This is a genomic window from Rhizobium album (assembly GCF_003122325.1).
Classification (GTDB): Bacteria; Pseudomonadota; Alphaproteobacteria; order Rhizobiales; family Rhizobiaceae; genus Metarhizobium; species Metarhizobium album.
Window position 1 is genome coordinate 109,856 of record NZ_QFBC01000012.1, and the last position, 55,282, is coordinate 165,137.

Consider the following 55,282-nt stretch of genomic DNA (forward strand, 5'->3'; position numbering starts at 1 on the left):
GACCTTGGTGCCGCTCGACGCGGTAAATGCCTCGATCAACGGCTGGATGAGCTGCGGCTCGCGGGTGGTGTAGATATTGATTTCCGCCGCAGAAACCATCGCCGGAGCGAGGAGAAACGAACCCGAGAGAAGGGCGGAAGAGAAGAGAGCGCGCGTATTCATATGTGCCTCCGTTGAATAGCTGCCGCCATCAGCAATTCCCTGAGCGTATTCGTCAAGTTTTCGAGGCCGGGTTACGGTAAATGCGCCAAGCGGCAATTCGCCGGGATTTACGGTGAACTTGATGTGGGAAATATCAGCACCTGGTCGGTGGTCACGGAAATGTGTACCGCTTCCGTTCCGGCGGGCAACCTGGCCATGGTGCGGACCTCAAGCGGTGCCGGCAGATCGTCGATACGCAGCTGCAGCTGTTCGATCTCGCCGTGAAACCTCCGCCGCACGACACGTGCCGGCAGGTCGCCATGCTTCAGCGACAGGGAAACGGCTTGCGGTCGAACGAACAGCGTCACATGACCACCGTCTCCGACCGCCAGCTTGCGGGGAAACCGGCCGATGGCGCTCTCGACGACACCGTCTCGATAAATGCCCGGCACCTTGTTCGAGGCGCCGAAGAACTCCGCCGCATAAGCGGAGACCGGCCGGTCGTGAAGATCGTATCCGGTGCCCGACTGGACGATCTGCCCCGAGCGCATCAGCACCACGCGGTCTCCGGCCGACAGCGCCTCCTCCGGATCGTGCGTCACCATGATCACCGTCGTGCCGAGCGCCTTCAGCAGGGACAAGGTATCGTTGCGCACCCGGTCGCGCAGGCCCTGGTCGAGATTGGAAAACGGTTCGTCCATCAAGACGATGCCCGGCTGCGGCGCCAATGCGCGCGCCAGCGCCACACGCTGCTGTTCGCCACCCGACAACATATGCGGATAACGGCCGGCAAGATGGCCGATGCCGACCCGCGCGATGATGGCCTGCGCCTTTTCCCGAGCCTCGGCCCGTGCAATCCGCTTCAGGCCGAACAGGATGTTTTCTTCCGCCGTCAGATGCGGGAAAAGCGCGTAGTCCTGGAAGACGAAACCGACATTGCGGGCTTCGGGCTCCACGAAGGCCGACGGGCCGGAAACCTCGCGGCCATCGAGGAAGACGCGGCCTTCATCCGGCGTCTCGATGCCGGCGATGACCCTGAGAAGGGTCGACTTGCCGCAACCGGAATGGCCGACGAGGCAGACGACCTCGCCGCGCGCGATTGTCAGGTTGACGCCCGAAAGCGCCGCCATCGACCCGAAACGGCGGGACACGCCTTCCGTTCGCAGTGCCGGCCGCGACACATCCGTCGCCTGCTCATGCAATGTCGTCACCTGGTGCCGTCCTCCGTGCGCGGGCCTTCACCTCTACCGACCTTTAGGAAACGCCGGCGCGCCACGCAACGGATTACGGAGCGCCGGCAAGCAATAAACGGTTACCCGACCCCGCAAAGGATCCCTAGCGCCGCCCTTTTGCCCGCGAGGCGAGAACGTTGCGGATGGAAAAGCTGGAATGGATGCGCAGCACCCCCGGCAAGGCCGACAGGATCTCCTTGTGGATGCGTTCGAACTCGCCGGCATTGGCCACCTCCACCCGCAGGAGATAGTCTGAGCCGCCGGTCATGAGGAAACATTCCTGGATTTCGGGATATTTTTTCACTGCGGCCTCGAAACGATCGAGATGATCCTCTGTCTGCCGCTCCAGCGTGATGTTGATGATCACGGCAATCGCGGTTTCGATGCTGGAGCTGTTGATCAGCGCCGTGTAGCCGCGGATGACGCCGCCTTCTTCCATCAGCCGGATGCGGCGCAAACAGGCAGACGGCGACAGGCCGACCTCGGCTGCAAGTTTTGCATTGCTCATGCGGGCATCGAGCCGCAGCAGACGGAGAATGTTGCGATCGATCGCATCGAGAGCGGACATGGCATATCGTTCCAAATTTTCGTTGATTATTTCAAATAATCCATATTGAAGCAATAATCGATCACAATTTGACGGACAATTCTCCGATCGTTTCAATAGATTGCCTACAACGGAGGGGCGGACATGGACAGCGGCATTTTTGAATCGCGCACGCGAGGCAATATCGGCGCACAGGGCGCTTCGGGTTACCTGACGATCGACCTCGGCGCTTTGCGTCGCAATTATGCAAAACTGTCCTCGACCCTGGCGCCGTCGCGCGCCGCCGCCGTCGTCAAGGCCGACGCTTACGGGCTCGGTGCCAGCCAAGTGTCCCGGGCGCTCTATGTCCAGGGTTGCCGGCTTTTCTTCGTGGCACATTTCATCGAAGCCGTCCGGCTGCGCCCCCACCTGCCGAAGGATGTGCAGGTCTTCGTGCTGAACGGCCTGCAGCCGGGCAACGAGATCGCCTGCGCCGAAGGCGGCCTGATCCCCGTTATCAATTCGCTGGAGCAGCTGCGCCGCTGGGCCGCCGCAGCAAAGACTGTGAAACGCACGCTGCCGGCCGTGCTGCAGTTCGACACCGGCATGTCGCGGCTCGGCATCCCGCCCGAAGAGCGGACGGAACTCGCGGCCAGCCTGCGAGAGCACGGCAATGTCGAGATCCTGTTCATCATGAGCCACCTCGCCTCCGCCGACGAGCTGGACGGCGAGCAGAACAACGAACAGCTTGCCGAAATGACCAGGATTGCCGACGAGTTTGCCGGTTTCGACGTCTGCTTCGCCAATTCCGGCGGCATCTTCCTCGGCGATGCCTTCCACGGCGTTCTGGCTCGTCCGGGCATCGCGCTGTACGGCGGCGCGCCGACCAGCGGTGTCGAGAACCCGATGGAACCGGTCGTCCGGCTCGACGTCGCCGTCATCCAGACCCGCACGGTTCCCGCCGGCGCGCGGATCGGTTATGGTGGCGCGCATGTCGCGACGAAAGAGACGAGACTGGCGACGATTGCCGCTGGTTATGCCGACGGCCTGCCGCGCAGCCTGAGCGATCGTGGCGCCGTCTATTACGGGGATGTGCGCCTGCCGATCGTCGGTCGCGTTTCGATGGACAGCATCATCGTCGATATCAGCGCGCTGCCGGAAGGAACCCTGAAACTCGGCAGCCTTGTCGAGGTGCTGGGGCCGCACCAGACGCTGGAGGATGTCGCCCGTGACGCCGGCACGATTTCTTATGAAATCCTGACGGGCCTCGGCAACCGTTACCATCGCCAGTACCGCTGATACCGCATTTAAAGCATGTCGCGCAAAAGTGTGCAGCGGTCTTGCGAAAACGACATGTGACAACAAGGAGCTAAAGCGTGAGAGCGAATCTGAAAGATCACGACACGCTTTAGAACTATCGGGGAAAATCATGAAAGTCATCGTTCTCGGCGCCGGCGTGATCGGCGTGACGACGGCCTACCAGCTCGCAAAATCCGGCCATGACGTCACGGTTGTCGATCGCCAGCAGGGTCCGGCCCTGGAAACGAGCTTTGCCAATGCCGGCGAAGTCTCCTTCGGCTATTGTTCGCCGTGGGCGGCGCCCGGCATTCCGATGAAGGCGATGAAATGGCTGTTCATGCAGCATGCGCCGCTGATCCTGCGCCCCAAGGTCGACATGGCCATGCTGTCGTGGATGGTGAAGATGCTCTCCAACTGCACCTCCGAGCGATATGCCGTCAACAAGAGCCGCATGCTGCGCCTGGCGGATTACAGCCGTATCTCGCTCGCCCAGGTCCGGGAAGAAACCGGCATCGCCTATGACGAGCGCATGCAGGGTACGCTGCAGCTCTTTCGCACGCAGCAGCAGCTGGATGCCTCGGCCAAGGACGTCAAGGCGCTGGCCGCCGACGGCATACCCTACGAGGTTCTGGACCGCGACGGCTGCGTGCGCGTCGAGCCGGCGCTGCAGCATGTGCGCGAAAAGATCGTCGGCGGCCTGCTGACGCCGAAGGACGAAACGGGTGACTGCTTCAAGTTCACCAACGCATTGGCCGCCAAGGCCGCCGAGCTCGGCGTCCGTTTCGCTTACGGCACCGAAATCAAGGGCCTCGACGTCGAGGGCGGCAAGGTGCGCGGTGTGGTCACCACCCGCGAACGACTCACCGCCGATGCGGTGGTCGTGGCGCTTGGCAGCTACTCGCCGCTGCTGCTCAAGCCTTTCGGCATCCGCCTGCCGGTCTATCCGGTGAAGGGCTATTCGCTGACCATCCCCATCACCGATCCCACGCGGGCGCCGGAATCCACCGTCATGGACGAAACCTACAAGATCGCCATTACCCGCCTCGGCGACAGGATCCGTGTCGGCGGCATGGCGGAGATTTCCGGCTATACCAACGACCTCGGCCTGCCGCGGCGGCGGACGCTCGAACATTCGGTCACCGACCTGTTCCCGGGCGGCGATGCGACCACGGCATCCTTCTGGTCCGGCCTGCGGCCGATGACGCCGGATGGCACGCCGGTCATCGGCGCGACGAAGATCGCCGGCCTGTTCCTCAATACCGGCCATGGCACGCTGGGCTGGACGATGAGTTCGGGTTCGGCCCGGGTGATCAACGATCTCGTCAGCGGCCGCAAGCCGGATATCGATGCGACCGACCTGGCGATCGCCCGCTACGCCTGACGCAATTCAGGCAGACCGCGATATTCTGTAAAACCAAATAGATTGAGCCGTTTCGCTATTCGAAGAAAGGCGAAACGGCTCCAAAAGGCGTTGATGTCAGGCCGGCTGTCTCCGGCCCGATCCATTTCCCGTTAGAATTCCTGCCAGTCCTGCTGTGCCACGGCGGCATTGCCGTGGGCGACCGGGCGGGCGGCGGGGGTGGCCCTGCGTTGCGCCGTGGGGGTCGGGCGGGCCATCGTCTGGGCCATTTGGCGCAGCGCCTGCGACGGATTGGCCGACGATGCATAACCGAGGCTGAACTGGGCGACGATCTGGCGAAGTCCGGCAGCTTCCGAAACCAGGGCGGCGGATGCCGCATTCGATTCTTCCACCATCGCCGCATTCTGCTGGGTCGTCTTGTCCATGGCGTTGACGGCCTGGTTGACCTCAGCGAGACCGGTCGACTGCTCCTTGGCGGAGATGGCGATCACCTCCATATGCGTGTTCATCTCGGCGATGAAGCCGCCGATCGTGCGCAGCGCTTCGCTTGCCTCACGCACCAGTTCGACGCCGCCGGAAACCTCGTTTGTCGAATTCTGGATGAGCGCCTTGATTTCCTTGGCCGCCTGGGCCGAACGCTGGGCGAGTTCGCGCACTTCCTGGGCGACGACGGCGAAACCCTTGCCGGCCTCACCGGCGCGAGCGGCCTCGACACCGGCGTTGAGTGCCAGCAGGTTGGTCTGGAAGGCGATCTCGTCGATGACGCCGATGATGTTGGAAATCTGCTCGGAACTGCCTTCGATCTTGCGCATCGCCTCTTCCGCCCGGGCGACCACTTCCGAGGATTGCGTGGCTGAACTGTTGGCGCGCGAGGCCACGCCGCGGGCTTCGTCCGTCCGCTTGGTGGAATTGGCGACGTTGGCGGTGATCTGCTCGACGGCCGCGGCCGTCTCTTCCAGCGCTGCCGCCTGCTGCTCCGTGCGGCGCGACAGGTCGTCGGCACCGGATGCGATCTCGTTGGTGCCGGTTTCCATCCGGGCAACGCCCTCGGCAATCGCCGTCAATGTCGAGCAAAGCTGACGGACGGACTGGTTGAAATCCTGCCGCAGGCTTTCGAATTCCGGCGAAAAAGTCTCGTCGAGCTGGAAGGAAAGGTCGCCGGCGGCAAGCCGCTTGAGACCACCAGCCAGCCCCGACGTGGCAATCCGCAGGCGTTCCGCCGCATCGGCTTCCGCCTGCTGCTGGGCGGCGGCCCGGTCGCTCTCGGCGCGGCGACGGCTTTCTTCCGCATCGGCTTCCAGCCGCTTGTTGGCAAGCGCGGCCTCGCGGAAAACCTCGATGGCTTCGGCCATCTTGCCGATCTCGTCCTTGCCGAGCTTGATGGTCGGCACGTCGAGATCGCCATTGGCCAGCCGCGAGGTGATCTGCGACAGCCTGCCGAGCGGCCGGGAAACGAGATGGAAGTTCAACAGTCCCATCAGGCCGGCAATGACGGCGACGACGATCGAAGCGGCAAGCCCGATGATCTCGACGGAATGCAGCGCGGCCTTCTGGTCGGCGAGTGCAACGGACGCCTGCTGCTGGATGGCTGCGTCAACGGCGGACAGCTTGCTTGAGAAATCCTGGATCATCTTCATGCCGACGCCCGTTGCTTCCAGCGCGCGGGCCAGCTCGACCGTCATCGGATCGCGCATCAGCTTGATCTGCCGTTCGATGACGGTTTCACGCCATTGGCGGACGACCGCCAGCGCTTCCTGCAGTGCCGGCAGCTGCTGTGCTGCATTGGCGGAATAGAGGCCTTCAAGGGTCGCCGTCCGTTTAGCGATCCCCGTGCTGAGTGCCTCATATTCGGCGACGAAATCACGGTTACCGGTCAACAGGAAGTTCTTGACGGCAAGATTGGCGGCAACCACCTCGTCGCCGAGATCGCCGGTTTCGTCCAGAACAGTCGCCAACAGCAGATTGTGTTCCACCAGGGCCGTGGTTTTCGTCGCCCGCATGTAGATGAAGCTGCATGCGCCGATGGCAATAATCGCCAGGATGCCGAAGGCGACAAACCCCTTTGCATTGACGGACATGTTTTTCAGCATCATTGACCTCGTTTATTCCGGTGATCGCACACCGCTTGTCGTGAATGGCGCGGTCCTTGCTAACGGACGGCGGCCCTCTGTCCTGACTTCATCCGCTCAGCTGCCGAACGCCGCGCGTCGCTGCAATTCGGTGAGGTTCAACTCGACCGTAACGGCGCCGATCGACGTCTTCCCGTCGGCTTCCGTGAGCGTGAAGCTGACCTGGCCGCGCCATATCTTGGCATCGTCGTCCCATTCGGGCTCATCGATAAAAATCGCGTCACTGGCCACCTGGAAGGTGTTCTGGAACTTGCCCTCGTCGCCCTGCCAGAAATCGCTGGTGATGGCGCTCTGGCCGACATTCAGCCCGTTCCGGTCCATGACGAAGATTTCCGCATAAAGGCCGAGCGACCGTCCCTGCATGCGCGACAAATAAACGGAAAGGGGGTTGGAGAGCGTGGCCGCGATCAGCGGCTTGTCGTCCTTTTCCCGCTCCGCTTTCCACTGATTGTCGAGCTCGTCGATCTTCGACTGCGCCAGCGTCGTCAGGCGCTCGTTCTGCGCATCGACGGAAATCCGCACGATGTCGGTATCGAGCCATTGCCGCATGTCGCTGATGATTTTCGCAGTCACCAGCGTCTTGATGTCAGGCGGCGGCGTTTCCGCCAGCACCGGGGACGTCAGAAAGGCAGCGGTTACGATCGGCAGAACAATTCGGCGAATAAGCATGCTTGTCTCCTTCATGCTTTATGACAGCCGCCATAATGCTTAATATCACGTAAATTCCGCATAAATCAGTTCGGAAATCCGCCAAAATCGTTCGAATACGGGTCATTTGGCCACCTTTTCAGGTGACTTGACAATTCGGGATTTTGCGTAAACGGTAGGCGAATGATGACGAACACGCCCGACCACATGTTCCGGCCCTTCCCCATCGCGGGATAAAATCCCCGGCTCGCGACCGAGACCGGGGAGCGTGCATCTGTTTTCGATTTTCATCCCGAGTTTCCCTGGCGCAATCGCTTCCGGAAACGTTTTCGAACCTCGCTCCGGCCTGATACGGCCCGCGCAGGCGTATGTCCCTGAAAGGCACCCCATCATGAGCAAGCCCAAAATCGTCGTCGGCAGGACCGACCACAACAAGCTGACCCGTCTTGCAAACGGCCTCCTGGACAAACGCCCGGAAGTGGCCGAGGAACTGCTCGCAGAGCTCGAGCGGGCCTCAGTCCTGGATGACCAAGATGTGCCGCCGCAAACCGTCCAGATGGATTCGACCGTCGAATATCGAACCGACGGCTCGTCCGCAGCACGTAGCGTCACCCTGGTCTACCCCGGCGATGCGGATATTGCAGAAGGCAGGATCTCGATCCTGACGCCGATCGGCACCGCGCTTCTCGGGCTTTCCGTCGGCCAGGCGATCGATTTCATCGCCAATGACGGCCGGAAGCTCGTGCTGTCCGTGTTGTCGATTTCGCATGCGCCGCACAGAGCGCTATCCCCGGCGGTCGGTTAGTGGGATAACGCCCGGCGGAACAGGCCAATCCGCAAAAACTTACCAAACGCTATGTTTTGCATTCTGCGCAGTTAGGCTTCCCGATCGGTAAGGACCGTATTGATACTCGAAAAATCTTCCTGTACGGTAAGCCGACAGAGGAGATACGCAATGATCCGGTCCGCACGGGATTTCGGCGCTGCCATCAGGGAAAAACGCAAGGCGCTCGGCTGGACGCAGACCGAGCTTGCAACCCGTTCCGGCACGGGCGAGCGGTTCATCGTCGAGCTGGAAGCCGGCAAGCCGAGCTGCCAGCTCGAAAAGGCGCTGGTCGCGGCCCGCACGGTCGGCCTGGAGATCGGCGACCTGAAGGCGGCGAGCCCACCCGCCGCCGTGCATGAGGATGGAGACGAACTCGATTTCCTGCCGGTCTTCGGTGACAGGCGATGACCGCGATCTTCTACGAAACGCTCCCTGTGGCGCACCTGACCTTCGCCGGCGAATGGCGGCTGCACTACGATCCGTCCTGGGAAGCCCGCCGGTTGGCCTTTCCGCTGTCGCTTACCATGCCGCTGCGATCCGGCTCCGTCAGCGCCGACAGGCTGCTGCCCTGGCTGGCGAACCTGCTTCCGGAAACCCATCTCGCCGAGATCGGCCAGCGCCTGAAAGTGTCGCCGCAGGACATCGTCGGTCTTCTCAGCCATATCGGCCGGGACACGGCCGGCGCTCTGTCGATCGGCGAGCCCCGGAGAGCCGGCATCAACCTGCAGCCCGTCCCCGACGCGGCAGCGCTGGAGCGGATCCTCGACGAACTTCCGGCCAAGCCGTTCCTGGCCGGCGAACACGGCGTCTCCATGTCGCTCGCCGGCGTCCAGGAAAAGCTGCCGGTCTTTGTCGATGAACACGGCCGGATTTCCATACCGATCGACGGCACGCCGTCGACGCACATCATCAAGCCGGATACCAGGCGCCTTGCAGGCAGCGTCGACAACGAGGCGTTCTGCCTGGCATTGGCCAGAGCTTGTGAACTGAAGGCCGCCGAGGCCACGATCGGGCAAGCCGGCAAGCGGCGCTATCTGCTCGTGCGGCGCTATGACCGTTTCACCGATGCACAACAACAGATCCGCCGGCTGCACCAGGAAGACCTTTGCCAGCTGACCGGTCATTTTCCATCGCAGAAATATGAACGGTCATCGACAGGCCGTGGCGTGACGCTGACGATGATGTTCGATGCGATCAGCGACCTGGTTTCGCCGGCCGAACGCCTGACGCTCCTGGACGCGATCATCTTCAACGTCGTCATCTGCAACTCCGATTCACATGCCAAGAACTACTCCATCCTGATCGGTGCAGGTGGATCGGCAACGATGGCGCCGCTCTACGATCTGATGTGTGCAGCCGTATATCGCCAGGTGGATCAAAACCTTCCCCAAGGCATTGCCGGAGGTTTTATCGCATCTGAACTGCACGGCGCCGACTGGAAAACGCTGGCCGAGGCCGTCGGCCTGAGCGGGGCCTCCACCATCCGGCGCGTCAGGGACCTCGCATCGCAGGTGAGCGACGCCTGCGACGGCATCGCCGCACAGGTGGCCGAAACGGGCGGCGATCCGACCGGCGTGCTGGATCGCATAACCCACGAGATCAAGAAACGATCGCGGCGAATTCGCCGGCAGCTTTGAGGAAGAGCCCGGTCCCGGGAAAGATGGAAATCAGGCGCGAGCCGCACCTGAAACACAAGAGGCCGCCCTGCAGCGGCCCCTCTCGGCACGCTACAATGGCAGCATCAATCCAGGAGATCGGCAGGAACCCGGCCGCCGTTTTCGGCAAGCTTCTTCAGCAGCGCCTTGTGGAGGAACATGTTCATCGCGGCGGAATCGCCGGGATCACCGGCATAATGCAGTTCGGCGGCCAGTTCCTTCCGCTCGGACAGGGAGGCATCCATGCCGACTGCCTTCATGAGGTCGACAATCGAGTGACGCCAATCGAGTTTCTGGCCCTTGCTTGCCACCGCCTTGTCCAGCATCGCGGCAACATCGATTTCGGGAAGCGTCGTCGATGCCGTCGCGGTGCCCGCCGTTGCGCTGGCGGATGCCGTGCCTGCGGATGTCGTGGGCGTGGCCGTGACCGGCGTGGTGCTTTCCGTCGTCGTCACCGACGCCGATGCGGGCGTGCTTGCGGCAACCTGATCGATCGGCCTTGCTTCCGCGCTGCCTGTTGCGGCTTCTTCCTCATTTCCCCAGATGGCGTGCTTGATCTTGTCGAAAATACCCATGGCCGTCTCCTGTTGGATGTATAGATCCGCAAACGCCCGACGCGGCAGGGTCGCCGGTCGAACAGCTTGCATGAAGCCAACCTAGTGCATTCTCGGACAAAAGGAAGTGCAGGACCGGACGCGACGTCCCCGAACATCTGGTGCACTATGGCAGCAGAACGGACGGGAGGACAAGATGCGTTTCAAGGACAAGGTCGCCATCATCACCGGCGGCGGAACCGGCATCGGCGCCGCCGTGGCGCGCCGCATTGCCGCCGAGGGAGGAAAGGTGGCGCTGGTCGGCCGCCGGCCAGAACCGCTGCAGGCCGTCGCCGAGGAGATCGGTGCGGCGGTGCTTGCTGCCGATGCCGCCGATACGGCGAGCATGAAGGTGGCGGTCACGGCTGCGGCCGAACAATTCGGCGGCATCGACATTCTCATTGCCAATGCCGGCGGCCATGGCGTCGGTCCGACGCTGTCGATGAGCGACGAGACATGGGATCTCGCCGTCCGGCTGAACCTTAGCACCGCCTTCGTTTCCGCCCGCGAAACCCTGCCGCATCTCATCCGCGCCAAGGGCAACATCGTCGTCTTGTCGTCGATCGCCGGGCTGTTTGCCGGTCCGGATGCGGCCGGCTACGTCACTATGAAACACGGCTGCATCGGCCTGGCGAAATCCCTGGCGCGCGACTACGGCCGGTTCGGCGTGCGCACCAACACGGTCTGCCCCGGATGGGTGACGACGGCGATGGCCGACGAGCAGATGGAAATGCTGGTGGAAAAATACGAGTTGAATTCGGTCGCCGAAGCCTATGCGCTGGTGACCAAGGACGTGCCGCTGCAGCGGCCGGCTTCGGCGGACGAAGTCGCCAATGCCGTCTGCTTCCTGGCCTCCGGCGAGGCGGCGATGATCAACGGCGCCATCCTGACCGTCGATGGCGGCGCCAGCACCGTCGACCTGCCGACGCTTGCCTTTGCCGACTGAGAGGAGGACTTTCATCATGACCCAGCAGAATCCGAAGGACTGGAAAACCTACGACCAGTTCGCCTATGGCATCGACACCAACCGGCTGCCGTTGACGCAGGCGCTCGACGGTTCGTCGCACACCATCCATTTCGACGACGGGCGCACGCTGTCGCTGGCGTTCTCCGGGCAGTCGGTCGAGTGGAGCGACGGCGGACAATCCGGCAAGGATACGGTCGAGGTCGTTACCGTCGCGCCCGACACCTATTTCATCGAGATCGCCTACGCCGGCAAACCGCTGGAAGCCGAAACCGTGATCATCAACACCGCAACACGGCGGGCACTGTCGATACTCTCGATCGTCCGGCCCAAGGAGGAAACGGTCGGAGAGCCGCAGGTCGGGCAGATCTTCCGGCCGGGCGTGCTGGCGGGCGGCGTGGCCAGCGGTTTCGTGCCGGCGGAAAGCCGCGACCTGATCGGTCTACGTGCCCACTTCACCTACAGCCCCAACCACGTCTACGAGCACACCTACCTGTCCTCGCAACGCTATGCCTGGCAATGCCTCGTCGGCGTGCAGCGCGGCCATGGCGACGTCGACCTGGCGACGACCTACAAATTCGCCGAGGGGCAATACGTCTTCACTTTCCGCGAATTCAAGATCCCGGTAGCCTCGACCTTCTTCTATAATTTCGACGACCTGCGCTCGACCGGCAAGTTCCTCGGCATCAACGGCCAGGGTGCCATCCAGAACAGCAATGCCGGCGCCTTCATCCGCAAGGCCTCGGCAACCTTTTACCTGCCCGGCCAGGACCCCGTCTGAGGAGACAATGATGCGCAGCGCATACGAGATCGTCAAAGCCCATTACGACGCCAACGCCCGCCGCGACATGGACGGCATGCTGGCCGACATTGCCGAGGATTGCCGCTGGACGGAGATGGACGGCTTTCCCTGCGCCGGCACCTATGTCGGCCCCGGGGCGATCGTCGAAAACGTCTTCGCCAAGCTCGGCGCGGCCTGGGACGACTATACGTTCACGCTCGAACGCCTGCTGGATGCCGGCGACGAGGTGGTGGCGATCGGCAATTATACCGGACGCTACAAGGCAACGGGCAAGGCGATGAACGTGCGTGTCGTCCATGTCTGGGGCGTGGCGGACGGCAAGATCCGCCGCTTCGAGCAGTTCACCGACACGCTGCGCGTCGCCGAGGCGATGCAGGACTGATGCCAAATCCGGCGGCAGGTCACTCTGCCGCCTGACGCCATTGCGACGGCGTGCGGTCGTAGCGCTGGCGAAACAGCCGCGAAAAATGCGCGCTCGACGAAAAGCCGAACTCGAAGGCGATGTCGGCAATCGAGCCTGGCCGTTGTATCCGCGTCCGCAACGCCTCCGCCGCGACGGCCAGGCGCCGGCTCCAGATATAGTCCGCCGGCGTCGTGCCTTCCGCCTCGAAGGCGCGGTAGACATAGCGCACCGAGCAGCCCATCTTGCGGGCGATGTCGGCGGCATCGAGGTCCGGCCGCCGCACGTTCTGCCCGACATAATCCTTGATGCGGTCGCTGAGAAGCGCAAGCGGCGGCAGCGGTTCGCCGATCCCGGCGGCCAGCCCCTTCTCCGTCATGATCGTGCGCATCAGTTCGGCCATCGCCCGCCCGAGGCTTTCCCGCCCGGCGGCGTCGAGGCGTTCCATCTCGCCGGCAGCGGTCTCCATCATCGAAACCAGAACACGGGGCAAGCCGCCCGGCACAAGCGGTGCCGCCAACGGCTGCCGCAGCCGGCCGGCGATGGCCCGCGGCAGCAGGTCGCGCGGCAGCTGCAGCATCAGAACCTCGACCGGCATGGGATTGTCGAGCCGATAGGAGTAGGCCGGATCATAGATCACCAGCGCCTTGGGGCCGACCGCGAGCTGGCGGTCGCCTTGTGAGAGCTGCGACCAGCCGCGCGTCTGGATGATCAGCTTGACCATGTCCGGCCGGTTGCCGCCGGCAAGCACGTTTTCGCCATCGACGACATGCGCCTCGGCCTCCAGCCGCGTCAGGCGGCATAACCCGAGCCGGACCGAAACGAGCCGGCTCGCCGCCTCCCGCCCTTCGGTAAAATGCAGGCGGACATTGCCGAACAGGCGGCGCGCGACGAAGGACACATCGGTGCCCGCTGCCGCATCGACGAAGGATGGATGCACTTCCGCCATGCTAGTTCGCCAGATAGGCGCCGTGGAGAATATCAGGACGCTGGCGCAGCGTCTCCGATGGACCGTCGAACACCAGGCGGCCGCGCTCCAGCACCATGGCTTGGCTGGCGAGGCCGAGCGCCAGATGCGCGAACTGCTCGATCAGCAGCACGCCGATGCCGTCACGGGCCGCCAGCGTCAGCGCCTCGGCCAGTCGCTTCACCACGGTCGGCGCCAGGCCGAGCGACAATTCGTCGACGATCATGAAACGCGGCCGGGCGACGAAGGCCTGCGCCATCGCCACCATCTGCTTCTGGCCGCCGGAGAGATCGCCGGCAAGCTGCTGGCGGCGGGCCTGCAGCTCCGGGAAGATTTCGAAGGCGCGGTTCAATCCGTCGCGCCGGGCGGCCGCCTTGCGGTCGAGAACGGAGACGAGGAGATTGTCCTCCACCGTCATCTGGCCCAGCACGCGGTGCCCCTCCGGCACCATGGCGATGCCCCTGCGGCGCACCGCATCGGCGGCAAGGCCGGTCAGCTTCTGGCCGCCCAGCGAGACGGAGCCGGATGCCGTCGGGATGGCGCCGGCAATCGCCATCACCGTGCTCGACTTGCCGGCACCGTTGGCGCCGAGCAGCGTGCTGATCGTACCGGGTTTCACCATGAATGAAATGCCGTGCAGCACTCGCTTGCCGCCGCGCTCGACGACGAGATTGTCGATGGCGATCGTCTCTGCTCCGGACATCACAACTCTCCCAGATAGGCGCGACGCACGTCCGGATCGGCAAGCACCGTTTCGGTCGGGCCGAGCGCCAGCCGCCGGCCGTAATCGAGCACCAGCGTTTCGCTGCACATGGCGCGGATGAGATCGACGTCATGATCGATGACGATCACCTGCGCCGAAAATTCCGAAGGAATGCGCAGCACGAGATCGCGCAGGCGCGCGCCCTCCTCGTCGGTCAGGCCGGCCGCCGGTTCGTCGAGCAGGATCAGCCGCGGCGTGCCGATCAGGCACTTGCCGAGTTCGACCAGCCGACGTTCGAACAGATTGAGCCGCGCACCGAGACGGTGGGCGACCGAACGCAGGCCGACGAAATCCAGCGCGCGGTCGGTGGTGCGGCTGCGCTCGCCGGGCGCGGTGACATGATCGGCGATGGCGAAAAGATTGTCGCGCGCCGTCAGGTCCTCGACCACCTGCTCCGTCTGGAAGGAGCGTCGCAATCCCGCCTTGACGCGCTGCAGCGGCGAAAGCGGCAGCAGCGGCCGGCCATCCAGCCGGACCGATCCCTCCACCGGCCGGACGAAACCGGAGAGCACGTTGAGAAGCGTGGTCTTGCCCGCACCGTTGGGGCCGATCAGGCCGGAGACCGGCGCGGTCAGGGCCGCGGTCAACTGGTCGATCGGCTTGATGCCGCCGAAGCGGACGGAGAGCGTTTCGACTTCGATCATCGGTCGTCGCCTTTCCTGAAACGGGCCGCAAGGGTGGCAATCTGGCCGGCGATACCGGTCGGCGCTGTCGCCAGAGCATGGAACAGGGCCACGCCGAAGATGCCGATGGTCACGTAGCCATCGATGCCGAGATCGGTGAGAAGCGCTGGCAAGGCGCGCAGCAACAGGCCGGCGATCACCGCGCCGTACCAGTGATAGGCCCCGCCGACGGTCGCCAGCGCAAACAGGTTGAGACTCTCGAAAGCCGAGAAAGCACGGCCTTCCAGCTGGCCGACATTGCCAGCGAGCAGCGCGCCGGCGATCCCGGCGAGAAAACCGGAGAGCGCAAAGGCCCAGGCCTTGTAGGCCAGCACGTTGACGCCGGATGAGATCGCCACCGTCTCGCCCTTGCGGATCAGGGCCCAGGCGCGGCCGGGCCTGCTGATCTTGTGCCATTGCACCAGCAAAAGCCCCAGCGTCGCAACGGCGCAGCAATAGAGGAAATAAGGCACGGCCTCGGTGGCAAGATCCGGGCGCGGCAGCATGGCGCGGCCGGAACCATCGGCGCGGCCGAGAAACCCCGGACCACCGTCCGGAAAGCCCCAGGCGGAAATGACGATCTGGAAGGCGCCGGCAAGCATCAGCGTCACCAGAGCAAGATAAAGCCCGCGCAGCCGCAATGCCGGGATGCCGAACAGCAGGCCGGTCAGGGTCGCGACGATACCGCCGGCCAGCATGCTCACCTCGAAGGGCGGATGGAAGGCATGACCAATACGCAGCGTCGCCCAGCCGCCGACGCCGACCAGCGCGAACTGGCAGAGCGAGACGAGGCCGAGCTGGCCATAAAGCACCGCGACACCGGCGACGGAAAGCGACAGGGCCATGGCCGAGGTGGTGGCCGACAGCCAGAAGGCGTTGGCAAGCAGCGAAACGAGGGCGGCAAACACCGCCATGGCAAACACGATGACCAGCAGGGGCCGGTACGAGAGTCCGGTGGTCACCGGGGAAGATGACGACGACATGGCAGCGGCGGAAAGGGTTTTGTCTGTGCTCATCGATCCCTCAGGGCGGCTCTGGAGGTGCTTCCGAGGATCGTCACGGCAATCAGCGCGATGACGAAGGGGGCGGCGGCGCGGTAGGGCGAGACCCAGGCGATCGGCGTCAGCACCGCTTCGGCGAGACCGATGCCGATCCCGGCAATCGCCGTCACATACAGCGAGCGCAACTGGCCGAGAATGGCGGCGGCAATCGCCGGGATGACGACGAAGGTCAGGAACGTGCCCTGCAGGCGCACGAGGTCGGCCAGCAGCAGACCGGCAAGCCCGGAAAACAGCCCGGTGATCACCCAAGCCGCGGTCTCCGTGTGCAGCACGCGCACGCCGAGGATGGCGGAGAGATCGCGGTCGTTGGCAAGGGCGCGCATGTCGAGGCCGAGCCGGGTGCGGTTGAGCAGCAGGGTGATGGCGGCGACCATGGCGAGCGACAGGAAAAGCGCGATGAGCCGGGTGAAGGTCAGGCGCACGCCGAAGACGGTGAGATACATCTGATCGGTCGGAAACTGCAGCCGGCGCGGCAGCTCGCCCCAGATCACGCCCATGGCGGCGATCAGCACCAGCGCCGGCGCCAGCGTGCCGACGGCGCGCACGACGATATCGCGATGCGAGAGCATCGGCGCGAAGATTCTGCCGTACAGGAAACTCACCGCCGTCGAGGTGAGCACGCCGGCAAGGATGGCGAGCGCCAGCGGCCAGTTCCATTGCAGCACCTGCCAGGCGACATGGGCGCCCAGCGCTCCAAAGGCACCGAAAGCGAAGTTCAGGACGCCGGTGGAGCGGAAGAGAATGACGAGACCGACACCCGACAGCGCGTAGACTGCGCCGATTCCGAGGCCGGAAATCAGGAATGGCAGGAGAGACATGATGCCCCCGAGGATGCGGATTTGCACTTCACGCAATTCCGCCCGCAAGCCGCAGGAGTTCATCGGAATTGCTACGGAAGAACCCTGCGGGCCATATCGGTCCGCAGGGTTCGGACGATTATTTCAGGTTGGCTTCGAAGGCGCGGATATCCTTGAGCTCCGGATCGGGCGACGGAACGCAATCGGAAATCACCTTCCACTTGCCGCCTTCGCTGACCGCCATGCGGGTGGTCGAGTTGGCATTGTGGCGCGGCTGGCCATCACCGAAGTACCAGGGGGCGCAGAAGATATCGCTCTCGAAACCCTTCACCTGGCGAACGGCGGCCGAGACGCTTTCGCGGGTGATCTCCTTGCCGTCGAGGCTCATCAGCGCCTTTTCGGCGATGCGGGCGGCGAGATAACCGGCCTGGGCGAAGGTGTCGCGCGGATCGGATGCCTGGCCGTACTGGTCCATCACCGCCAGCCAGTTGGCATTGTCCGGCGTCTGGGCTTCGAGATCGTTGAATTCCATGTTGACGTAGAACTTGCCGTCCCAGCCGGCGCCGATAGTTCCGGGTACGGAGAGATCATAGGCCGAAGCAGCCGACAGGAAGGTGATCGTCTCGTTCAGGCCCTGCTCCTCGGCGGCGACCAGCAGCGGCACGGCAACCCCCTTCGACATGCCGAGCACGATGACGTCCGGCTTGCTCGCGGCGGCCTGCAGCATGATCGAAGTGGCATCGGCGCTGCCCGGATCCATCAGGATGGTCTCGGCGGCAAAACCCTTTTCCTTTGCAAGCAGCATGACGCCGTCGCAGGACCAGGTGCCGACATTGGGGATGTTCGGGCCGATGCAGACCACCGACTTGGCGTTCAGGTGATCCAGCGCGTAACCCATGGCGCCGAGCATCGAGACACGCGGACCGGCATTGGTCGGCGCATAGTTTTCGGCAAAGAAGCACTCGCGCGGCACGCCGACGCCGGCGACGACGTAGATGCCGGCCTTCTTGTAGAATTCGGCATTGGCGCCGCATTCGACATAACTGGAATTGCCGACCATCAGCACCGCCTTCTTGTCGTCGACGAGCTTGGCGGCCAGCTGGGCGGCCGTTTCCGGGTTCCACTGGTCGTCTTCGACCAGGTAGCTCACCGGCCGGCCCTTGATGCCGCCATTGGCGTTGAGGCAGTCGAAATAGGCCTTGGCCGCCTTGGTCGAGTTCGAAAAGTCGTCCGGCCCGGTCTTGCCGGTGATGGCGCCGATGACGATCGGTTCGCCGCTGGCGGCCTGCCCGGTATTGTCGCCGCAGGATGCCGCCGCCTGCGCGCCGGTTATGCCGGCCAGGCCGAACGCCAAACCGAACAGCAGTCCCTTCAACAATCTTGTCATGGTGCTTCCTCCTCCTTGTTTTGTCTGCCGTCGCGGCATTTGCCGACGGCGCTCCTCCGCGCCATCGGGCCGAAAGCGGTCTTTTTCAGCGAACAGCCCGCTCGATGAAGGATGCGGCGCGGGCGCCGATCATCATGCAGGGCGCGTTGGTGTTGCCGGACACCAGCGTCGGCATCACCGAGGCATCGGCGACGCGCAGCCCCTCGACGCCGCGCACCGTCAGCTCCGGCGTCACGACGGCCAGCGGATCGTCCTCGCGTCCCATCCGCGCCGTTCCGGCCGGATGGAAAACGGTCTTGGCGGTCTGGCGGATATAATTTTCCAGGGCTGCAGCATCGTTTTCGACGCCCGGGCGCGGCAGGACGCGGCGCTTGACGATCGCCTGCATCGATGGTGCATCGAGAATGCGGATTGCCGCCTTGACGCCGCGGGCCAGCGTCTCGACATCGGCGGGATCCGACAAAACGTTGGCGTTGAAATCCACCTTGGCGGCCGGATCGGCTGATGTGATGCGGATAGAGCCGCGCGAGCGGGGGAGCAGATAACAGGGGCCGATGGAAAAGCCGTGCCCCGGCTCCGGCTCGCGGTCGACGAAACCGACCAGAACCGGCAGCACATGGAACTGCACGTCCGGCTGGCCGGTGCCGGCGGTATCGACGAAACCGCCGCATTCCACCACGTTCGAGCTCAACAGGCCCTGTTTCGTCGTCAGGTAGCGCAGCATATGGCCGACGGCCCTGAGACCCGAGTCATGGCCGAGGATCGAGATCGGCTCGCGCGTCTCGGCCTGCACCGGCACTTCCATGTGGTCCTGGTAGTTTTCGCCGACCCCCGGCAGATCGGCGACGACGTCGATGCCGAGCGACGCAAGATGGCCGCCATTGCCGATACCGGACAGTTGCAGCAGCCGCGGCGTGGCGATGGCGCCGGCGGCCAGCACGATTTCGCGGCTCGCCTTGTAGACGGTGCCGTCCAGCAGGGCGACGCCGATCGCCTTCCTGCCCTCGAACAGCACCCGCGCCACCTTGCGTTCGGTGAGCACGGTGACGTTCGGCCGCTTTTCCGCCTCACGCAGGAAGGCCATGGCCGAACTCCAGCGTCGGCCGCCATTGGTGGTGCTCTGGTAGAAACCGACGCCTTCCTGGTCGGCGCCGTTGAAATCCGCGTTCGGCTTCAGGCCGGATTCGACGGCGGCCCTGACGAAGGCTTCCGACAGCGGATGGCGGTGGCGCGGATTGGACACGGTCAGCGTGCCGGCCTGGCCGTGAAACTCGCCGTCGAAGACCTGGTTTTTCTCCAATGCCTTGAAGGCCGGCAATACCTCGTCGTAGGACCAGCCGCGGCAGCCCATCTGCGACCAGGTGTCGTAGTCGTTGCGGTGGCCGCGGATGTAGATCATGGCGTTGACCGAGGAGCCGCCGCCCAGCACATTGCCCTGCGGCACGATGCTGGGGCGGCCGTTGAGACCGGGCTCCGGATCGGAGGCGTAAGGGTGGATATCGATACCCTTGCCGAGAACCTTGAAGAAGGTCGCCGGGATATGGATCCACGGATCGCTGTCGCGGCGGCCGGATTCGATCAGCAGCACCCGGTTCTTCGGGTTTGCGGACAGGCGGTTGACGACGACGCAGCCGGCCGAACCGCCACCGACGATGATATAGTCGTAGGTTTCCGTCATCAGCTCAGAACCGTCTGGATGGTGGTGAATTCCTTGAGGCCGTCGACACCGAACTCGACGCCGATGCCCGATTGCTTGACACCGCCGAAAGGGGCGTTCGGCTGGATGGCACCGTGCTTGTTGATCCATACCGAGCCGCATTCGAGCTGCAGGGCGACGGCACGCGCCCTTTCCGGATCGCCGGACCACACCGAGCCGCCGAGCCCGGAGGGATTGTCGTTGGCCCGCCGGATGACCTCGTCGACATCGCTGTAGCGGATGATCGGCAGGACGGGACCGAACTGCTCCTCGTCCACCAGCCGCACGCCGTTGTCGACATCGGCAACCAGCGTCACCGGGTAGAAATAGCCCGGCCCATCCGGCGCCTCGCCGCCGATCAGGATGCGGCCGCCCTGCGCGCGGGCGTCCTCGACCAGTTCGCGCACCTTGGCGAACTGCATGGCATTCTGCACCGGCCCGAGGATGCTCGTTTCGTCCAGGCCGTCACCGACGCGGATATTGGCGGCATAATCGGTCAGGCGCCGGCAGACTTCGTCGTAGAGGCTGTCATGGACATAAAGCCGCTTCAGCGCCGCGCAGGTCTGGCCGTTGTTGATGAAGGCACCCCAGAACACGCCTTCGGCGATGCGGGCGGGATCGGCATCCGGCAGGACGATGCCGGCATCGTTGCCGCCGAGTTCCAGTGTCAGGCGTTTCAGCGTCGCGACGGCCGATGCCATCACCTTCTTGCCGGTTTCGGTGGAGCCGGTAAACGTCATCTTGGCGATGCCGGGATGGGCCGACAGCGCCGCGCCGATGGCGTTCTCACCGGTGACGACGTTGACGACGCCCGGCGGCAGCACCTCGTTGATGATCTCGACCAGGCGGATGGTGGAAAGCGGCGTCAGCGGCGACGGCTTGATGACCACGGTGTTGCCGGCGCGCATCGCCGGGATGATATGCCAGCAGGCGATCATCACCGGCCAGTTCCACGGCGTGATCGAACCGGTAACACCGACCGGCTTGCGGTGGATCTCCACCCGGCCCTCGTTGTTGTCCTGCACCACTTCGACGGGCAGGCTGAGTTCTGCGGTATGGCGCGTCCAGGCGAGCGCACCGCCGATCTCGAAGCGGGAACCCAGGCCGTTCAGCGGCTTGCCCTGCTCCAGCGTCAGCAGCCGGGCGACCTCCTCGGCATTTTCGGCCAGCTTTTCGGCGATGGCGCGGCAGGCGTCGGCGCGTTCGGCATCGCTGGTCTTCGACCAGCTTTCGAAAGCCGCCGTGGCGGCGGCGACGGCGCGGTCGAGATCGGCTTCGCTCGCCAGCGGCATCAGGCCGACGACCTCCCCGGTCGACGGATTGCGCACTTCGGCATGATGGGGCGTGGCAACGCGTTCGCCGCCGATGAGCAGCGTGGACTGCTTCACTGTCATTTCCTCCCTTGACGTGTCGGGAGGAGTATTGCCGCATCGGCCGCAGCCGTCTTGGAGAGAAGCGCGCCGCGTCTTGGACCGGAGCGCAGCCGCGACGATTTACGGCGCGGCGCCCTTCAGCAGATCGGTCGGCGAGCAGTCGAACAGCTCCTTGAAGCTGCGATTGAAGTAGGAAATGTCGTTGAAGCCGGCCGAATAGGCAACCTCGGCGATGGTGCCGCCCGTCCTGTGCTCCTTCAACCGCTCGATCTTCTCCTTGGCCAGCCGCAACCGCTTGTCGCGGATGACGGTGGTGCAGGTGACGCCCATGCCCTGGAAATCCTGTTGCAGCGTGCGGATCGAGATGCCGAGCCGGGTCGCCAGCCAGCGGGCGGAGAGGTCGTTTTCCGTCAGATGCCGGTCGATCAGCAGATCGACCATCTGCAGGCGCTTGGTGGCGCTGTCGTGCAGGGCATGCAGCGGCTCGCTCTCGCGGCTGGAATGGAAGGCCTGGCGCGTTGCGGTGAACATCAGCTGCCGCAGATGCGCCGAGGCCGAATCCGATTCCGCCGTCATCATGATCTTGGCGATCAGCGCCTGCAGCATCAGCGCCATCGGATCGGAGGCAAAAAGCTTTCGCGCCACGTCGAAATGGATGCGGCTGTCGGAATACATCAGCTGCCGCGGCAGGTGCAGCGACAGGTGGTTGGAAAACCGGCCGCCGAAATAAAAGGTCGTCGGCCTGGTGGAATCGACCAGGATGCATTCGCCGACATCGAGGACATTCTGCTGGCCGCTATGCTCCAGCCCGCAGCTGCCTTCGATCTGCACGATCAGGAACAGATGCTCCTGGGCATCCTTGCGGATGTCGTCCCAATCGCGGCGAACGCAATCGAGGTCGTTGGAGACATGGGCAAACTCCATGCCGCAGACGTCGATGCGTTTGGCAGCCCCCAGCACGCCGTCGCCGCGGGCCATGACCTTCGGGTTGAAACTGCCGCAGATCGAGCGGAGATCATCCGCCCACTGGTCGTAGGATAGGGTCGCCCAGGCCTCCGGCACGAGGTTTCGATGCTGAATGAGCTCCAACTTTGCCTCCCAACAATAGTCGGTCCTGTCGCAGGAGGTCGCGGCTGGCGCACGCCCTGATCGACCGGTCCAGCATGTGCCTCGCGCCGGAACGAGTCAATATATTTCACTCGTTAATTAAATTCGCCACGGGAAAAGCCCGGCTTCGCCTCGCCGCCGTTGACCCGAAGCCCCGGGTCGGGCTATCTGGCCGGGACGGTTCCCCAAGGATGACTCCGCGGGGATTAATAGGGAACACGGTGAGGACGACCCCAGGAGGGACTGAAACCGTGGCTGCCCCCGCAACTGTAAGCGGATTGCCGATCATCCTCGGGCCAAGGCCATGCCACTGCGACAACGCGGGAAGGCAGATGATCGGCAGATATTCGCGAGCCAGGAGACCTGCCGTCGATCACGATCCAATCAGCCGGGCGGGGATGCCCGGACAAGGAGCAGACATGATTGACCTGACCCTTCGCCTTCACCGGCGCGCATCGGCCCCGATTGGGTTCTCCCACGACCGTAACGGCCTATCCGGCCATCGCCCTGCGGCGATGCTGTCCTGAGCCATTGCGTCACCATTCCAGCCATCGAGAGGCCCTATGCGCCAATTTCTGACGAGTTTCGTTTTTGCCATCGGCATGGCCGGCCTGGCCGCGCCGGCCATGGCCGCCACCCAATATCCGCTGACGATCACCAATTGCGGCCAGACCGTCACCTTCGACAAGGCGCCCGCCAAGATCGTCTCCATCGGCCAGGGCATGACCGAAATCCTGTTTTCGCTCGGCCTCGCCGACAAGATCGCCGGCACGGCGGTCTGGGTCGGACCGGTCCTGCCGCAATATGCCGAGGCGAACGCCAAGATCAAACGGCTGGCGGACAATGATCCGAGCTTCGAATCCGTCGTCGGCGAGGAACCGGACCTGGTCGCCGCCGAATTCGAATGGCATGTCGGCACACAAGGCTCCGTCGGCAAGCGCGAGCAGTTTTCCGGCCTCGGCATCAACACCTATGTCGCGCCGGCCGATTGCGTCGCCAAGATCAACACCGATGGCGGCGACGGCGTGCGCAAGGAGCTGTTCACCATGGAGCTGATCTACCAGGAGATCGGCGAGCTTGCCGAAATCTTCGACATCAAGGAGCGCGGCGACGCGCTGATCGCCGACCTGAAGAAGCGGGAGGCGGATGCGGCTGCCTCGATATCGGGCGCCAAGGACTTGCCGGTGGTCTTCTGGTTCTCCAGCAAGGAAGTCAGCGGCGACGCCTACATTGCCGGCAAGAACAGCGCCCCGGCCTACATCCTCAAGACGCTCGGCGCCAAGAACGTCGTGACGACGGAAGAAGAATGGCCGCTGGTCGGCTGGGAAACTATTTCCCAGGCAAATCCGGCCGTCATCGTCATCGCCACGATGGACCGCCGCCGCTACGCCGCAGACGATCCGCAGGTGAAGCTCGACTTCCTGGCCAAGGACCCGGTCACCAGCGAGCTCGACGCGGTGAAGAACAAGCATTTCGTGATGATGGACGCGCAGTCGATGAACCCGACGATCCGCACCATCGACGGTATCGAAGTGCTCGCCAAGGGCATCAAAGACGCCGGCCTGGCAAAGTGACGCAAACGGTCTCCCGGCAGACGCATGGGTGGGCGCTGCCGGTGCTCACCCTTCTGGCCGTCGTGCTGCTTGTCTTCGTGGTCAGTCTCGCGGTTTCCATCGGCGAGATCTCGATTCCGATCGAAACGACGGTCAAGGCGGTGTCGAACCGGCTTTTCGGCACCACCTTCGAACTGAGCCGCATCCACCAGGGCATCGTCTGGGATTACCGGCTGAGCCGGGCGCTGGTCGCTGCCAGTTCCGGTGCGGCATTGGCGCTCTGCGGCGTCATCCTGCAGGCGCTTCTTCGCAATCCGCTGGCCGAACCCTATGTGCTGGGCATTTCGGCCGGCGCTTCGACCGGCGCGGTGGCGGTGATGATCCTCGGTTTCGGCTACGGCGTGCTCACCCTGTCCACCGGCGCCTTCATCGGCGCCGTCATCGCCTTCCTGCTGGTCGGGCTGCTTGCGGCCGGAGCCGGCGGCAGCGGCGAACGCATCATCCTCTGCGGCGTCGCCGGTTCGCAGCTCTTCAACGCCTTGACCTCCTATATCGTCACGACCTCGGCCAATGCAGAACAGGCGCGCGGCGTGATGTTCTGGCTGCTCGGCTCGATGAGTGGCGTGCGCTGGCCGGATGTCTGGCTGGCCGCGCCGATCGCCATCGTCGGGGTCGTCATTTCGATGTTCTACGCCAGGGCGCTCGACGCCTTCATCTTCGGCACCGATGCCGCCGCCACCCTCGGCATCGCCGTGCGGCGGGTGCAGATCGTGCTGCTCGGGGTCACAGCGCTGATGACCGCCACCATGGTCAGCATCGTCGGCTCGGTCGGTTTCGTCGGCCTCGTCATTCCGCATGCCGCCCGCTTCATCGTCGGGCCGAAACATGACCGGCTGCTGCCGACCGCGGCGCTGGCCGGCGCCATCTTCATGGTCGCCGCCGACATCGTCTCGCGGATCATCATTCCGCAGCAGATCCTGCCGATCGGCGTCGTCACCGCGCTGTTCGGCGCCCCGGCCTTTGCGGTCATCCTCTATCGGGCACGGAGAACGGCATGAGCATCCACGTCGATACGGTGAGTTTTGCCGCCGGCAACACGCTGATCGTCGACGGCGTCAGCGTGGCAGCGGAAAAGGGCAAGGTGCTCGGGCTGCTGGGGCCGAACGGTTCGGGAAAATCCAGCCTGCTGAAACTGATATGCCGGCTGCGCAAGGTGCAGAGCGGCGTCATCCGGCTCGGAGACGACGACATCGCCTCGATCCCCCGCGCCGCGCTTGCCCGTCGCATCGCCCTTGTCGAGCAGCAGGCCACCACCGAGACGCAGGTGACGGTAATGGATGTGGTGCGGCTTGGCCGCACGCCGCATCGCGGCCCGTTATCCTCCTGGTCAACCGGTGACGATTCGGCCGTTGCGGAAGCACTGTCGCGGGTCGGCATGCACGACAGGGCCGGGCAGCTGTGGCACACGCTCTCCGGCGGCGAGCGCCAGCGGGTGCATATCGCCCGCGCCCTGGCGCAGACGCCGAGCGAACTGCTGCTCGACGAGCCGACCAACCATCTCGACATCCAGCACCAGCTCGACATTCTGGGGCTGGTCTCCAGGCTCGACGTCACCTCGATCGTCGCGCTGCACGACCTCAACCTCGCGGCGATGTTCTGCGACCGGCTGGTCGTGCTGCAGAAAGGCCGGGTGATTGCCGCAGGCATACCGGAAGAGGTGCTGACCGCAGACCTGATCGCCGAGGTTTTCGGCGTACGGGCGTGCGTCGAAAAATCCGCGGTGCACGGTCGCTGCAACATCCAGTACATGGCATCAGGCGCATGACGAACACGACGGCCGGTGACAACTTCGACCTCAAGGAAGAGATCCGCGACTACTGGTCGAAACGATCCGAAACCTTCGACCTGGCCTTCGGCCACAGGATTGCGCCGGGACCGGAGGCGGAGGCCTGGCAGAAGCCGATCCGGGATATGCTGGGCCTCCGGCCGCAACGCGTGCTGGAGCTGGCCTGCGGCACCGGCGAGGTCACCCGCCTGATCCACGACCTCGGTCACGACGTGACGGCGCTCGACTTTTCCGAGGCGATGCTGGCGGTGGCGAAACGCAAACATGCCGGCAAGGACCGGCTGCGCTTCCTGCTCGCCGACGCCGAACAGACGATGGAGCCGGACGCCACTTACGACGCCATCGTCTGCCGCCATCTCGTCTGGACCCTCACCCGGCCGGAAGAGGCGTTGCGGGAATGGTTCCGCATCCTCAAGCCCGGCGGCCGGATCCTGATCTATGACGGCGACTGGGCGACGCCGAAACCGTTCGGCCGCCTGGTGGCGCGGCTGATCGCGCTGATCGATTTTTGTGTGGGAGCGGACAGGAACTACGATGGTGCACTGAGCGATCGTCATGGCCGCATCATGCAGGCGCTCCCCTTCGGTCACGGCCTGCAGGCGGCCGAATTGATTCCGCTTCTGGAAAAGGTGGGTTTTGGCGCGATCGAAGTGCACTCGCACGAGCCCATCGCCAGGGCACAACGAAAAGGCGCCAACCTGCGAAACCGGCTGCGCACCTTCGTCTATCGGCGTTTCATCCTCACCTGCAGCAAGCCCTGAGACGGCCGGCTGCCGCTCAGCCGATCTGCTTGATGAAACTTTCCAGCATGGTCTTGAGACGCTGGGCGTCCTCGTTGCCGTAGGAATCCTCGACCTTGGCCTCGTGTTCCTCGACGCGCTTGTTCTGCGAGGCGAGCAGCGAAGCGCCCTTGTCGGAAAGGAACATCCGCACCTTGCGGCGGTCGTTCGGATCCGGCACGCGGTAGACCAAAGCTTCCTGCACCATGCGGTCCACGAGCTTGGTGAGCGTCGGCAGGTTCAGCGCCAGTTCCTCCGCCAGCTTGCCCATGGGCAGCCCGCCGGATTCCGACAGGACCTTCATCAGCCGCCACTGGTCGAGCGACACGCCCTCGGCAGTAAGCTGGCGGCTCAGATGCCGGTTGGCCTGGGCCAGCAGGTGCGAAAGATGTTCGTTCAATGAGCGTTCGGCCATGGATCTTTTAATCAGCAATTGTTTAATTGGAAACTATCTATATAATGCTTCGGGCAAGCCGCAAAGGCTCGTTCCGAACAAAACAAAAAAATCATACTCCGCCTTGGGCTTCAAGGCAGGAGTGTCTGGGGTGGAGCGCCGCATAACGTTACAGGGGAGAAAACCGTGACGCTCGAATTCGCTCAGGGTCCTGCCGTTGGCGACCTGTGGATGCGCGGCCGATTGAAGAGGCCGGCCTTTGCCGCTGCCCGCCGGCCCCTGCTGGCGCTACGCGCCGGCGGCAGCGAGCCTGCCCCCCGCTCCCACGGCCCCATCCGCATCGGCTTGCTGGTTCCCTTCCAGGGCGCCGATGCCATCTGGGGGCCATCCTGCCAGTATAGCGCCGTGCTTGCCGCGGCGGAAATGAACGAAAAAGGCGGCATCCTTGGCCGGCAGATCGAATTGCTCGCTGCCGATGCCGGCGGCAGTCCGGAGGCCGTCGTCGAACGCGCCCGCGACCTGGTCGAGCGGCAGGGCGCCAACGCGCTGATCGGCGTGCACCTGTCCTCCGTGCGCGTTGCGCTCGCCAAGGCTTTTTCCGGCCGGGTTCCTTATGTTTTCGCGCCGCTTTTCGAGGGCGGCAATGATGGCGAGGCGGTGTTCACCATCGGCGAGGTGCCGGAACGCCAGTTTGCCGGCCCCGTCAGCCACCTGATGCAGCATCATGCCGCAAAACGCTGGTTCCTTGTCGGCAACGACTACGTCTGGCCGCGCAGCTCGCATGGCTGGGTGCGGCAGTTCGTGCTGGAAAACGGCGGCGAGATCGTCGGCGAGGAATATGTCGGCATCGGCCAGGAGACCGACCATATCGTTGACCAGGTCGAGGCCGCCGCCCCCGATATCGTCTTCCAGTCGCTGGTCGGTTCCGAATGCGTGCCGTTCAACCGGATGTTTGCCGAGCGCGGGCTGGCGCAGCGGATCCTGCGGCTCTCGGGCGCGGTCGAGGAGAACACACTGATGGCGATCGGCGAGGAGAACACCGAAAATCTCTTCTGCGCCGCCGGCTATTTCAGCGCCCTCAAGACGCCGGAAAACCAGCGCTTCCTCAAGCGTTACCGCGATGCTTTCGGCGTGACGGCGCCGGTGCAAGGCGTGCTCAGCGAGGCCTGCTACGAGGGCCTGCGTTTCTTCGGCGCGCTTGCCTCCAGGGCGCAGTCGCTCGATCTCACGGCGCTTGCCAATGCCTTCGAAGGATTGACCTTCGAAAGCGCCCGCGGCCTCACCACCGTCCGAAACGGCGTGGCCGCCGGCCCCACCTATCTCGCCCGCGCCGACGGCACGGAATTCGAGATTTTGCGCGCCTTCAACGACTGACGCCAGCAGCGACGGTGACCGCCGCTGCGCCGCAACCCTTTGCCGTACAATCGTTTTTCCCCATGCCGCGCTCTCGCTGGCATCATTTTTTGCCATCGCAGAAAAATACTTGAAAAAGAAAATATTGAATATATAAGCATATTCACGACGCGTTTTTCGCGACATTTCCCGAGTGCCCGAAAGGCTCGGCCGGCAGGCTTTCCGTCTGCGTGGCGTGGATTTGCGCGTCCTGCATTTCCTTGTCGATAACAAAGAGGGTGAACCACATGAACATCAGCAGACGTCTTTTCCTCGGCGGAACCGCCTTGGCACTCACCACCCCGTGGGTGAGCCGCGCCGCCTTTGCCGCCGATCCGATCAACATCGCCAGCATCTACGACCTGTCCGGCGGCCTGGAAATCTACGGCCAGCCGATCGACGCCTGCCTCGATCTGGCCGTCGCCGAGCTGAACGAAGCCGGCGGCCTGCTCGGTCGCGAAATCAAGGTCCAGAAATACGATCCGCAGTCGAACATCCAGCTCTACACCCAGTTCGCCACCGAGGCGGCAACCAGCCTGCAGGCCTCCGTCGTGTTCGGCGGCATCACCAGCGCCTCGCGCGAGGCGATCCGCCCGCTGCTCGGCCGCTACCAGACGCTTTATTTCTACTCGCCGCTTTATGAAGGCGGCGTCTGCGACCGCAACACCTTCTGCACCGGCTCGACGCCCGCCCAGACCATCGGCAAGCTGATGCCGTTTGCCGTCCAGAATTTCGGCAAGAAGGTCTACGTGCTGGCCGCCGACTACAATTACGGCCAGATCTCCGCCAAGTGGGTGCGCGATTATACCGAGCAGGCCGGGGGCGAGGTGATCGCCGCGGAATTCTTCCCGCTCGACGTCACCGATTTCAGCGCCGCGATCCAGAAGATCCAGCGCGAAAAGCCCGATGTCATTTACACGCTGCTGGTCGGCGGCAACCACATGTCGTTCTTCCGCCAGTGGGCCGCGGCCGGCATGGCGGGCCAGATTCCGATCGTTTCCACCTCCTTCGGCGGCGGCAACGAACACATCGTGCTGACGCCGGCCGAATCCGACGGCGTCATGGCCGCCTTCGGTTACTTCCAGGAAATCAAGTCGCCGACCAACGAAGCCTTCGTAAAGCGTTACCATGCCAAGTTCGGCGATAACGCACCCTATGTCACCGAACATGCCTCGGCCACCTACAATGCCGTTCACCATTGGGCAAACGGCGTAAAGAAGGCCAATTCTCTCGACCGCATGGCGGTGATCGAAGCGATCGAAAGCGGCTCGACGGTCGAAGGCCCCGGCGGCCCCTCCACCATCGATCCCAAGACGCATCATTGCGCCACCGACGTTCACATCGGCAAGGTCAAGAACCATAGCTTCGAAATCCTCGAAAGCTATGCGAACCAGCCGCCGGCCGATACGGCAGCTGTCTGCGACCTCGTCGCCAACCCGAACGACAACCAGCAATACGTCATCGAATAAGCGCGGCGGACGGTGCGGCTCGTGGGGAGCATGTGTCCCCACGAGCCCGAACGGGGTAGAACCGGTGGACTATTTTCTTGTTGTGCTGTTCCAGATCGTTGGAACGGTCGGCAATCTTGCGCTGATCAGCGTCGGGCTTGCCGTCATCTTCGGCATGATGCGGGTGATCAACCTCGCGCATGGCGAATTCATCATGCTCGGCGGTTTCGCCGCCATCTTCAGCACCCAGGCGGGCATCAACATCTGGATCGCTATGCTGGTGGTCGCGCCCCTGTCGGTCGCCCTTCTTGGCGTCGTCGTCGAGCGGCTGATCATGCGCCGGCTCTATGGCCGCATGGTCGATACCATGCTGGCGAGCTGGGGGCTCAGCCTGCTGCTGATCGGCCTTGCCACGACGTTCTTCGGCAACCGCGTCGTCGGCATCGCCGCCCCCGTCGGCAGTTTTCGTGTCGGCGGCTACAGCCTCGGCGCCTATGATTTCGTGCTGACCGGTGTCGCCGCCGTGGTCTTTGCCGGCGGATACCTGCTGCTGCGGATGACCCGCGCCGGGCTGATCGCCCGCGCCACCATGCAGAACCGCGAGATGGCCTCCTCGCTCGGCATCGAGCCGTCGCGGGTCTATGCCGTGACCTTCGCCATCGGGGCTGGCCTGAGCGGCCTTGCCGGCGGCCTGCTGGCACCGATCTCCGGCGTCTTGCCGACCATGGGCGTCGCCTATGTCGCCAAGGCCTTCATCACGGTCATCACCGGCGGCGCCAGCGTCGTGACCGGAACGGCACTGAGTGCCGCACTGCTCGGCAGCATCAACACCATTTCCACCTTCCTGACCACGCCCGTCGTCGGCGACGTCGCGCTGCTGCTCGCCGCCACGATCTTTCTGCGCCTGCTGCCCACCGGCATCACCGGCCGCATCTTCAAGGGGGCTCCATGAACTCTCCGCTGACCCTTCCGGCGATCTGCCGCTCGGCGCGCGCGCATGTCGCCCTGGCCGCCATTGCCACCATTGCGGCAATCGTCATCCTGCCGCAGGCGGCACCGCTCTACACGCTGATCAACGTCACTCTTTATCTCTCCATGGGCGTCTTCGCGCTCAGCCTGGCGCTGCTCTGGGGATATGGCGGCATCCTCTGCTTCGGGCAGTCGGCTTTCTTCGGCCTCGGCGCCTATGCCTATGCCATCGCCGCCATCAACTTCGGCGACACGACCCTGGCTGCCGCCATGGCCATGCTGGTCCCGGCGATCTTTGCCGCCGGCCTCGGTTACTTCCTCTTCTACGGTCGCCTCAACGACGTCTATCTCGGCGTCATCACCCTGACGGTGACGCTCATCCTGTTCAAGCTGATCAACAGCACCGGCGGCGACGCATGGCGCATCGGCACGGCGCGCCTCGGCGGCTTCAACGGCATCCCCAATACGCCGCTGCTAACCCTGCCCTTCAGCCGCGTGCCCCTCACCCCGGCGCAGATGTTCTCCCTGGCGGCCATCGCGCTGTTCGGCGTCTATACCTTCAGCAAGGGCCTGCTCGCCACCCGCTTCGGCCGCGCCGTCATCGCCGTGCGCGAAAACGAAATGCGCGCCGAGCTGCTCGGCTATAACGCCCGCCGCCTGAAACTGTCGATCTTCGTGATCTCCGCCGCCATCGCCGGTCTTGCCGGATTGCTGTTCGCCAACTCCGTCTTCGTCAGCCCCACCATGTTCAGCCTGTCGATGGCCGCGCAGGTGCTGATCTGGGTGGTGGTCGGCGGGCTGGGCACGCTGTTCGGCCCGGTCGCCGCCTGCTTCGCGCTGCAGATGGGCACGACCGCCCTCGGCAAGCTCGGCATCGTCGATCCCAACATCGTGCTCGGCGTCGTGCTGATCGTCTTCGTGGTCTTCGTCCCGGGGGGCATCCAGCCGGCGCTGGCCAATCTCCTCGCCCGGCTTTCCGCATCGCGATCGCCGGCCGGCGACGGCGTTGCCAGGGAGGTGACGCGATGAGCGGCAATCTTCTCGAAGCCCAGGGCGTCGCCATGCATTTCGGCGGCGTCAAGGCGCTCGACGGCATCGACTTCACCCTGAAAAAGGGCGAGCTGCGCTGCCTGATCGGCCCGAACGGCGCCGGCAAGACCACCTTCTTCCGCTGCCTCACCGGCACTCACAAGCCGACGCATGGCCGCATCCTGTTTCGCGGCGAAGACATCGCCGGCCGAGAACGCCACGAGATCGCCCGCGCCGGCATGGGCGTCAAGACGCAGGTGCCGAGCCTGTTCGACGGCCTGAGCGTGCACGAAAACCTCTGGCTTGCCTTGCGGACGGTGCGCAGCAGCCGCGACCGCGAAACGAAGATCGACGAGGTGATGGAGCGCGTCGGCATCGGCGCCCTGCGCCACGGCATCCTCGGCCGTATGGCCCACGGCCAGCGCCAGCTGGTCGAGCTCGCCATGGTCGTCGCCAGCGATCCCGAACTCGTGCTGCTCGATGAGCCGGCCGCCGGCATGACCGATGGCGAGGTGGAACGCCTCGCCTCGATCATCCGCGATCTCAACCGCAGCCATACCGTCGTCGTCGTCGAGCACGACATGCAGTTCATCCGCATGATCGCCGACTTCGTCACCGTTTTCCACCAGGGTCGCATCCTGGTCGAAGGCCCGGTCGGCGAGGTTCTTGCCAACCCGGTGGTGCGCGACGTCTATCTGGGAAAAAAACATGCCGCATGAGCTTCTCTCCACCCGCAGCCTGCGCTCCGGCTACGGCCGCATCCCGGTGCTGTTCGGCATCGACCTCACCATCGCGGCAGGAGAATTCGTCGGTGTTCTCGGCCATAACGGCATGGGCAAATCGACCTTCCTGCGCACGGTGATGGGGCATATTCCGGCAACCGAAGGAACCGTGTCCTTCGCCGGCCAGGATATCACCCGCGCCTCGCCGGCGGCCCGCGCCCGCGCCGGGCTGGGTTATGTGCCGCAGGGCCGGCAGATCTTTCCGGCACTCTCCGTCATCGACAATTTGCGCGTCGGCGCGGCGCACAAGACATCGGCCGAGGCGCAGGCCGTCATCGAGCAGGTGATCGAGGAACTGCCGCGCCTGAAACCGATCCTGACGCGGGCGGGCGGCGTTCTCTCCGGCGGCGAGCAGCAGATCCTGGCGCTCGCCCGCTGCCTCTGCTCCGAACCGAAACTCATCCTGCTCGACGAGCCGACGGAAGGTATCCAGCCCTCGATCATCGAGGAAATGAAGGACACGCTGAAGGCGCTGGCCGTCAAGCGTGGCCTGTCGATCCTGCTGGTCGAACAGAACCTGGAATTCATCAGCGATCTCGCAACCCGCGTGCTCACCATCAAGCGCGGCCAGCTCTCCGGCGAAATCGACCCCCGCAAACTGCACGACGCCGATCTGGCGGGCGACATCCTGCCCGCCTGAGCCCCATCAGCCATCAACGAGGTTACCATGATCACCATCACCGCCATCATCCGCGTCCGCCAGGGTTACGAACAGACCATGGCGCAGGCCCTGCTCGAAGTTGCCGAACATGTGCGCGCCAACGAGCCGGACACCCAGGGTTTCTTCATCTCCCAGGATGAAAAGGACCCCCGCGTTTTCACCACATATGAGCGCTTCACCGACCGGGCGGCCATGGACACGCACAACAATTCCGCCGTCGTCGCGCGCTTCTTCGGCATCGCCAAGCCGATCCTCGACGGCGACGTCATCCTGATCACCGCCAACGAAATTTCGACCAAGGCCTGAGACCGGCGACAAGAGAGGAGACACCAGACATGAACGCACCCGTCACGCTCAACCGGCTCGGTCCCGACGCCGCCCGTTTCGTCGCCAAGGAGAAGAAGCTCTTCATCGACGGCCAGTGGGTCACCGCCCAGAGCGGCGGAACGATCGATGTCATCGACCCGGCGACCGGCCGCGTCTTCGACCGCGTGCCCGATGGCAAGGCCGGCGACATCGACCGCGCCGTGGCCGCCGCCCGCCGCGCCTTCGATGACGGCCCCTGGGCGACGATGACGCCTGCCGAGCGCGGCAAGCTGGTCTGGCGCCTGGGCGACCTGGTGGAAAAACATGCCGACGAACTGGCCGAACTCGAAGCGCTCGACAACGGCAAACCGGTGACCGATGCCCGCAACGGCGACGTCGCCTTTTCCTATGAACTGCTGCGCTATATGGCCGGCTGGAGCACGAAGATCTGTGGCCAGACCATTCCGCTCTCCGCAGGTGCGCCGTTCCACGCCTACACACTGCGGGAACCCGTTGGCGTCTGCGGCCAGATCGTGCCGTGGAATTTCTCGTTTATGATGGCGGTGTGGAAAGTTGCTCCGGCGCTGGCGGCCGGCTGCACCATCGTGCTGAAACCCGCCGAGCAGACACCGCTGACAGCGCTCAGGCTCGCCGAACTGGTCGAGGAAGCCGGCTTCCCGGCCGGCGTCTTCAACGTCGTCACCGGTTATGGCGAGACGGCGGGGGCCGCGCTGGCGGCCCATCCGGATGTCGACAAGGTGGCCTTTACCGGCTCCACCGAAGTCGGCAAGAAGATCCTCGACGCCGCCAAGGGCAACCTGAAGAAGGTGTCGCTCGAACTCGGCGGCAAGTCGCCGATGATCGTCTTTGCCGATGCCGATCCGGCCGTGGCCATCCCGGCCATCGCCTACGGCATCTTCTACAATATGGGCCAGACCTGCACCGCCGGCACGCGCCTCTACGTCCACAAGGACATCGCCGATACGATCCTCGCCGGCCTCAAGGATTTTGCCGCCTCGATGACCATCGGCGTCGGCCTCGATCCGAAGACGCAGATCGGCCCGCTGGTCTCGCAGGAGCAGTTCGACCGGGTGACCGCCTACGTCAAGGCCGGAGTCGCCGATGGCGCAACGCTGTTCTACGGCGGTGCGCGCTGTGGCTCGGAAGGCTATTTCCTGCAGCCGACCATTTTGACGGAAACCAAGCCGCATATGTCCGTGGTCAAGGAAGAGATTTTTGGACCGGTGCTGGTGGTGGCGACCTTCGACGATGACGGCATCGATGCCATCGTCAAGGAAGCCAACGACTCGATCTACGGCCTGGCGGCCAGCGTCTTCACCCGCGATGTCAGCCGCGCCCACAAGGTCGCCAAAAAGCTCAAGGCCGGCACGATCGGGGTCAATACCCATCATGTCATCGATCCCGCCTTGCCGTTCGGCGGCTTCAACCAGTCCGGCTGGGGACGCGAACAGGGCTATGAGGCGATCCTGCTCTATACGGAAGTCAAGTCGGTGGGCATTGCCCTCTGACAAGCGATTTCGGCACGGCGGCTTTCCGGCCGCCGTGCCTGCGATATGACGGCAAGGAAATCAGCTTTCATGCATAACCTGAAAATCGACGGCGACCGGCTTTGGAACAGCATCCTGGAAACCGCAGCCTTCGGCGGCACGCCGGATGGCGGCGTCCGGCGCCTGACGCTGTCCGGGGAGGACCGCGCCGTCCGCGACTGGTTCCGGCACAAGGCAGAAACACTCGGCTGCCGCGTCAGCGTCGACGCAGTCGGCAACATGTTCGCCGTCCGGCCGGGGAGCGATGCTGAAGCCTTGCCGATCGCCATCGGCAGCCATCTCGACACGCAGCCCACCGGCGGCAAGTTCGACGGTATTTTGGGCGTGCTGGCCGGCCTCGAAATCCTGCAGACGCTGCAGGACGCCGGTTATCAAACCCGCCGGCCGCTGATGGTGGTCAACTGGACGAACGAGGAGGGCGCGCGCTTTTCCCCCGCCATGCTCGGCTCCGGCGTCTACGCCGGCGTGTTCGACCGCACCTATGCCGAAAGCCGGGTGGATGCCGAGGGCATCACCTTTGCCGATGCCATCGAGGCAATCGACTATCGCGGCGAAACACCGATCGGCGAGCCGCGTTTCGCCGCGATGTTCGAGCTTCATATCGAGCAGGGGCCGGTGCTGGAACGCGAGGCGTTCGATATCGGCGCCGTCACCGGCGTCCAGGCGATGCGCTGGTACGACCTGACCGTCATCGGCCGCGAATCGCATGCCGGCTCGACGCCGATGGATATGCGGCAGGACGCGCTTGCCGATGCGGCAAACCTCATCCTGACCACTCAGGACATTGCCCGAAGGCATGGCGGCATGGCGACGACGGGGCAGATCGGCATAACCAGCCCCTCGCGCAACGTCATCCCCGGCAAGGTGACGATGAGCCTCGACCTGCGCCACGAAAACGACGATACATTGCAGGCAATGGAACAAGACGTCCGCGCCGCCATGCAACGGCAATGCGGCGAACGCGCGGTGCTGACGGGCATTTGGGACAGCCCGGCGGTGCACTTCGACGCCGGCTGCCTGGCGGCGATCCGCGACGGCGCGGCAGCCGCCGGCGCCAGCCATCGCGACATCGTCTCCGGCGCCGGCCACGATTCCGTTTACATCTCCCGCGTTGCATCGACGGCTATGATCTTCGTTCCCTGCAAGGACGGCCTGAGCCACAACCCGGCGGAAAGTGCCACCAGGGAGCAATGCACGCTCGGCGCCCAGACGCTGCTGAACGCGGTGCTGGCCTATGGAGAGCAGCAGTAGGCTGTGCATGGACCACCTCCGTGGAAATCGACAGCCCCACGTCGAAGCCGGCTTGTCCGCCCATTTCTTTGTGATTATTGCTGCCGCAATCCATCATCGCAGAACCGGAGGACGGCATGCAGGACTTTCGCAACAGGTGCATCGAACGGGATTTCATCGTCGGCACCTTCGCCGCCATTCCCCATCCCGTCGCCGTCGAGGTGACGGCGCAGGCCGGGCCGGAATTCATCTGCGTCGACTGGGAGCACTCGCAGATCAGCCGCGAACGCATCGAGGATTTGTTGCGCGCCGCCGATGTCCATCGTGTGCCGGCAATCGTCCGGGTGCCGGGGCATGCGCCGGAGGCGATTGCCGCCGTTCTCGACGCGGGTGCAGCAGGCGTGCTCGTGCCGCGCGTTTCGACGGCCGCCCAGGCGCGGACCGCCGTCGATGCGACCCGTTACCCGCCGCTCGGCAGCCGTGGCGTCGGCCCCGGCCGGGCATCCGGCTACGGTTACCGCATGCCGGGTTACCTCGAAAGGGCCAACAGCGATCTGTTGCTCGCCGTCCAGATCGAGACCGCCGACGGCCTTGCCAATGTCGACGAAATTGCCGCGGTCGACGGTGTCGACGTGATCTTCATCGGCCCTGCCGATCTTTCGGTCTCGATCGGCGCCACAGGCCCGGCCGGCCAGGAGCAATTGCACAAGGCGATCGAGACCATCACGGCCGCCGCCCTCAAGGCCGGACGCGCCGTCGGCATCTTCCGGCCCACCGCCGACGATATCGGCCACTGGCGCGGCATCGGCATCAGCTTCTACCTGCTGGCCAGCGACACCATGTTCCTCGGCGCCGCCGTCGCAGCCGGCATCGCCAAGGCGCGGGCTTCGGCCGAAACATAAGGCGACACAGTCTTCCCTGAGGGCGCGTGATCCGGACGACCGATGGCGCCGGATTGTGGACAGCCGTTACCGGTGCGTGTAGTCTTGCAGTCGAACGGCATGACATGGTTCGTCAGGATTTTTCCCGCGAAGCTGACGTGCAGCACGGGTGAAGGCAGCACGGGTAAAGGGTGACCATGACCGACAATATCGTCCAGTTCCGCAAGAAGAAACCGGCCGAGCCGCAGAAGCCGACGCCCACGCCGCGCTGGGCCAAAAAACTGCTCACGGTCCTTGCAGTCGCCGCCGCCTTCGTCCTGGCCTATGCCTACTTCTCGCTGACCGGGGCACCGGCCTAACCGCCCGTCAGAAGCCTGAGCGCGATCAGCCACATCACTGCGGCAATGATCCCTTCCAGAATGCGCCATGCCACCGGTCGGGAAAAGAGCGGCGCAAGATGGCGTGCGCCGAAACCGAGCGCAAAGAAGAAAACGAACGAGGCGCAGGTGGCGCCGAGCGCAAAAGACGGGCGCTGACCGGGAAACTGGCTGGCGATCGATCCCAGCAGCACCACCGTATCCAGCCACACATGCGGATTGAGCCATGTCAGCGCCATGCAGGTCAAAAGCGTCGCCTTCAGGCTTGACGTACCGGCATTCTGCACTGAAAGCGCCTCCGTTGAGGTCAGCGCCGAGCGCAGGCTCCGGTCTCCATACCAGATCAGGAATGCCGCCCCGCCATACCGCATGACCGGTTCGAGCCACGGCAATACCGCTGTCGCCCGGGCGAGGCTCGAAACGCCGAACACGATCAGCACCGCATCGGAAAGGGCGCAGGTCAGCACGACCGGCAGCACATGCTCCCGTTTCAGCCCCTGCCGCAGCACGAAGGCATTCTGCGCCCCGATTGCGACGATCAGGCTGAGGCCCATGGAAAATCCGGTCATGAAAATGGAAGGCGACATTTCGGCTCCGAAGCAAAAGACAGGTCTTGCCTAGCGTCAGTGCAATATTCAGTCTAATTAAATTGTATAATGATTATTAAGGAAAACTAATCCTATGCTGGATTATGCCGGCCTGAAGGCCGTTGCCGCCGTGGCGCGTACGGGCAGCTTCGAAAAAGCCGCCAAGGCATTGAACGTCACGCCATCGGCCATATCGCAGCGGGTCAAGCAGCTGGAGGATCGCCTGGGCGTGGTGCTCGTCGTCCGCGGCAGCCCCTGCACCGCCACCGAAAAGGGCGAATGGCTCTGCCGCCATGTCGAGCAGGTGGAGATGCTGGAGGGTGGACTTTTCGAGCATCTGCCCTCCCTCGGGCCGGCGGCCGGCGTTGGCGGACAGGTCACCGTGCACATCGCCACCAATGCCGACAGCCTCGGCACCTGGTTCCTGACGGCGGCAGCGGCCTTCACCCGGCAGACCGGCCATCTTCTCAACATCGCCGTCGACGACCAGGACCATACGGCCGAATGGCTGAAAGGCGGCCGTGTGCTGGCGGCGGTCACCGGCCTTGAAAAACCCGTAACCGGTTGCCGTCGCGTCTTTCTCGGCTCGTTGCGTTATCATGCAACCGCAAGCCCGGATTTCGTCGCCAGCCATTTTCCTCACGGCGTCACAGAAGCGGGGCTTGCCCGCGCCCCGGCCTTGACCTTCAACCAGAAGGACCGGCTCCAGAGCCTCTGGATGAGGCAGGCATTGCAGCGCGACGTCGCTTTTCCGACGCACTGGCTGCCATCGACGCAGGGTTTCGTCGAAGCCGCACTGCTCGGCATGGGCTGGGGCATGAACCCGGTCGCCCTGGTGAAGGACCATCTTGCAGCCGGAAGGCTGGTCGAACTGCTGCCGGGCGTGACGGTGGATATCCCGCTCTACTGGCAGGTCAACCGGATGGCAGCGGATCAGTTGCGGGCGCTGACGCAGGCCGTCACCACGGCGGCCCGCGCCGACCTGCAGGCATGATCCGATAACCGCCCGTGTCTTCGAAACAGGCCGGAGCGCCACGTGGTGTGTGCCCCGTCAGATCCCCTGCCCTTGACCCTGCATTTCGTCCTTCTCCCATGAAAGGGAAAGGCTCCGCGCCAGGGTCGCCAGAAGGTCGGTCTGGGAAATGATCCCGGCGACCTTGCCGACATCGTCGATGATGACCACGGCGTGGGAAACGCCATCCGTCAACCGCGGCAGCAGGCCGATGGCCGGCTCGGCCGGGCTTGCGGTCACCGCGTCGGAGACCGGCAGCCGGTCCGTATCCTCGACGCTTGCCAGTTCGCGCAAGCCGACGGTGCCGGCCACGGTGGCATCCGGCATCAGCACCGGCAGCGTCCGGATATCGTGCTCCAGCAGCAGCCTGCGGGCCTGTTGGGGTGTGGCATCGATGCCGACGGTAACGACATCGCGCGACATGATATCACCGCAGCTGATATCGCCGCGCCGCCTCAGCAGCGCCTGCAACTCGACCTGGCGCAACAGCGCGTCGATATCGGCGCGGTCGACGTCCAGCGTCTCGTTGAAGGCTGCGATGGCAGCGTCGATATCTTCGGCGTTGAAGCCCACCCGCAACGTCGGCGGCGGATCGGCGGTGTTGTGCTGGTTCACCGGCGCCGCCACGGCTGGCCGATGCGGATACTGGCGGCCGGAGAGCTTGTGAAAGAACAGGCCGAGCGCCACGAGAAGCAGCGAGTTGACGGCTACGGGCACAAAGGGAAACCAGAAGCCGGCGCGCGCCACGACAGCCCCGCCGATCACCGCAGTCAGCGCGGCGGCCCCGCCCGGCGGATGCAGCGAACGGGTCAGCGACATGGCCAGGATTGCCAGCGAAACAGCCAGGCCGACCGCCAGCATGGGATCCTTGACGAAATAGGTGACGATCACACCGACCATGGCGGAAATCGTATTGCCGCCGATGATGGACCATGGCTGCGCCAGCGGGCTGGCGGGAACAGCGAACAGCAGCACCGCGGATGCTCCGATGGGAGCCACAATCAGAGGTAGATGCGGGTCAGGTCCGAAAATGAGGCTGCAGAGCAGGCCTGTCAGAAAGATGCCGATCAGGGCGCCGAGACAGCCGATCAACCTCTCCTTGAAAGTGGCGCCAGCGAGAATGGGGGAAAAAAACTTGAATTTCCAAAGGGAACCGCCGTTCCCCGAAGAGGGAGATGTCGCCATGCCGCATACCGATGCATTTGCCTGTTTCTCAGCTTATGTGCCTATCGATTCAGCAAATCAACAGCGAATTTGCCCGGGCGCGGGATTTACGGAATTTTGCCGGAGCAGAGGAACACCATTCAACCATAAGTAAAAATCTCCGAGATACCGCCCAGACACATATATTTTCCATGAAACGGCGCAACATAGGCATAAAAACGACAGTGTAGCCGATCCTTAGATTTTTATCGTTTTCGTAACCGGCGATCATTTACATTCCGAAAGCGCGGAATGATTTCGCCCGTTTTGCCTCGCCGGTGCCGGCATGTTCTTCCCAGCAATAAAGATCCGCCCGTGCCGAGATAACGCCACGGACCTGAGGAGGGGATTGATGCTTCCAAAGACAGCAACTGCGTGCAACATGTTCGCCATCGTCGCGACCGGTGTTGCAACCACCGTGGCCACCGCCGGTATTCTTCTGTGGCTCTCCTATCACGCGTTGGAGGAACGCTCGATCTCGGAGATGACGAATGCCGCCGAGGCAAGTGCCGCGGATGTCGAAACCTATTTTGCCAAGGTCAAGGCGTTGAGCTGGAACATGCGCTCCGCCCTTTACGCCATGAAGGCCACGGACAATCCCAGCCGCGAGACGATGAACAGCGTCTTCGACCGGCTGATGGCCGACAATCCTTTCGCGCTTGGCGTCAGCACCGGCTGGGAACCGAACGCTTTCGACGGCAAGGACGAAGAATACAAGGACAAGCCGGGCCACGATGCCACCGGCCGCTATATTCCCTATTTCGTGCGCAATGACGGCAAGGTCGGCATGGAAGCGCTGGTGGATTACGACAAGCCAGGCCCCGGCGACTATTACCAGGTGCCGAAACAGACCGGCAAGGATTTCCTGACCGAACCCTACAGCTATGTCATCGGCGGCAAGAACGTGCTGATGACCTCCTTCATGGTGCCGCTCCTCTACGATGGCACGTTCAAGGGCGAGACCGGCGTCGACATCTCGCTCGATGCGCTCGCCGGCGACATGGCCAAGATGAAGCCGCTGGGCGCCGGTTACGTGGCTCTGCTGAGCCAGGGCGGCAATATCATCAGCCACCCCGATGGCGGCGCGCTCGGCAAGGCGCTGAAGGAGTCCAGCCTCGACGTCGCCAACTGGGAGGCGCTGATCGCCCATCCCGGAAAGGCGCGCGAGGTGGTCGATGCCGGCGGCGCCGTCAGCATGGCGGTGGCCGTCCCCGTTAACCTTTTGCCGGAAACCACGTGGTACACGGTCGTTTCCGTGCCGAAATCGGTGCTTTTCGCCAATCTCTGGGCACTTGCGGTCACGGCCGTCGTCGTCATCGTCGTCGCCACCGGTCTTATGATCGCCATCGGCTGGGCCCTTGCCGCCCGCTTCCGCAAACGCCTCGGCGCCGTCATCACCGCCACCAGCGAAATCGCCCGCGGCCGGACGGATGTCGACCTGTCGGCATCGGACCGGCCGGACGAAATCGGCGAGATGGCCCGCTCGCTGGCCATCCTGCGCGACGCAACCCTGGCGAAGCTGCGCCTCGAAGGCGAAGCCGAGCAGAATCGCGCCATGTCGGAAACCGAGCGCCGCCAGCGTGCCGAAGAGGCCGCCGAGCGGGAACAGCAGACCCGTGCCGCGGTGGAAGCGCTGGCCGACGGCTTGCAGAAACTTGCCGAAGGCGACATGACACATCGCATCGAGCGCAGCTTCTCCGGCTCGCTCGACCAGATCCGCCACGATTTTAACGCCGCCGTCGAAAAGCTGCAATCCGCCCTGCGCTCCGTCGGCAGCAATGCCGAAGCCATCAAGGCCGGCTCCGTCGAGATCCAGTCGGCTTCCGACGACCTTGCCAAGCGCACGGAACAACAGGCGGCCTCCGTGGAAGAAACCGCCGCCGCGCTGGAAGAGATCACCACCGCCCTGCAGGACGCGACGAAGCGGGCCGACGGTGCCAGCGGCCTGGTGGAACGCACCCGCGCCGGTGCCGAGAAATCGGGCGAGATCGTGCGCAAGGCCGTTGCCGCCATGGACGGCATCGAAAGCTCCTCGCGCGAAATCTCCAACATCATCAGCGTTATCGACGACATCGCCTTCCAGACGAACCTTCTGGCACTGAATGCCGGTGTCGAGGCTGCCCGCGCCGGCGAGGCCGGCAAGGGTTTTGCCGTCGTCGCCCAGGAAGTGCGCGAGCTTGCCCAGCGCTCGGCCCATGCCGCCAAGGAAATCAAGGCGCTGATCACCAAGTCGGGCGACCAGGTGCACACCGGCGTGGCGCTTGTCGGCGAAACCGGAACGGCGCTCGAGGCAATCGTCAACCAGGTGCAGGAGATCGACAAGCACGTCTCGGCCATCGCCCATTCGGCGCGGGAACAATCGACCGCGCTCGGCGAGATCAATGCGGCCGTCAACTCCATCGACCAGAGCACGCAGAAAAATGCCGCGATGGTCGAGGAACAGACCGCGGCCAGCCACACGCTGGCAACCGAGGTCGCCTCGCTGAACACCCTGCTGGCGCAGTTCCGCTTCGGCGGCGGCATGACGGCGCGGCCGGTGGCGCTGGCTTCGTCCGGTGAACGCCCGGTCGCCTCCGGAGCCCGCAGCCTCGGCAACAAGCTTGCCCGCGCCTTCGGCGGTGGTGGTTCGTCATCGGCGGCCGCGGCGCAAAGCTGGGAAGAATTCTGATCGTGAAAAGAGGGCGGCCCGGCCTTGCCGGGCTCAGACTGCTGACAAACCACCATTCCCTCAATGGCGATTTTGCAATGATGCCAGCAGTCCGAGAGCCGGCTGACATCACCCGGGGCTCTTCTCCTCCTCACGTTCGAAACGGGATGAGCGAAACCCCCATCCCGGTCGCCGGTCAGCCCAGGGCTTCCGTGCCTGTCGGGATGCTGCGGGCCGCCCGCAGAATCTCGTTGCGCACCCAGGCGTCGGCCATGCCGTTGCTGACGACCTTGGCCCGTGTCGCATCCGGCAGCATCGAGACCTCGCCGTAGAGGCAGGACCAGCGCTGGCAATGTTCGGCGAGCGGCCGTTCCTTCTCCTCCCACCGGGCGAGACGGTCGGGAATGTCGCGGCGGTCCGCGATGCCTTCGAGATGGACGGCCAGCGCCAGCGCGCTCTGCATCGCCATGCCGCCGCCCTGGCCGAGATTCGGCGGCTGCGCATGGGCGGCGTCGCCGATGATGGCGGTGCGGCCGGACGACCAGGAGCGCACCTTGACGATGCTGTAGGGCGCCCAGGCGAGCATCTGGTCGGTGCGGTCGATGAGATGCGCCCAGCGCGGGAAAGAGGCCTTCCAGCTTTCCTTGTCCAGCGGGCTTTTCTTGCCGGCCAAGTCGGTCTTCTGGCAGGTCAGCGCCAGGTAGATTTCCCGGTGGTTCAGCGGCGTGATCAGGAAACGCCGCTCGCCCGACCAGCATTCGATATATTTGTCCTGGCCGTCCGGCCCGAGATCCTTCGGCGTGCCGGGGATGATGGTGCGCAGGGCGCCTTCGTCGGTCTGCTGGTGGAAAAGCTCCAGGCCGAGCGAACGGCGGACCATCGACCAGACACCGTCGGCGCCGATCGCCAGGTCCGCTTTCTCCGCATGCGCGCCCAAAAAATGCAGGTCGCCTTCGCTGCCGGCGCCGATCACCTCGGCGCCGGTGCGGATCTCGACGCCGGCCTTTTCGGCGGCGCGGCGCAGGCCGGCGAGCAGGTCCTTGCGGGTGACGGTGATCAGCCGCACCGAGGGCGGGAAGTCGCCGGGGTCGAGAACGCTGTCGTCATGGCCGCGCTGCTCCATGGCGAGACCGCGGAAAGAATCCTTGGTGACGACATCGGCGCCCAGCGCTTCGAGGATCCGCAGGCCGTTTTCCCAGATGTAGATGCCGGCGCCGGCGGCGCGGATCTCCGGCTGGCGTTCGTAGATGGTGACGGACCAGCCCCGCTGCGCCAGCGCGGTTGCCGCCGTCAGCCCGCCGAAGCCGCCGCCTGCGATGATGGCCTTGAATTTCCCCGACATGAGATGCTCCCTCTGTTGACCGGCCTGTGCCCAGACGATGCGCCGGAAGCACCGGCGCATCGCGGCAAACGATTGTTATTTCTGGTAGAAATTGCGGATGGCTTCGGCGACTTCGACCGGGCTTTCCAGCGTCGGGAAGTGGGTCTGGCCCGGAATGTGCACCGGCTCGAACCACGGATGCTGGTCGGCGAAATTGCGCTGGAACTGGCGGTATTCCTCCGACAGCGGCTGGGAATAGACATGCATGATCTGCGGTTTGTCCTTCAGCGCCTTCATGCGCTCCAGCGGGCTGCCCCACTTGCGGTAGGATTTTTCGATCTCGCGGCAGGCGCGCATCCACATCTCGCCCTTGAACCAGGGCATTTCCGTCTTGATGTGGTTGATGACGTCGGCATTGTCGGTGGCGGCGATCCATTCGTCGAAGAAGCTCTGGCGGCCGGCCTGGTAATTGTCCGGGTCCTGGCCGTCCTGCAACTGCTTGAAGAAGCCCGGATGCGGCTCCATCAGCCAGTCGATGACGACGGTGCGGTCGAGCTTGTAGCGATCGCAGAGTTCGATGTTCACCCAGCAGCCGTGCGAGGTGGAGACCAGATGGAAGGTGCCGGGCTTGAGACGGTCGATGAACTCGGCCATGTCGTTCACCAGGTCGTCGGAGGTGAAGTCGCCGCGCAGCGTCTGGTCGGCGTCGTGGCCGCGATAGTTCGGGCAGAACACGTGGAAGTCCCTGGCGAGTTCCGGCGCCAGCGTCTTGAACAGCCGGTCGTCCTGCGCCCAGCCGCTGAGCAGGATCAGCGTCGGCGCCTTCTCGTCGCCGGATTCGACATAGGTGATCGGATGGTCGTTGATCGTCATCGTTTTCATGCGTGTCTCCCTTTCATGGTTTCAAAACAAAATTCTAACGGCCGAGATACAGTCTTCGGACATCCGGCATGTCGATGAGCTCGCGCCCCGGCCCGGAGAGCTGGACGCGGCCGTTTTCGATGATGTAGCCGTGGTCGGCCGCCTCCAGCGCCAGGCGGGAGTTCTGCTCGGAGAGCAGGATGGTGTAGCCGTCGGCCTTCAGTTCCTCGATCACGGAAAAGACCTGCTTGACCATGATCGGCGCCAGTCCCAGCGTCGGCTCGTCGAGCAGGACGATGCGCGGTTTCGCCATCAGCCCGCGGCCGATCGCCAGCATCTGCTGCTCGCCGCCGGACATGCTGCCGGCAAGCTGGCGGCGGCGCTCCTGCAGGCGCGGAAAACGCTTGAACATCGCCTCCAGCCGGTCGCCGATATTGTCCCGCGCCCGCGGGGTGATGGCGCCGAGGCGGAGGTTCTGCTCGACGGACAGCAGGGTGAAAACCATGCGTCCTTCCGGCACCAGCACGATTCCCTGGCCGACGCGTTCATGCGTCGGCACCCGGGTGATGTCCTTGCCGTCGAAGCGGATCGCGCCGCTCCAGGCGGGCAGCAGGCCGGCGATCGCCTTCATGAGCGTCGTCTTGCCGGCGCCGTTGGCACCGACCAGCGCCGTCACCGATCCGGGTGCCACCGATATGTCGATGTCGCGCAGGATCGTCACCGGGCCGTAGCCGGACGACAGGCCGCTGACGGTCATCAGGGGTTCGCTTGCGCTGCTCATCCGAAATACACCTTCAAGACATCTGGGTTGGCGGCGATCTCGGCCGGGGTGCCGATGGCGATGGGAACGCCGTGGTCGAGGGCGAGGATCCGGTCGGAAAGCGCCATCAGCGCGCCCATGACATGCTCGACCAGCATGAAGGTCAGGTTGCGGGCGCGCCGCAGCTCCGACAGCGTCGCGATCATTTCCTCGACCTCGGTGGGCGTCAGGCCGGCCATGACCTCGTCGAGCAGCAGCATTTCCGCACCGGTGGCGAGCGCCCGGGCGATCTCCAGCCGTTTTTGCCCGGAGAGCGTCAGTTCGCCGGCCAGCTTGTCCGCCGAACCGGCGAGGCCGACCGCTTCCAGGGCGGCGATCCCGGCTTCGCGGGCCTCCGCATGGCTGTTGCTCGCCGCCGCGCCGTAGAGCGCGGAGACGATGACATTGTCGAGCACCGAGATGCCGGCAAAGGGGCGGACGATCTGGAAGGTGCGGCTGATGCCGAGCCGGCAGATCTGGTCCGGGCGTTTGCCGGTGATGGTGCGGTTGCGGAACGAGACGCTGCCGCCGCTTGGCTTGATCTGCCCGGCGATGACGGCGAACAGTGTCGTCTTGCCGGCGCCGTTGGCGCCCATCAGCCCGAAGATCGCGCCTTCCTCGACGGAAAAGGAGACGTTGGTCAGCGCTTTCAGGCCGCCGAAACTCTTGGAGATGCCCTGGACATCGAGGATGGTCATCGGCGTGCCTCCCTGCGTTCGAAGAGGCCGGAAAGGCCACGCGGCATGAACAGGATGAACAGGATGAGCAGCGCGCCGAGGATGATCATGTAGAGCTGCGGGAACCGCGCCCACAGAAGCTCGGAGAGCAGCACGAAGGCGAGCGAGCCGAGGATCGGGCCGCGCACCGTGCCCATGCCGCCGACGATCGCCATGGTGACGATGCTGAAGGAGATTACCGGATCGAAGGCCTGCGCCGCCTCGAAATAGCTGGTGCGCAGCAAAAGCACGCCGCCGACGATGCCCGGGATGATCGCCGCCACGACGAAGGCGATGAGTTTCAGCCGGGTCACCGGCACGCCGATCGCTTCTGCCGCTTCCTCGTTTTCACGGATGGCGACCAGGCCGCGGCCGAGCTTCGAATGCCGGACGAGGACGGCGGCAGCGGTGGAGGCGACGGCAAGCCCGAACATGATGAAATAGAGCGTGTCCAGCGCCGGCGCATCGAAGATCAGCCGGCTGAACTGCCCGAGGCTCGTCTCGATCTGCACGATGACGTTCTTGGCAAGCTCGGCGAGGCCGAAAGTGAGGATGACGAAGTAGGGGCCGCGCACCCGCAGCACCGGCAGGCCGATCACCAGCGCCATCACGCCGGCGGCAAGGCCGGCACAGGCGAGCGCAACGGGCATGGGCAGGGTGCCGTTGGTCAGGATGAAGACATAGGAACCGATGCCGCAGAAGACGACGTGACCGAGGGAAACGTAGCCGGTCATCGCCGACAGGATCGACCAGCTCTGGGTCAGGGCGATCCACATGGCGAGGTTGAAGGCGATGCCCATCAGGTAGTCGGCGCCGGCAAAGGGCAGCGCCAGGCCGGCGAGGACGAGAAGGGGGCCGCCGATGATATCGAGATTGAGCTTGGTCATCGCGCCTGGATCGCCTTTCCGAAAAGGCCCTGCGGGCGCAGAAGCAGCACGGCGACGAACAGGCCGTAGATCAGGATCGAGCGGTAGGTTGCCGAGGTGGCGGCAATGCCGAAGGTCTCGATGAAGCCGAGCGCAAAACCCGCGACGATGCCGGCGAAGATATTGCCGAGGCCACCGAGCACGATGACGACTAAGGCGGCGATGGTGAAGGGGAAACCCATGAACGGGGTGATCTGCTCCGTCATGCTGACCAGCACGCCGGCGACGCCGGCAATGGCGAAGCCGGTACAGATGGTGGCCATCTGCACGCGGTCGACGTCGACGCCGACCACGGCCGCCGCATCCCGCCGCTCGATGACGGCGCGCAGGCTCCAGCCGAACAGGTGGAAACGCAGGAAGAGCAGCATGCCGAGGCAGAGCACCAGCGCCACGCCGAGCAGCATCAACCGGTTACCGCTCGCCGCCACGCCGGCGAAACGGTGCACCTCGTTGAGATACTGATAGCCGCGAGCGGTAGAGGTGAAGGCCAGCGAGACGCCATTCTGCAGGATGACGGAGACGCCGTAGAACAGGATGAGCGAGTTGGCCTCCAACCGCCGCGCCAGCGCCGGTGTCGACAGCAGCTTGCGGAAGATACCGACATAGATGAGCCAGCCGAAGCCGCCGCACAGCGCGGCCGCGGCAAACAGCGACAAGACCGGCGGCATGCCGAGAAGCGACAACATCCAGAAGGCGACATAGGCGCCGATCATCACCAGGTCGCCATGCGCGATGTTGAGCAGGCGCAGGGTGCCGTAGACGAGGTTGAGGCCGAGCGCGACAAGCGCGTAGAGAGAGCCTGCAACCAAGGCTGCAAACAACAATTGGGTTGACACTGTATTGAACTCCAGCGGTTCGGTTCACCGGCAGGGGGAACGGCCGGCCGGTTCGCGCCGGCCGGCGCTTGTGCTTACCACCCGGTCTTCGGGCGGAAGTCCTTGGTCTTGACCGAGTCCGGCCAGACCAGCTCGAGGCTGCCGTCCTGGATCTGTAGGAAGGAGGTCGGCGTCATGGTGTTCTGCACGCCCTCGAATTTGATCGGGCCGTTGATCGTGTCGAAGGTCATGGTCGAGACCGCCTCGCGGATCTTTTCCTTGTCGAGGCCGGCGGTGGCGACGGCCTGCTGCAGGATTTCCATCGACATGTAGGCGAGCGCGCTGTCGAGAGCGTCGGGCGCTTCGTTGTATTTCGCCTTGTAGGCGTCGAAGAACGGCTTCGCCTTCGGCCAGGCGGCCTGGTTCGGCGACCAGTGGCCGACGGTGACGATGTTGTTGACGCTCTCGCCCAGCGCCTGCTGGTAGGAGCCGAAGGTGGCGCCGATCAGCGACAGAACGAAGGGCGCCTTGACGCCGAGTTCTTTGGCCTGGGCGGCGAAGAGGAAGGAATCCGAGGGGTAGCTGAGCATGATCACCGCATCGGCGCCGGACTCGTTGGTCTGCGTCAGCAGCGTGGTCAGATCCTTGATGTCAGGCGGATAGTTTTCGTTGACCGGGACGGCGATGCCCTGCTTTTCCAGCGCCGGCACCAGGAAGCTCTTGATCTCCTGCGATAGCGGCAGGACGTTGGAGAGGATCGCCGCAGAGGTGACGCCCTTGCTTTTCATGAAGGCGGCCAGCTCTTCGCCAACCTTGTCGGGAATGACCGCCGTCGGGAACCAGATGTAGCCCGGCGCCACTTCGCGCAATTGCACCGAGGCGGCGGTGTTGCCGACCATCGGGAACTTGTGGCGGCTGAGGATCGGCGCCAGCGCCAGATGGATCGGCGTGCTCCACGGTGCGGCCAGGAGATCGACCTTGTCTTCGGTGATCAGCTTTTCATAGATGCGCACGGCATTGGCCGGATTGGACTGGTCGTCGTAGGTGACGAATTCGACCGGCCGCTTGACGCCGCCGACATCGAGGCCGCCGGCGGCATTGACCTGGTCCTCCCACAGTTCGTAGGCATTGACCTGCGACGGCGCGGCCTGGGCGAAAAGGCCGGTAAGGGACATGGAATAGCCGATGCGGACCGGCTCTTCGGCTTGTGCGACGCCCGCGGCAAGGACTGCCCCGGCGGCGATGATGGATTTCAGCTTTTTCAGCAGTGTCATTGTCGTTCCCCTATTTTTCTTTCGATGCCGGACGGTTTCCATCCGGTTCTTCCTCAGAAGCGAGCACGCAGAGGCGCACGCTGAACGGCATGTCTGCCCGATCAGCCGCTAGGCCTTGCGTTATTCCATCAGTCCTCCGCAGCCTCGCCTTAGCGGTTGTCCCGCACTTGATATTTGATAAGCGAATGCTGTTCGGTAATGAAAAGAAAGTCGGCGCACTTGTCAATACCGAATGGCATTCGTTTTTGAATTGCGTTATCTCAAGGTTCGAAACGGGCTTTGGCCCGATAGGTATGCATCGGGAAGAGTGGCGAGGTGGGACGTTGGTACGTTTGAAGAGCGAGGCCGTCAGGGAAGCGATCCTGGCTTCGGCGGCGACGGAAATTTCGGCCAACGGTTATCTCGACACGACCATCGGACGGATTGCCAAGGGCGCGGGCATCGCGCCGTCGAACGTCTATGTCTATTTCGAATCGAAGCTGCAGATCTATTTCACCATCTACGAACCCTGGTTCCGGGAACAGTTCGTGCTGCTGGAACGGGTGGTGAAGAGACAATCAAGCCGGCAGGAAAAGGTTGGCGCGCTGGTGCGCGGCATCCTGCGCGATATCGCTGACGACAAGACCGGTTACACCGCCGCCCTGATGGAAGCACTGGCGGCGGTGAAACCGAAAGACAAGTATCAGCCCGACCTTTTGACCTGGGCGGAAGAAAAGATCGAGGACATGGTGGTTCGGTCAGTCGGCGGTTACCATCATGGTCACCCCACCCTCAAGGCCTTTGCACATCTGATGATGCTCACCTTCGACGGCAGCGCGCTGCGGGCCAAGATCCTGCGCGCCAACGCGCAGGAGGACAAGACGATGGAGGCGGTCGAGGCGATGCTGATGCAGATCATCATGGTCCCGGAGGGCGATTTGGCGGACCGTAAAGCCGTATCCGCCGGTTGAAGCTGCAGCAAAAGTTTGACCGCCATCCGCCGGTTATTTGACGGCCGCGTTGCCGCCATCGGCAAACAGCGCCGATCCGGCGACAAAGCTCGACATCGGGCTTGCGAGAAACAGCGCCGCCCTGGCGATCTCGTCGGGATGGGCAATTCGTTTCATGGCGTGCAGCCCGGCCGCCCATTGCTTCTGGGCTTCGTCACCGGCCATGGCCGTATCCGTTCCGCCGGGCAGAAGCGCATTGGCCCGGATACCTTGGGCGGCGTAGTCGGCGGTGATGCCTTTCACCAAGCCCATCAGTCCCGCTTTCGCGGCAGCGTAGACCGCCATGCCGGGAAGCCCGACACTGGTTCCGACAAAACTCGACGTGAAGATGATTGTGCCGTTGCCACGTTTGAGCATGGCAGGGATCTGGCATCGACTTCCGAGAAATGCAGAGGTCAAGGTCGTCGCAAGCGTTTCCTGCCACTCCGAGACGGCAACATCCGCAAGCGGTTTGATCGGGCCGATGGTCGCGGCATTGTTGAACGCGATATCGAGGCCGCCGAACGATGACACGGCATCGGCCACCAGTTCCTCGTGGGTTTCCGGCAGGCTGGCATCCCCGACGACGATGCGAACTCTGCCGCCCGCGGCCCGGATCTCTTCGGATACCGTTTCCAGGGCCGCTTTGCCCCTGGCATTCAAGACGACTGCTGCGCCTTCGGCACTGAACAGCAGGGCGGCAGCACGGCCGATCCCTGACGATGCGCCGGTGATGATGGCGACCTTATTCTCTAACATTCCCATGAAAAACCTCCTGATTGGGGAGGCGCAGACATAGGGGATGGCAAATCGGCTCAGCCACCCGTTTCCTGCGGCAGGGATCTTTTTGCCGGCAATCTGGGGTCGCTGCAGCAAAGCCGTGACCCCGAACCTGTGCCGGCCACCGTTTTCAGGCAGCAAAATCCCGCATGGCGCGGATGATGAACACGCCGACGGTGGCGCCGGCATCCTGCAGGCCGACCGTCTTTTCCTGGAAGGCGGCGGCCTTGCCGTGCTGGGCGACGAGGGATTTCGTCGCTTCGAGCGCGTCCTCCGCAGCGGTCGTCGCCAGCGCCAGGGCTTCACCGAGAGATTTGCCGGAAGCGGCGGCCTCCTCGAGCGATCGGGCGATCGGGTCGAGCACGTCGAGAAGCGTCTTGTCGCCGACCTTGGCCTTGCCGCGTTCGGCAACGCCGTCGCGGAAGGCCGTCCAGAATTTCGCCGCCTCGGCGGTTCCGATCCCGTCAGCCGTTTCGAGCGCCTTGCTGGCGCGCAAAAAACCGGTGGCGGTCAGCGTGCCCATGGTTGAGGGCGCCGTGCGGGCCATGGTGGCACCGGCGGTGCGCAACAGCTTGGCGATACCGGCCGCTTCGCCTTCGGCCGTTACCGCTTCGGCGGCGGCGGCGAAGGATTTGCTCATGGTGATGCCGAGGTCGCTGTCGCCCACCTTGCCGTCGAGCGAGATCAGGAACTCGCGCTCTTCGGCAAACAGCGTCTTCCAAGCCTCGAACAGCCGGATCAGATCGGAAGCGGTGATGGTGTTCATGGCCTAAAACCTCACGCGGGGATGTGCTTGAAGAAGGGCGTGTTGCCCGCGGCACCGATCAGGCGATCCAGCTCCGCATCGAGATGCAGGATGGAGATCGACGCGCCGGCCATTTCCATCGAGGTAGCGAATTCGCCGATCCAGACATGCCTGGTCTTGACACCGCGCTCTTCCAGCAGCAGCGAAACGCGGCGGAAGAGGATGTAGAGTTCTTCCAGCGGCGTGCCGCCGAGGCCGTTGATGAGCACGGCCACCTCGTCGCCAGACTTATAGTCCTGCTCGGCGAAGATGCGGTCCATCATTTCGTCGACGACGGCATCGGCGGGTGCCAGCTTCTTGCGGCTGATGCCGGGTTCGCCATGGATGCCCATGCCGATTTCCATCTCGTCCTCGCCGATGCTGAAAGTCGCATGGCCGATTTCCGGCACGACACAGCTCGACAGGGCAACACCCATGGTGCGGGTGCGCAGGCGGGCCTTGTCGGCCAGCCGCGTCACCTCGTCGAGCGATGCACCTTCGGCAGCAGCGGCACCGGCTGCCTTATAGACGAAGAAGATGCCGGCGACGCCGCGGCGCTTGTGCTCTTCGCCGACCACCGACGAAGCGACGTCGTCGTTGCCGACGACCTGCTTGACCTGGATGCCGTCGAGATCGGCGAGTTCCGCGGCCATGTCGAAGTTGATGATGTCGCCGGTATAGTTGCCGTAAATGTACAGAACGCCGGCGCCCTGGTCGATGGCCTTGGTGACCTGGTACATCTGCTCGGCGCTCGGAGACTGGAAGACGCCGCCGACGGCGACCCCGTCGAGCATGCCGTCACCGACGTAACCCAGGAACAGCGGCAGGTGGCCGGAGCCGCCGCCGGTGGCGATGCCGACCTTGCCCGGCTTGCGGTTGGCCGCGACCATGCAGCGCTTGTCGTCGGCGACGTAGGTGACTTCCGGATGCGCCCGGTAGATGCCCTCCAGCATCTCGTTGACGAAATTGACGGGGTCGTTCAGGAATTTCTTCATGGTGTCCTCTCGAATGATTTTGTTTATTTCTTGCGCTGGCGCGTCACGAAGAAGGCGGCGGCCAGAAGGATGAAGCTGCCGACGACCAGCCGCTGCCAGGTGCTGGGAATGCCGACCATCACCAGCACGCTGTTGATCACCACGATCAAGAGCACGCCGAGGATGGTGCCGAGCACCGTGCCGGTGCCGCCGGTAATGCGCGCGCCGCCGAGCACGACCGCGGCGATGACGTTGATTTCGGTGCCGACGAGGTCGAAGGGATTGGCCTGGCGGTTGGCGCAGACGTGGATGATGCCGGCGAGCCCGGCCAGCGCCCCGGCATAACCGAACAGGAAGATGTGGATGGTCTTGAGGTTGTAGCCGAGCCGGCTGGCGATCTGCGCATTGCCGCCGACGGCGAAGATCGCCCGGCCCATCAGCGTGCGGTTGAGGATCCACCAGGTGGCGACGGCGGCAATCGGCAACACCAGGAAATAGAAGGGCAGGGTGATGACGGCGCCGTTGGCGGATTCGAACTGGAACAGCGGCATGCGGCCGAAAGCCCCCATCTGCGGCGGCAAAGACATGATCCATACCGTGCCGATGAAGGACAGGAGGAAACCGCGGAACAGGTACTGCGTGCCGATGGTGACGATCAGCGACGGCACGTTCAAGTGATGAACCAGCAGGCCGTTGATGACGCCGAGCAAGGCGCCGCCGACGATCGCCATGATCAGGATGACAGCGATCGGGATACCCGGCAGATAGCTCTGCACCAGCACGGTCAGCGAATACATGGTGAAGGCAGCGATGGCGGTGAACGACACATCGATGCCGCCGGCCGCCAGGATGATGAAGACGCCGAGCGCAAACAGGCCCATGACGACGCTGGCGCGGCCGATATCGATCAATGTCGCCGGCTGCAGGAAGGCGGGATTGGCGACGGCGACGGCGACGCAGATGGCCACCAGCAGGAAGAAGGTGATCGATTCCGGCCGGCGGCGGATGAACTCACCGAGGCTGAAGCTTTGCGGCCGGGCCGCATCTTCCTTGAGCTGTTCGATCCGGGAAGCATTCATTGGGCGTGTTCCTTCCTGGACGACAGCATGGCCTTGTAGAGCTGTTCTTCGCTGGCTTCGGCCGCGTCGAGTTGGGCGACGATGCCGCCGGCATTCATGACAAGAATACGGTCGGCGTTCTGCAGCAGTTCCGGCAGGTCGTCGCTGACGATGATCAGCCCCATACCGGCTTCGGCCAGCGCCTGGATGGCGCGGTAGATGGTATCCTTGGAGCCGACGTCGACGCCGACGGTCGGGCCGTGCAGCACGAGAAGTTTCGGGCCGATGCTCAGCCAGCGGCCGATCAGCACGCGCTGCTGGTTGCCGCCGGAGAGCGAGCCGACCGGCAGGTCGAGATCCTTGGTATTGAGCCGCATCTCTTCGGAAAGGCGGGCGGCGATGGCCCGGCCCTGCTTCTTGTCGACGACGCCGAGCGCATTGCTGAGGCGGGTAAGGATCAGGGCGATCTCGTTTTCGAAGATCGATTTGTCGAGGAACAGGCCTTCTGCCAGCCGGTCTTCCGGAACGTAACCGATGCCCATGGCGATGGCGTCGGCGGGGCGGCGCACCGTGACCGGCCGGCCTTGCAGCGCGATGCTGCCTGACGTCGCCGGCGCCACGCCGGTGAGCGCCATGGCCAGTTCGTTGCGGCCGGAATCGGCAAGACCGGTGATCCCGAGGATTTCGCCCTGGCGCAGGCTAAAGCCGAGATCGCTGAAACCGGGGGCGGAGAGATGTTCGACCCGCAAGAGCTCGCCGTCGCCGGGCTTGCCGTGGCGGTAGCGTTCGGCATCGATCGGCCGGCCGGTCATCAGTTCGGACAATTGCTTCTTGCTGTAGTCCTCCAGCGGACCCTGGGCGACGCACTGGCCGTCGCGGAAGACGATGGCGTGACCGCCGATGCGGTAACATTCGTCCAGCTTGTGGGTGACGAACAGCACCGCGACGTTTTCC

Annotated in this window: 58 protein-coding genes and 1 riboswitch (2 of these 59 cut by a window edge); of the genes, 26 read left to right on the plus strand and 32 right to left on the minus strand. The window is 64.1% G+C overall.

Going from position 1 to position 55,282, the window contains the following annotated elements; all coding sequences use genetic code 11:
* From DEM27_RS22495 to DEM27_RS22505, 3 genes are all read right to left on the minus strand, one after another.
* Positions 1-99, minus strand: the beginning of a protein-coding gene (locus DEM27_RS22495; RefSeq protein WP_109460571.1) for an extracellular solute-binding protein. 861 nt of this gene lie to the left of the window's left edge; the window shows 99 of its 960 coding nt (coding positions 1-99); it begins with the start codon at positions 97-99; the stop codon falls past the left edge of the window.
* Between the two features lie 170 nt (positions 100-269).
* Positions 270-1,271 carry an ABC transporter ATP-binding protein gene (locus DEM27_RS22500; protein ID WP_109460572.1) on the minus strand — a complete coding sequence of 334 codons (1,002 nt, stop codon included), beginning with the start codon at positions 1,269-1,271 and terminating at the stop codon, positions 270-272.
* Positions 1,272-1,476: 205 nt separating this feature from the next.
* Positions 1,477-1,941 carry an Lrp/AsnC family transcriptional regulator gene (locus DEM27_RS22505; protein WP_109460483.1) on the minus strand — a complete coding sequence of 155 codons (465 nt, stop codon included), beginning with the start codon at positions 1,939-1,941 and terminating at the stop codon, positions 1,477-1,479.
* Positions 1,942-2,064: 123 nt separating this feature from the next.
* Here DEM27_RS22505 and alr point away from each other — a divergent pair, with 123 nt between their 5' ends.
* Positions 2,065-3,198, plus strand: a complete 1,134-nt coding sequence (gene alr / locus DEM27_RS22510) for an alanine racemase (RefSeq protein ID WP_109460484.1) — start codon at positions 2,065-2,067, stop codon at positions 3,196-3,198.
* A gap of 28 nt (positions 3,199-3,226) precedes the next feature.
* Positions 3,227-4,579, plus strand: a complete 1,353-nt coding sequence (locus DEM27_RS22515; protein ID WP_337250480.1) for a D-amino acid dehydrogenase — start codon at positions 3,227-3,229, stop codon at positions 4,577-4,579.
* 131 nt (positions 4,580-4,710) lie between these two features.
* Here DEM27_RS22515 and DEM27_RS22520 read toward each other — a convergent pair whose 3' ends face one another.
* The 3 genes from DEM27_RS22520 to DEM27_RS34115 all read right to left on the minus strand — a co-directional run bounded on the left by DEM27_RS22520 (position 4,711) and on the right by DEM27_RS34115 (position 7,626).
* Positions 4,711-6,636, minus strand: coding sequence for a methyl-accepting chemotaxis protein (locus DEM27_RS22520; RefSeq protein WP_245446040.1), 1,926 nt, complete (start codon positions 6,634-6,636; stop codon positions 4,711-4,713).
* Positions 6,637-6,744: 108 nt separating this feature from the next.
* Positions 6,745-7,356 (minus strand): hypothetical protein, encoded by a 612-nt coding sequence (locus DEM27_RS22525; protein ID WP_109460486.1) that lies wholly within the window; start codon positions 7,354-7,356, stop codon positions 6,745-6,747.
* 102 nt (positions 7,357-7,458) lie between these two features.
* Positions 7,459-7,626: a hypothetical protein gene (locus tag DEM27_RS34115; RefSeq protein WP_165823535.1), complete on the minus strand. Its 168-nt coding sequence runs from the start codon at positions 7,624-7,626 to the stop codon at positions 7,459-7,461.
* A gap of 100 nt (positions 7,627-7,726) precedes the next feature.
* On the opposite strand from DEM27_RS34115, the gene rnk reads away from it, so the two are divergent.
* The 3 genes from rnk (at position 7,727) to DEM27_RS22540 (ending at position 9,798) form a co-directional block, all read left to right on the plus strand.
* A complete protein-coding gene (rnk, locus tag DEM27_RS22530; protein ID WP_109460487.1) occupies positions 7,727-8,140 on the plus strand; it encodes a nucleoside diphosphate kinase regulator in 414 nt (137 codons plus the stop codon).
* A 150-nt stretch (positions 8,141-8,290) separates the two neighbouring features.
* On the plus strand, positions 8,291-8,569 hold the full coding sequence (locus tag DEM27_RS22535) for a helix-turn-helix domain-containing protein (protein ID WP_109460488.1): 279 nt from the start codon (positions 8,291-8,293) through the stop codon (positions 8,567-8,569).
* Positions 8,566-9,798 (plus strand): type II toxin-antitoxin system HipA family toxin, encoded by a 1,233-nt coding sequence (locus tag DEM27_RS22540; RefSeq protein WP_109460489.1) that lies wholly within the window; start codon positions 8,566-8,568, stop codon positions 9,796-9,798. Before DEM27_RS22535 ends, DEM27_RS22540 begins: the two co-directional genes overlap by 4 nt.
* Before the next feature lie 104 nt (positions 9,799-9,902).
* Here DEM27_RS22540 and DEM27_RS22545 read toward each other — a convergent pair whose 3' ends face one another.
* Entirely contained in the window at positions 9,903-10,391 is a 489-nt protein-coding gene (locus DEM27_RS22545; protein WP_109460490.1) for a DUF3597 domain-containing protein, read from the minus strand.
* A 175-nt stretch (positions 10,392-10,566) separates the two neighbouring features.
* Between DEM27_RS22545 and DEM27_RS22550 the strand changes: the two genes are divergently transcribed.
* From DEM27_RS22550 to DEM27_RS22560, 3 genes are read left to right on the plus strand one after another with little or no spacing between them, the layout of a single operon-like run.
* Positions 10,567-11,355: an SDR family NAD(P)-dependent oxidoreductase gene (locus DEM27_RS22550; protein WP_109460491.1), complete on the plus strand. Its 789-nt coding sequence runs from the start codon at positions 10,567-10,569 to the stop codon at positions 11,353-11,355.
* A gap of 16 nt (positions 11,356-11,371) precedes the next feature.
* Positions 11,372-12,154 (plus strand): MoaF C-terminal domain-containing protein, encoded by a 783-nt coding sequence (locus DEM27_RS22555; RefSeq protein WP_109460492.1) that lies wholly within the window; start codon positions 11,372-11,374, stop codon positions 12,152-12,154.
* Between the two features lie 10 nt (positions 12,155-12,164).
* On the plus strand, positions 12,165-12,557 hold the full coding sequence (locus DEM27_RS22560; protein ID WP_109460574.1) for a nuclear transport factor 2 family protein: 393 nt from the start codon (positions 12,165-12,167) through the stop codon (positions 12,555-12,557).
* Between the two features lie 19 nt (positions 12,558-12,576).
* On the opposite strand, the gene DEM27_RS22565 is transcribed toward DEM27_RS22560, so the two are convergent.
* The 9 genes from DEM27_RS22565 to DEM27_RS22605 all read right to left on the minus strand — a co-directional run bounded on the left by DEM27_RS22565 (position 12,577) and on the right by DEM27_RS22605 (position 22,370).
* Positions 12,577-13,524 (minus strand): helix-turn-helix domain-containing protein, encoded by a 948-nt coding sequence (locus DEM27_RS22565; protein WP_109460493.1) that lies wholly within the window; start codon positions 13,522-13,524, stop codon positions 12,577-12,579.
* A gap of 1 nt (position 13,525) precedes the next feature.
* On the minus strand, positions 13,526-14,245 hold the full coding sequence (locus DEM27_RS22570; protein ID WP_109460494.1) for an ABC transporter ATP-binding protein: 720 nt from the start codon (positions 14,243-14,245) through the stop codon (positions 13,526-13,528).
* Complete coding sequence (locus DEM27_RS22575) at positions 14,245-14,949, minus strand: ABC transporter ATP-binding protein (protein WP_109460495.1); 705 nt, start codon at positions 14,947-14,949, stop codon at positions 14,245-14,247. The genes DEM27_RS22570 and DEM27_RS22575 overlap by 1 nt, the downstream gene beginning before the upstream one ends.
* Positions 14,946-15,983 carry a branched-chain amino acid ABC transporter permease gene (locus DEM27_RS22580; protein ID WP_205908946.1) on the minus strand — a complete coding sequence of 346 codons (1,038 nt, stop codon included), beginning with the start codon at positions 15,981-15,983 and terminating at the stop codon, positions 14,946-14,948. The genes DEM27_RS22575 and DEM27_RS22580 overlap by 4 nt, the downstream gene beginning before the upstream one ends.
* Positions 15,980-16,846 carry a branched-chain amino acid ABC transporter permease gene (locus DEM27_RS22585; protein WP_109460576.1) on the minus strand — a complete coding sequence of 289 codons (867 nt, stop codon included), beginning with the start codon at positions 16,844-16,846 and terminating at the stop codon, positions 15,980-15,982. The genes DEM27_RS22580 and DEM27_RS22585 overlap by 4 nt, the downstream gene beginning before the upstream one ends.
* A gap of 118 nt (positions 16,847-16,964) precedes the next feature.
* Positions 16,965-18,212: an ABC transporter substrate-binding protein gene (locus DEM27_RS22590; RefSeq protein WP_109460496.1), complete on the minus strand. Its 1,248-nt coding sequence runs from the start codon at positions 18,210-18,212 to the stop codon at positions 16,965-16,967.
* An 85-nt stretch (positions 18,213-18,297) separates the two neighbouring features.
* Complete coding sequence (locus DEM27_RS22595) at positions 18,298-19,890, minus strand: GMC family oxidoreductase (RefSeq protein WP_109460497.1); 1,593 nt, start codon at positions 19,888-19,890, stop codon at positions 18,298-18,300.
* The gene (locus DEM27_RS22600; RefSeq protein ID WP_109460577.1) at positions 19,890-21,296 is read right to left on the minus strand and encodes an aldehyde dehydrogenase family protein; all 1,407 of its coding nucleotides are present in this window, start codon (positions 21,294-21,296) and stop codon (positions 19,890-19,892) included. Before DEM27_RS22600 ends, DEM27_RS22595 begins: the two co-directional genes overlap by 1 nt.
* A gap of 105 nt (positions 21,297-21,401) precedes the next feature.
* Positions 21,402-22,370, minus strand: coding sequence for a helix-turn-helix domain-containing protein (locus DEM27_RS22605; RefSeq protein WP_109460498.1), 969 nt, complete (start codon positions 22,368-22,370; stop codon positions 21,402-21,404).
* 179 nt (positions 22,371-22,549) lie between these two features.
* Positions 22,550-22,773: riboswitch (cobalamin riboswitch) on the plus strand.
* Positions 22,774-22,951: 178 nt separating this feature from the next.
* Here DEM27_RS22605 and DEM27_RS22610 point away from each other — a divergent pair.
* Genes DEM27_RS22610 through DEM27_RS22625 form a run of 4 tightly spaced genes read left to right on the plus strand, consistent with a single transcriptional unit; the run spans position 22,952 to position 26,548 of the window.
* On the plus strand, positions 22,952-23,962 hold the full coding sequence (locus DEM27_RS22610; RefSeq protein WP_109460499.1) for an ABC transporter substrate-binding protein: 1,011 nt from the start codon (positions 22,952-22,954) through the stop codon (positions 23,960-23,962).
* Positions 23,959-24,999, plus strand: coding sequence for a FecCD family ABC transporter permease (locus DEM27_RS22615; RefSeq protein WP_109460500.1), 1,041 nt, complete (start codon positions 23,959-23,961; stop codon positions 24,997-24,999). The genes DEM27_RS22610 and DEM27_RS22615 overlap by 4 nt, the downstream gene beginning before the upstream one ends.
* Positions 24,996-25,766: an ABC transporter ATP-binding protein gene (locus tag DEM27_RS22620; protein ID WP_109460501.1), complete on the plus strand. Its 771-nt coding sequence runs from the start codon at positions 24,996-24,998 to the stop codon at positions 25,764-25,766. Before DEM27_RS22615 ends, DEM27_RS22620 begins: the two co-directional genes overlap by 4 nt.
* Positions 25,763-26,548 (plus strand): class I SAM-dependent methyltransferase, encoded by a 786-nt coding sequence (locus DEM27_RS22625; RefSeq protein ID WP_109460502.1) that lies wholly within the window; start codon positions 25,763-25,765, stop codon positions 26,546-26,548. The genes DEM27_RS22620 and DEM27_RS22625 overlap by 4 nt, the downstream gene beginning before the upstream one ends.
* Positions 26,549-26,564: 16 nt before the next feature.
* Here DEM27_RS22625 and DEM27_RS22630 read toward each other — a convergent pair whose 3' ends face one another.
* A complete protein-coding gene (locus DEM27_RS22630) occupies positions 26,565-26,981 on the minus strand; it encodes a MarR family winged helix-turn-helix transcriptional regulator (protein WP_109460503.1) in 417 nt (138 codons plus the stop codon).
* A 165-nt stretch (positions 26,982-27,146) separates the two neighbouring features.
* Between DEM27_RS22630 and DEM27_RS22635 the strand changes: the two genes are divergently transcribed.
* A complete protein-coding gene (locus DEM27_RS22635; protein WP_245446044.1) occupies positions 27,147-28,334 on the plus strand; it encodes a substrate-binding domain-containing protein in 1,188 nt (395 codons plus the stop codon).
* 142 nt (positions 28,335-28,476) lie between these two features.
* On the opposite strand, the gene DEM27_RS34995 is transcribed toward DEM27_RS22635, so the two are convergent.
* Complete coding sequence (locus DEM27_RS34995; RefSeq protein ID WP_280954532.1) at positions 28,477-28,608, minus strand: hypothetical protein; 132 nt, start codon at positions 28,606-28,608, stop codon at positions 28,477-28,479.
* Between DEM27_RS34995 and DEM27_RS22640 the strand changes: the two genes are divergently transcribed.
* The 10 genes from DEM27_RS22640 (at position 28,601) to DEM27_RS34120 (ending at position 37,585) form a co-directional block, all read left to right on the plus strand.
* Positions 28,601-29,821 carry an urea ABC transporter substrate-binding protein gene (locus DEM27_RS22640; RefSeq protein ID WP_109460504.1) on the plus strand — a complete coding sequence of 407 codons (1,221 nt, stop codon included), beginning with the start codon at positions 28,601-28,603 and terminating at the stop codon, positions 29,819-29,821. The two genes, DEM27_RS34995 and DEM27_RS22640, sit on opposite strands and share 8 nt — an antisense overlap.
* Positions 29,822-29,885: 64 nt before the next feature.
* Positions 29,886-30,752, plus strand: a complete 867-nt coding sequence (locus DEM27_RS22645; RefSeq protein ID WP_109460505.1) for a branched-chain amino acid ABC transporter permease — start codon at positions 29,886-29,888, stop codon at positions 30,750-30,752.
* Positions 30,749-31,798: an ABC transporter permease subunit gene (locus DEM27_RS22650; protein ID WP_109460506.1), complete on the plus strand. Its 1,050-nt coding sequence runs from the start codon at positions 30,749-30,751 to the stop codon at positions 31,796-31,798. Before DEM27_RS22645 ends, DEM27_RS22650 begins: the two co-directional genes overlap by 4 nt.
* On the plus strand, positions 31,795-32,517 hold the full coding sequence (locus DEM27_RS22655) for an ABC transporter ATP-binding protein (protein ID WP_109460507.1): 723 nt from the start codon (positions 31,795-31,797) through the stop codon (positions 32,515-32,517). The genes DEM27_RS22650 and DEM27_RS22655 overlap by 4 nt, the downstream gene beginning before the upstream one ends.
* Positions 32,507-33,220 carry an ABC transporter ATP-binding protein gene (locus DEM27_RS22660; RefSeq protein WP_109460508.1) on the plus strand — a complete coding sequence of 238 codons (714 nt, stop codon included), beginning with the start codon at positions 32,507-32,509 and terminating at the stop codon, positions 33,218-33,220. Before DEM27_RS22655 ends, DEM27_RS22660 begins: the two co-directional genes overlap by 11 nt.
* A 27-nt stretch (positions 33,221-33,247) precedes the next feature.
* The gene (locus tag DEM27_RS22665) at positions 33,248-33,547 is read left to right on the plus strand and encodes a putative quinol monooxygenase (RefSeq protein WP_109460509.1); all 300 of its coding nucleotides are present in this window, start codon (positions 33,248-33,250) and stop codon (positions 33,545-33,547) included.
* Between the two features lie 29 nt (positions 33,548-33,576).
* A complete protein-coding gene (locus tag DEM27_RS22670) occupies positions 33,577-35,076 on the plus strand; it encodes an aldehyde dehydrogenase family protein (RefSeq protein ID WP_109460510.1) in 1,500 nt (499 codons plus the stop codon).
* 69 nt (positions 35,077-35,145) lie between these two features.
* Positions 35,146-36,366 carry a M20 family metallo-hydrolase gene (locus DEM27_RS22675; RefSeq protein WP_109460511.1) on the plus strand — a complete coding sequence of 407 codons (1,221 nt, stop codon included), beginning with the start codon at positions 35,146-35,148 and terminating at the stop codon, positions 36,364-36,366.
* A gap of 116 nt (positions 36,367-36,482) precedes the next feature.
* Entirely contained in the window at positions 36,483-37,247 is a 765-nt protein-coding gene (locus DEM27_RS22680; protein WP_109460579.1) for an HpcH/HpaI aldolase family protein, read from the plus strand.
* A gap of 176 nt (positions 37,248-37,423) precedes the next feature.
* Positions 37,424-37,585, plus strand: coding sequence for a hypothetical protein (locus tag DEM27_RS34120; protein ID WP_165823536.1), 162 nt, complete (start codon positions 37,424-37,426; stop codon positions 37,583-37,585).
* Here DEM27_RS34120 and DEM27_RS22685 read toward each other — a convergent pair.
* Positions 37,582-38,190 carry a LysE/ArgO family amino acid transporter gene (locus DEM27_RS22685; RefSeq protein ID WP_109460512.1) on the minus strand — a complete coding sequence of 203 codons (609 nt, stop codon included), beginning with the start codon at positions 38,188-38,190 and terminating at the stop codon, positions 37,582-37,584. The two genes, DEM27_RS34120 and DEM27_RS22685, sit on opposite strands and share 4 nt — an antisense overlap.
* 94 nt (positions 38,191-38,284) lie before the next feature.
* Here DEM27_RS22685 and DEM27_RS22690 point away from each other — a divergent pair, with 94 nt between their 5' ends.
* The gene (locus tag DEM27_RS22690) at positions 38,285-39,184 is read left to right on the plus strand and encodes a LysR family transcriptional regulator ArgP (RefSeq protein ID WP_109460513.1); all 900 of its coding nucleotides are present in this window, start codon (positions 38,285-38,287) and stop codon (positions 39,182-39,184) included.
* A 57-nt stretch (positions 39,185-39,241) separates the two neighbouring features.
* Here DEM27_RS22690 and DEM27_RS22695 read toward each other — a convergent pair whose 3' ends face one another.
* Positions 39,242-40,387, minus strand: coding sequence for an HPP family protein (locus DEM27_RS22695; RefSeq protein ID WP_109460514.1), 1,146 nt, complete (start codon positions 40,385-40,387; stop codon positions 39,242-39,244).
* 370 nt (positions 40,388-40,757) lie between these two features.
* Between DEM27_RS22695 and DEM27_RS22700 the strand changes: the two genes are divergently transcribed.
* Complete coding sequence (locus tag DEM27_RS22700; RefSeq protein ID WP_109460515.1) at positions 40,758-43,073, plus strand: methyl-accepting chemotaxis protein; 2,316 nt, start codon at positions 40,758-40,760, stop codon at positions 43,071-43,073.
* Positions 43,074-43,248: 175 nt separating this feature from the next.
* Here the strand turns inward: DEM27_RS22700 and DEM27_RS22705 are convergent, their stop codons facing one another.
* The 7 genes from DEM27_RS22705 to DEM27_RS22735 all read right to left on the minus strand — a co-directional run bounded on the left by DEM27_RS22705 (position 43,249) and on the right by DEM27_RS22735 (position 49,764).
* On the minus strand, positions 43,249-44,394 hold the full coding sequence (locus tag DEM27_RS22705) for an FAD-dependent oxidoreductase (RefSeq protein ID WP_109460516.1): 1,146 nt from the start codon (positions 44,392-44,394) through the stop codon (positions 43,249-43,251).
* Between the two features lie 75 nt (positions 44,395-44,469).
* Positions 44,470-45,255 (minus strand): alpha/beta fold hydrolase, encoded by a 786-nt coding sequence (locus DEM27_RS22710; RefSeq protein WP_109460517.1) that lies wholly within the window; start codon positions 45,253-45,255, stop codon positions 44,470-44,472.
* 34 nt (positions 45,256-45,289) lie between these two features.
* Positions 45,290-45,994: an ABC transporter ATP-binding protein gene (locus DEM27_RS22715; protein WP_205908948.1), complete on the minus strand. Its 705-nt coding sequence runs from the start codon at positions 45,992-45,994 to the stop codon at positions 45,290-45,292.
* A 17-nt stretch (positions 45,995-46,011) separates the two neighbouring features.
* The gene (locus tag DEM27_RS22720) at positions 46,012-46,731 is read right to left on the minus strand and encodes an ABC transporter ATP-binding protein (RefSeq protein ID WP_109460519.1); all 720 of its coding nucleotides are present in this window, start codon (positions 46,729-46,731) and stop codon (positions 46,012-46,014) included.
* Positions 46,728-47,636: a branched-chain amino acid ABC transporter permease gene (locus tag DEM27_RS22725; RefSeq protein WP_109460520.1), complete on the minus strand. Its 909-nt coding sequence runs from the start codon at positions 47,634-47,636 to the stop codon at positions 46,728-46,730. The genes DEM27_RS22720 and DEM27_RS22725 overlap by 4 nt, the downstream gene beginning before the upstream one ends.
* Positions 47,633-48,511, minus strand: coding sequence for a branched-chain amino acid ABC transporter permease (locus DEM27_RS22730; RefSeq protein ID WP_165823537.1), 879 nt, complete (start codon positions 48,509-48,511; stop codon positions 47,633-47,635). Before DEM27_RS22730 ends, DEM27_RS22725 begins: the two co-directional genes overlap by 4 nt.
* Positions 48,512-48,585: 74 nt before the next feature.
* On the minus strand, positions 48,586-49,764 hold the full coding sequence (locus DEM27_RS22735; RefSeq protein ID WP_165823538.1) for an amino acid ABC transporter substrate-binding protein: 1,179 nt from the start codon (positions 49,762-49,764) through the stop codon (positions 48,586-48,588).
* Between the two features lie 323 nt (positions 49,765-50,087).
* On the opposite strand from DEM27_RS22735, the gene DEM27_RS22740 reads away from it, so the two are divergent.
* Entirely contained in the window at positions 50,088-50,714 is a 627-nt protein-coding gene (locus DEM27_RS22740) for a TetR/AcrR family transcriptional regulator (protein ID WP_165823539.1), read from the plus strand.
* Positions 50,715-50,747: 33 nt separating this feature from the next.
* Here DEM27_RS22740 and DEM27_RS22745 read toward each other — a convergent pair whose 3' ends face one another.
* From DEM27_RS22745 to DEM27_RS22765, 5 genes are all read right to left on the minus strand, one after another.
* Complete coding sequence (locus tag DEM27_RS22745; RefSeq protein ID WP_109460524.1) at positions 50,748-51,497, minus strand: SDR family oxidoreductase; 750 nt, start codon at positions 51,495-51,497, stop codon at positions 50,748-50,750.
* Between the two features lie 145 nt (positions 51,498-51,642).
* A complete protein-coding gene (locus DEM27_RS22750; protein ID WP_109460525.1) occupies positions 51,643-52,278 on the minus strand; it encodes a dihydroxyacetone kinase family protein in 636 nt (211 codons plus the stop codon).
* Between the two features lie 11 nt (positions 52,279-52,289).
* Positions 52,290-53,291 (minus strand): dihydroxyacetone kinase subunit DhaK, encoded by a 1,002-nt coding sequence (locus tag DEM27_RS22755; RefSeq protein ID WP_109460526.1) that lies wholly within the window; start codon positions 53,289-53,291, stop codon positions 52,290-52,292.
* A gap of 23 nt (positions 53,292-53,314) precedes the next feature.
* A complete protein-coding gene (locus DEM27_RS22760; protein ID WP_109460527.1) occupies positions 53,315-54,349 on the minus strand; it encodes an ABC transporter permease in 1,035 nt (344 codons plus the stop codon).
* Positions 54,346-55,282 carry the 3' portion of a sugar ABC transporter ATP-binding protein gene (locus DEM27_RS22765; protein ID WP_245446046.1) on the minus strand. The gene runs 638 nt beyond the window's last position, so the window shows 937 of its 1,575 coding nt (coding positions 639-1,575); its start codon lies off the right edge, out of view — the gene reads right to left on this strand; it ends in the stop codon at positions 54,346-54,348. Before DEM27_RS22765 ends, DEM27_RS22760 begins: the two co-directional genes overlap by 4 nt.

Bases quoted from the DNA above. Each gene is read 5' to 3' on its own strand.
- DEM27_RS22590 (WP_109460496.1), bottom strand. From the start codon at position 18,212: ATGACAAGATTGTTGAAGGGACTGCTGTTCGGTTTGGCGTTCGGCCTG.
- DEM27_RS22665 (WP_109460509.1), top strand. From the start codon at position 33,248: ATGATCACCATCACCGCCATCATCCGCGTCCGCCAGGGTTACGAACAG.
- DEM27_RS22750 (WP_109460525.1), bottom strand. From the start codon at position 52,278: ATGAACACCATCACCGCTTCCGATCTGATCCGGCTGTTCGAGGCTTGG.
- DEM27_RS34115 (WP_165823535.1), bottom strand. From the start codon at position 7,626: ATGAAAATCGAAAACAGATGCACGCTCCCCGGTCTCGGTCGCGAGCCG.
- DEM27_RS22555 (WP_109460492.1), top strand. From the start codon at position 11,372: ATGACCCAGCAGAATCCGAAGGACTGGAAAACCTACGACCAGTTCGCC.
- DEM27_RS22760 (WP_109460527.1), bottom strand. From the start codon at position 54,349: ATGAATGCTTCCCGGATCGAACAGCTCAAGGAAGATGCGGCCCGGCCG.
- DEM27_RS22655 (WP_109460507.1), top strand. From the start codon at position 31,795: ATGAGCGGCAATCTTCTCGAAGCCCAGGGCGTCGCCATGCATTTCGGC.
- DEM27_RS22735 (WP_165823538.1), bottom strand. From the start codon at position 49,764: ATGACACTGCTGAAAAAGCTGAAATCCATCATCGCCGCCGGGGCAGTC.
- DEM27_RS22700 (WP_109460515.1), top strand. From the start codon at position 40,758: ATGCTTCCAAAGACAGCAACTGCGTGCAACATGTTCGCCATCGTCGCG.
- DEM27_RS22695 (WP_109460514.1), bottom strand. From the start codon at position 40,387: ATGGCGACATCTCCCTCTTCGGGGAACGGCGGTTCCCTTTGGAAATTC.
- DEM27_RS22625 (WP_109460502.1), top strand. From the start codon at position 25,763: ATGACGAACACGACGGCCGGTGACAACTTCGACCTCAAGGAAGAGATC.
- DEM27_RS22575 (WP_109460495.1), bottom strand. From the start codon at position 14,949: ATGATCGAAGTCGAAACGCTCTCCGTCCGCTTCGGCGGCATCAAGCCG.
- DEM27_RS22705 (WP_109460516.1), bottom strand. From the start codon at position 44,394: ATGTCGGGGAAATTCAAGGCCATCATCGCAGGCGGCGGCTTCGGCGGG.
- DEM27_RS22585 (WP_109460576.1), bottom strand. From the start codon at position 16,846: ATGTCTCTCCTGCCATTCCTGATTTCCGGCCTCGGAATCGGCGCAGTC.
- DEM27_RS22670 (WP_109460510.1), top strand. From the start codon at position 33,577: ATGAACGCACCCGTCACGCTCAACCGGCTCGGTCCCGACGCCGCCCGT.
- DEM27_RS22610 (WP_109460499.1), top strand. From the start codon at position 22,952: ATGCGCCAATTTCTGACGAGTTTCGTTTTTGCCATCGGCATGGCCGGC.
- DEM27_RS22520 (WP_245446040.1), bottom strand. From the start codon at position 6,636: ATGTCCGTCAATGCAAAGGGGTTTGTCGCCTTCGGCATCCTGGCGATT.
- DEM27_RS22540 (WP_109460489.1), top strand. From the start codon at position 8,566: ATGACCGCGATCTTCTACGAAACGCTCCCTGTGGCGCACCTGACCTTC.
- rnk (WP_109460487.1), top strand. From the start codon at position 7,727: ATGAGCAAGCCCAAAATCGTCGTCGGCAGGACCGACCACAACAAGCTG.
- DEM27_RS22550 (WP_109460491.1), top strand. From the start codon at position 10,567: ATGCGTTTCAAGGACAAGGTCGCCATCATCACCGGCGGCGGAACCGGC.
- DEM27_RS22560 (WP_109460574.1), top strand. From the start codon at position 12,165: ATGCGCAGCGCATACGAGATCGTCAAAGCCCATTACGACGCCAACGCC.
- DEM27_RS22500 (WP_109460572.1), bottom strand. From the start codon at position 1,271: ATGGCGGCGCTTTCGGGCGTCAACCTGACAATCGCGCGCGGCGAGGTC.
- DEM27_RS22525 (WP_109460486.1), bottom strand. From the start codon at position 7,356: ATGCTTATTCGCCGAATTGTTCTGCCGATCGTAACCGCTGCCTTTCTG.
- DEM27_RS22680 (WP_109460579.1), top strand. From the start codon at position 36,483: ATGCAGGACTTTCGCAACAGGTGCATCGAACGGGATTTCATCGTCGGC.
- DEM27_RS22660 (WP_109460508.1), top strand. From the start codon at position 32,507: ATGCCGCATGAGCTTCTCTCCACCCGCAGCCTGCGCTCCGGCTACGGC.
- DEM27_RS22630 (WP_109460503.1), bottom strand. From the start codon at position 26,981: ATGGCCGAACGCTCATTGAACGAACATCTTTCGCACCTGCTGGCCCAG.
- DEM27_RS22725 (WP_109460520.1), bottom strand. From the start codon at position 47,636: ATGACCAAGCTCAATCTCGATATCATCGGCGGCCCCCTTCTCGTCCTC.
- DEM27_RS22565 (WP_109460493.1), bottom strand. From the start codon at position 13,524: ATGGCGGAAGTGCATCCATCCTTCGTCGATGCGGCAGCGGGCACCGAT.
- DEM27_RS22710 (WP_109460517.1), bottom strand. From the start codon at position 45,255: ATGAAAACGATGACGATCAACGACCATCCGATCACCTATGTCGAATCC.
- DEM27_RS22755 (WP_109460526.1), bottom strand. From the start codon at position 53,291: ATGAAGAAATTCCTGAACGACCCCGTCAATTTCGTCAACGAGATGCTG.
- DEM27_RS22545 (WP_109460490.1), bottom strand. From the start codon at position 10,391: ATGGGTATTTTCGACAAGATCAAGCACGCCATCTGGGGAAATGAGGAA.
- DEM27_RS22570 (WP_109460494.1), bottom strand. From the start codon at position 14,245: ATGTCCGGAGCAGAGACGATCGCCATCGACAATCTCGTCGTCGAGCGC.
- DEM27_RS34120 (WP_165823536.1), top strand. From the start codon at position 37,424: ATGACCGACAATATCGTCCAGTTCCGCAAGAAGAAACCGGCCGAGCCG.
- alr (WP_109460484.1), top strand. From the start codon at position 2,065: ATGGACAGCGGCATTTTTGAATCGCGCACGCGAGGCAATATCGGCGCA.
- DEM27_RS22685 (WP_109460512.1), bottom strand. From the start codon at position 38,190: ATGTCGCCTTCCATTTTCATGACCGGATTTTCCATGGGCCTCAGCCTG.
- DEM27_RS22745 (WP_109460524.1), bottom strand. From the start codon at position 51,497: ATGGGAATGTTAGAGAATAAGGTCGCCATCATCACCGGCGCATCGTCA.
- DEM27_RS22675 (WP_109460511.1), top strand. From the start codon at position 35,146: ATGCATAACCTGAAAATCGACGGCGACCGGCTTTGGAACAGCATCCTG.
- DEM27_RS22535 (WP_109460488.1), top strand. From the start codon at position 8,291: ATGATCCGGTCCGCACGGGATTTCGGCGCTGCCATCAGGGAAAAACGC.
- DEM27_RS34995 (WP_280954532.1), bottom strand. From the start codon at position 28,608: ATGTTCATGTGGTTCACCCTCTTTGTTATCGACAAGGAAATGCAGGAC.
- DEM27_RS22650 (WP_109460506.1), top strand. From the start codon at position 30,749: ATGAACTCTCCGCTGACCCTTCCGGCGATCTGCCGCTCGGCGCGCGCG.
- DEM27_RS22690 (WP_109460513.1), top strand. From the start codon at position 38,285: ATGCTGGATTATGCCGGCCTGAAGGCCGTTGCCGCCGTGGCGCGTACG.
- DEM27_RS22620 (WP_109460501.1), top strand. From the start codon at position 24,996: ATGAGCATCCACGTCGATACGGTGAGTTTTGCCGCCGGCAACACGCTG.
- DEM27_RS22640 (WP_109460504.1), top strand. From the start codon at position 28,601: ATGAACATCAGCAGACGTCTTTTCCTCGGCGGAACCGCCTTGGCACTC.
- DEM27_RS22595 (WP_109460497.1), bottom strand. From the start codon at position 19,890: ATGACGGAAACCTACGACTATATCATCGTCGGTGGCGGTTCGGCCGGC.
- DEM27_RS22580 (WP_205908946.1), bottom strand. From the start codon at position 15,983: ATGAGCACAGACAAAACCCTTTCCGCCGCTGCCATGTCGTCGTCATCT.
- DEM27_RS22720 (WP_109460519.1), bottom strand. From the start codon at position 46,731: ATGACCATCCTCGATGTCCAGGGCATCTCCAAGAGTTTCGGCGGCCTG.
- DEM27_RS22505 (WP_109460483.1), bottom strand. From the start codon at position 1,941: ATGTCCGCTCTCGATGCGATCGATCGCAACATTCTCCGTCTGCTGCGG.